The sequence below is a fragment of the Chelatococcus sambhunathii genome, assembly GCF_001418005.1.
Classification (GTDB): domain Bacteria; phylum Pseudomonadota; class Alphaproteobacteria; order Rhizobiales; family Beijerinckiaceae; genus Chelatococcus_A; species Chelatococcus_A sambhunathii.
The window spans coordinates 1-55,182 of record NZ_LIOL01000002.1 but is presented as its reverse complement, the minus strand read 5'-3'; the positions used below and the strand labels follow the sequence as shown (position 1 = coordinate 55,182).

61 protein-coding genes, 1 tRNA gene and 1 pseudogene (1 of these 63 only partly in view) are annotated in these 55,182 nt (G+C 67.0%); 8 read left to right on the top strand and 55 right to left on the bottom strand.

Annotated elements, in window-relative coordinates:
* From cas1 to ASC46_RS03795, 14 genes and pseudogenes are all read right to left on the bottom strand, one after another.
* Positions 1-391 carry the 5' portion of a CRISPR-associated endonuclease Cas1 gene (cas1, locus tag ASC46_RS03855; RefSeq protein ID WP_276200400.1) on the bottom strand. 383 nt of this gene lie to the left of the window's left edge, so the window shows 391 of its 774 coding nt (coding positions 1-391); the start codon lies at positions 389-391; the stop codon falls past the left edge of the window.
* Between the two features lie 43 nt (positions 392-434).
* Complete coding sequence (locus tag ASC46_RS21835) at positions 435-632, bottom strand: CRISPR-associated endonuclease Cas1 (protein WP_276200399.1); 198 nt, start codon at positions 630-632, stop codon at positions 435-437.
* Positions 629-1,306 (bottom strand): CRISPR-associated protein Cas4, encoded by a 678-nt coding sequence (gene cas4, locus ASC46_RS03850; RefSeq protein ID WP_055458000.1) that lies wholly within the window; start codon positions 1,304-1,306, stop codon positions 629-631. Before cas4 ends, ASC46_RS21835 begins: the two co-directional genes overlap by 4 nt.
* Positions 1,307-1,312: 6 nt before the next feature.
* Complete coding sequence (cas7c, locus tag ASC46_RS03845; RefSeq protein WP_055457999.1) at positions 1,313-2,266, bottom strand: type I-C CRISPR-associated protein Cas7/Csd2; 954 nt, start codon at positions 2,264-2,266, stop codon at positions 1,313-1,315.
* Positions 2,263-4,037, bottom strand: a pseudogene (cas8c, locus tag ASC46_RS03840) (type I-C CRISPR-associated protein Cas8c/Csd1). The gene cas7c and the pseudogene cas8c overlap by 4 nt, the downstream one beginning before the upstream one ends.
* 58 nt (positions 4,038-4,095) lie before the next feature.
* Positions 4,096-4,794 carry a type I-C CRISPR-associated protein Cas5c gene (gene cas5c, locus ASC46_RS03835; RefSeq protein ID WP_055457998.1) on the bottom strand — a complete coding sequence of 233 codons (699 nt, stop codon included), beginning with the start codon at positions 4,792-4,794 and terminating at the stop codon, positions 4,096-4,098.
* Between the two features lie 365 nt (positions 4,795-5,159).
* Positions 5,160-7,481, bottom strand: coding sequence for a CRISPR-associated endonuclease Cas3'' (locus ASC46_RS03830; RefSeq protein WP_055457997.1), 2,322 nt, complete (start codon positions 7,479-7,481; stop codon positions 5,160-5,162).
* Positions 7,482-7,692: 211 nt separating this feature from the next.
* A tRNA-Glu gene (locus ASC46_RS03825) sits at positions 7,693-7,768 on the bottom strand.
* 86 nt (positions 7,769-7,854) lie between these two features.
* Positions 7,855-9,732 carry a single-stranded-DNA-specific exonuclease RecJ gene (gene recJ, locus ASC46_RS03820; protein WP_055457996.1) on the bottom strand — a complete coding sequence of 626 codons (1,878 nt, stop codon included), beginning with the start codon at positions 9,730-9,732 and terminating at the stop codon, positions 7,855-7,857.
* A gap of 40 nt (positions 9,733-9,772) precedes the next feature.
* Complete coding sequence (locus tag ASC46_RS03815; RefSeq protein WP_055457995.1) at positions 9,773-10,228, bottom strand: GNAT family N-acetyltransferase; 456 nt, start codon at positions 10,226-10,228, stop codon at positions 9,773-9,775.
* 48 nt (positions 10,229-10,276) lie between these two features.
* Positions 10,277-11,272: a class II fructose-bisphosphatase gene (gene glpX, locus ASC46_RS03810; RefSeq protein WP_055457994.1), complete on the bottom strand. Its 996-nt coding sequence runs from the start codon at positions 11,270-11,272 to the stop codon at positions 10,277-10,279.
* A 106-nt stretch (positions 11,273-11,378) separates the two neighbouring features.
* Positions 11,379-12,701, bottom strand: coding sequence for a homoserine dehydrogenase (locus ASC46_RS03805; protein ID WP_055457993.1), 1,323 nt, complete (start codon positions 12,699-12,701; stop codon positions 11,379-11,381).
* 54 nt (positions 12,702-12,755) lie between these two features.
* The gene (locus ASC46_RS03800; protein ID WP_055457992.1) at positions 12,756-13,973 is read right to left on the bottom strand and encodes an LL-diaminopimelate aminotransferase; all 1,218 of its coding nucleotides are present in this window, start codon (positions 13,971-13,973) and stop codon (positions 12,756-12,758) included.
* Between the two features lie 120 nt (positions 13,974-14,093).
* Positions 14,094-14,456: a hypothetical protein gene (locus ASC46_RS03795; protein ID WP_072249426.1), complete on the bottom strand. Its 363-nt coding sequence runs from the start codon at positions 14,454-14,456 to the stop codon at positions 14,094-14,096.
* Positions 14,457-14,627: 171 nt separating this feature from the next.
* On the opposite strand from ASC46_RS03795, the gene ASC46_RS03790 reads away from it, so the two are divergent.
* A complete protein-coding gene (locus ASC46_RS03790) occupies positions 14,628-16,430 on the top strand; it encodes a PHA/PHB synthase family protein (RefSeq protein WP_055457990.1) in 1,803 nt (600 codons plus the stop codon).
* A gap of 133 nt (positions 16,431-16,563) precedes the next feature.
* Here ASC46_RS03790 and ASC46_RS03785 read toward each other — a convergent pair whose 3' ends face one another.
* On the bottom strand, positions 16,564-17,808 hold the full coding sequence (locus ASC46_RS03785; RefSeq protein ID WP_245280463.1) for an OmpP1/FadL family transporter: 1,245 nt from the start codon (positions 17,806-17,808) through the stop codon (positions 16,564-16,566).
* A gap of 498 nt (positions 17,809-18,306) precedes the next feature.
* Between ASC46_RS03785 and ASC46_RS03780 the strand changes: the two genes are divergently transcribed.
* Positions 18,307-19,155 carry a fumarylacetoacetate hydrolase family protein gene (locus ASC46_RS03780; protein WP_055457988.1) on the top strand — a complete coding sequence of 283 codons (849 nt, stop codon included), beginning with the start codon at positions 18,307-18,309 and terminating at the stop codon, positions 19,153-19,155.
* A 66-nt stretch (positions 19,156-19,221) separates the two neighbouring features.
* Here ASC46_RS03780 and argC read toward each other — a convergent pair whose 3' ends face one another.
* Together argC and speB are read right to left on the bottom strand one after the other, a co-directional pair.
* Positions 19,222-20,199, bottom strand: a complete 978-nt coding sequence (gene argC, locus ASC46_RS03775) for an N-acetyl-gamma-glutamyl-phosphate reductase (RefSeq protein ID WP_055457987.1) — start codon at positions 20,197-20,199, stop codon at positions 19,222-19,224.
* 326 nt (positions 20,200-20,525) lie between these two features.
* Positions 20,526-21,488 (bottom strand): agmatinase, encoded by a 963-nt coding sequence (gene speB, locus ASC46_RS03770; RefSeq protein ID WP_055457986.1) that lies wholly within the window; start codon positions 21,486-21,488, stop codon positions 20,526-20,528.
* A 135-nt stretch (positions 21,489-21,623) separates the two neighbouring features.
* Here speB and ASC46_RS03765 point away from each other — a divergent pair, with 135 nt between their 5' ends.
* Positions 21,624-22,202, top strand: a complete 579-nt coding sequence (locus ASC46_RS03765; RefSeq protein WP_157672314.1) for a TlpA family protein disulfide reductase — start codon at positions 21,624-21,626, stop codon at positions 22,200-22,202.
* Positions 22,203-22,214: 12 nt separating this feature from the next.
* Here ASC46_RS03765 and ASC46_RS03760 read toward each other — a convergent pair whose 3' ends face one another.
* Complete coding sequence (locus tag ASC46_RS03760; RefSeq protein WP_055457984.1) at positions 22,215-22,517, bottom strand: acylphosphatase; 303 nt, start codon at positions 22,515-22,517, stop codon at positions 22,215-22,217.
* 140 nt (positions 22,518-22,657) lie between these two features.
* Here ASC46_RS03760 and ASC46_RS03755 point away from each other — a divergent pair, with 140 nt between their 5' ends.
* Entirely contained in the window at positions 22,658-24,103 is a 1,446-nt protein-coding gene (locus ASC46_RS03755) for a TIGR03808 family TAT-translocated repetitive protein (protein ID WP_055457983.1), read from the top strand.
* Between the two features lie 98 nt (positions 24,104-24,201).
* Complete coding sequence (locus tag ASC46_RS03750) at positions 24,202-24,990, top strand: class I SAM-dependent methyltransferase (RefSeq protein WP_055457982.1); 789 nt, start codon at positions 24,202-24,204, stop codon at positions 24,988-24,990.
* Here ASC46_RS03750 and ASC46_RS03745 read toward each other — a convergent pair whose 3' ends face one another.
* From ASC46_RS03745 to ASC46_RS03735, 3 genes are all read right to left on the bottom strand, one after another.
* Complete coding sequence (locus ASC46_RS03745) at positions 24,991-26,994, bottom strand: acetyl-CoA carboxylase biotin carboxylase subunit (RefSeq protein WP_055457981.1); 2,004 nt, start codon at positions 26,992-26,994, stop codon at positions 24,991-24,993.
* An 82-nt stretch (positions 26,995-27,076) separates the two neighbouring features.
* Entirely contained in the window at positions 27,077-28,366 is a 1,290-nt protein-coding gene (locus ASC46_RS03740) for an MgtC/SapB family protein (RefSeq protein ID WP_055457980.1), read from the bottom strand.
* A gap of 59 nt (positions 28,367-28,425) precedes the next feature.
* Entirely contained in the window at positions 28,426-28,881 is a 456-nt protein-coding gene (locus ASC46_RS03735) for a hypothetical protein (RefSeq protein WP_055457979.1), read from the bottom strand.
* A gap of 290 nt (positions 28,882-29,171) precedes the next feature.
* Between ASC46_RS03735 and ASC46_RS03730 the strand changes: the two genes are divergently transcribed.
* From ASC46_RS03730 to ASC46_RS03720, 3 genes are all read left to right on the top strand, one after another.
* Positions 29,172-30,104 carry a ring-cleaving dioxygenase gene (locus ASC46_RS03730; RefSeq protein WP_055457978.1) on the top strand — a complete coding sequence of 311 codons (933 nt, stop codon included), beginning with the start codon at positions 29,172-29,174 and terminating at the stop codon, positions 30,102-30,104.
* A 62-nt stretch (positions 30,105-30,166) separates the two neighbouring features.
* The gene (locus ASC46_RS03725; protein WP_055457977.1) at positions 30,167-30,772 is read left to right on the top strand and encodes an alpha/beta hydrolase; all 606 of its coding nucleotides are present in this window, start codon (positions 30,167-30,169) and stop codon (positions 30,770-30,772) included.
* Between the two features lie 213 nt (positions 30,773-30,985).
* A complete protein-coding gene (locus ASC46_RS03720) occupies positions 30,986-32,191 on the top strand; it encodes a dipeptidase (protein ID WP_055457976.1) in 1,206 nt (401 codons plus the stop codon).
* Between the two features lie 176 nt (positions 32,192-32,367).
* Here ASC46_RS03720 and ASC46_RS03715 read toward each other — a convergent pair whose 3' ends face one another.
* The 34 genes from ASC46_RS03715 to ASC46_RS03550 form a co-directional block, all read right to left on the bottom strand.
* Positions 32,368-33,900, bottom strand: a complete 1,533-nt coding sequence (locus tag ASC46_RS03715) for an acyl-CoA carboxylase subunit beta (protein ID WP_055457975.1) — start codon at positions 33,898-33,900, stop codon at positions 32,368-32,370.
* Between the two features lie 112 nt (positions 33,901-34,012).
* Complete coding sequence (locus ASC46_RS03710) at positions 34,013-34,804, bottom strand: ATP12 family chaperone protein (RefSeq protein ID WP_055457974.1); 792 nt, start codon at positions 34,802-34,804, stop codon at positions 34,013-34,015.
* Positions 34,805-34,902: 98 nt separating this feature from the next.
* Positions 34,903-35,583, bottom strand: coding sequence for an HAD-IA family hydrolase (locus tag ASC46_RS03705; RefSeq protein ID WP_055457973.1), 681 nt, complete (start codon positions 35,581-35,583; stop codon positions 34,903-34,905).
* A 2-nt stretch (positions 35,584-35,585) separates the two neighbouring features.
* Complete coding sequence (locus ASC46_RS03700; RefSeq protein WP_055457972.1) at positions 35,586-36,866, bottom strand: RluA family pseudouridine synthase; 1,281 nt, start codon at positions 36,864-36,866, stop codon at positions 35,586-35,588.
* A 72-nt stretch (positions 36,867-36,938) separates the two neighbouring features.
* Positions 36,939-38,246 (bottom strand): replication-associated recombination protein A, encoded by a 1,308-nt coding sequence (locus tag ASC46_RS03695; RefSeq protein ID WP_055457971.1) that lies wholly within the window; start codon positions 38,244-38,246, stop codon positions 36,939-36,941.
* 9 nt (positions 38,247-38,255) lie between these two features.
* Positions 38,256-39,659, bottom strand: coding sequence for a DegQ family serine endoprotease (locus ASC46_RS03690; RefSeq protein WP_055457970.1), 1,404 nt, complete (start codon positions 39,657-39,659; stop codon positions 38,256-38,258).
* A gap of 191 nt (positions 39,660-39,850) precedes the next feature.
* Positions 39,851-40,276: a 50S ribosomal protein L17 gene (rplQ, locus tag ASC46_RS03685; protein ID WP_055457969.1), complete on the bottom strand. Its 426-nt coding sequence runs from the start codon at positions 40,274-40,276 to the stop codon at positions 39,851-39,853.
* Between the two features lie 121 nt (positions 40,277-40,397).
* Entirely contained in the window at positions 40,398-41,414 is a 1,017-nt protein-coding gene (locus tag ASC46_RS03680) for a DNA-directed RNA polymerase subunit alpha (RefSeq protein WP_019403799.1), read from the bottom strand.
* 95 nt (positions 41,415-41,509) lie between these two features.
* Positions 41,510-41,899, bottom strand: coding sequence for a 30S ribosomal protein S11 (gene rpsK / locus ASC46_RS03675; RefSeq protein WP_019403800.1), 390 nt, complete (start codon positions 41,897-41,899; stop codon positions 41,510-41,512).
* A 127-nt stretch (positions 41,900-42,026) separates the two neighbouring features.
* Positions 42,027-42,395, bottom strand: coding sequence for a 30S ribosomal protein S13 (gene rpsM, locus ASC46_RS03670; RefSeq protein WP_055457968.1), 369 nt, complete (start codon positions 42,393-42,395; stop codon positions 42,027-42,029).
* Positions 42,396-42,588: 193 nt separating this feature from the next.
* Entirely contained in the window at positions 42,589-43,173 is a 585-nt protein-coding gene (locus tag ASC46_RS03665; protein ID WP_055457967.1) for an adenylate kinase, read from the bottom strand.
* Positions 43,170-44,504 (bottom strand): preprotein translocase subunit SecY, encoded by a 1,335-nt coding sequence (secY, locus tag ASC46_RS03660; protein WP_055457966.1) that lies wholly within the window; start codon positions 44,502-44,504, stop codon positions 43,170-43,172. The genes ASC46_RS03665 and secY overlap by 4 nt, the downstream gene beginning before the upstream one ends.
* Before the next feature lie 87 nt (positions 44,505-44,591).
* Entirely contained in the window at positions 44,592-45,068 is a 477-nt protein-coding gene (gene rplO / locus ASC46_RS03655) for a 50S ribosomal protein L15 (RefSeq protein WP_055457965.1), read from the bottom strand.
* Between the two features lie 13 nt (positions 45,069-45,081).
* Entirely contained in the window at positions 45,082-45,282 is a 201-nt protein-coding gene (rpmD, locus tag ASC46_RS03650; protein WP_019403805.1) for a 50S ribosomal protein L30, read from the bottom strand.
* 14 nt (positions 45,283-45,296) lie between these two features.
* The gene (rpsE, locus tag ASC46_RS03645) at positions 45,297-45,860 is read right to left on the bottom strand and encodes a 30S ribosomal protein S5 (RefSeq protein WP_019403806.1); all 564 of its coding nucleotides are present in this window, start codon (positions 45,858-45,860) and stop codon (positions 45,297-45,299) included.
* Between the two features lie 233 nt (positions 45,861-46,093).
* Positions 46,094-46,456 (bottom strand): 50S ribosomal protein L18, encoded by a 363-nt coding sequence (gene rplR / locus ASC46_RS03640; protein ID WP_055457964.1) that lies wholly within the window; start codon positions 46,454-46,456, stop codon positions 46,094-46,096.
* 12 nt (positions 46,457-46,468) lie between these two features.
* Entirely contained in the window at positions 46,469-47,002 is a 534-nt protein-coding gene (rplF, locus tag ASC46_RS03635) for a 50S ribosomal protein L6 (RefSeq protein WP_055457963.1), read from the bottom strand.
* Positions 47,003-47,038: 36 nt separating this feature from the next.
* Positions 47,039-47,437 (bottom strand): 30S ribosomal protein S8, encoded by a 399-nt coding sequence (gene rpsH, locus ASC46_RS03630; RefSeq protein WP_019403809.1) that lies wholly within the window; start codon positions 47,435-47,437, stop codon positions 47,039-47,041.
* Between the two features lie 12 nt (positions 47,438-47,449).
* Complete coding sequence (gene rpsN, locus ASC46_RS03625; protein WP_055457962.1) at positions 47,450-47,755, bottom strand: 30S ribosomal protein S14; 306 nt, start codon at positions 47,753-47,755, stop codon at positions 47,450-47,452.
* 37 nt (positions 47,756-47,792) lie between these two features.
* On the bottom strand, positions 47,793-48,365 hold the full coding sequence (gene rplE / locus ASC46_RS03620; protein ID WP_055457961.1) for a 50S ribosomal protein L5: 573 nt from the start codon (positions 48,363-48,365) through the stop codon (positions 47,793-47,795).
* Entirely contained in the window at positions 48,358-48,675 is a 318-nt protein-coding gene (gene rplX, locus ASC46_RS03615) for a 50S ribosomal protein L24 (protein ID WP_055457960.1), read from the bottom strand. Before rplX ends, rplE begins: the two co-directional genes overlap by 8 nt.
* Positions 48,675-49,043: a 50S ribosomal protein L14 gene (gene rplN, locus ASC46_RS03610; RefSeq protein ID WP_019403813.1), complete on the bottom strand. Its 369-nt coding sequence runs from the start codon at positions 49,041-49,043 to the stop codon at positions 48,675-48,677. The genes rplX and rplN overlap by 1 nt, the downstream gene beginning before the upstream one ends.
* Before the next feature lie 219 nt (positions 49,044-49,262).
* A complete protein-coding gene (gene rpsQ, locus ASC46_RS03605; RefSeq protein ID WP_055457959.1) occupies positions 49,263-49,505 on the bottom strand; it encodes a 30S ribosomal protein S17 in 243 nt (80 codons plus the stop codon).
* 10 nt (positions 49,506-49,515) lie between these two features.
* The gene (rpmC, locus tag ASC46_RS03600; RefSeq protein ID WP_055457958.1) at positions 49,516-49,728 is read right to left on the bottom strand and encodes a 50S ribosomal protein L29; all 213 of its coding nucleotides are present in this window, start codon (positions 49,726-49,728) and stop codon (positions 49,516-49,518) included.
* 11 nt (positions 49,729-49,739) lie between these two features.
* A complete protein-coding gene (rplP, locus tag ASC46_RS03595; protein ID WP_019403816.1) occupies positions 49,740-50,153 on the bottom strand; it encodes a 50S ribosomal protein L16 in 414 nt (137 codons plus the stop codon).
* A gap of 27 nt (positions 50,154-50,180) precedes the next feature.
* Positions 50,181-50,888 (bottom strand): 30S ribosomal protein S3, encoded by a 708-nt coding sequence (rpsC, locus tag ASC46_RS03590; protein ID WP_019403817.1) that lies wholly within the window; start codon positions 50,886-50,888, stop codon positions 50,181-50,183.
* Positions 50,889-50,898: 10 nt separating this feature from the next.
* The gene (gene rplV / locus ASC46_RS03585) at positions 50,899-51,279 is read right to left on the bottom strand and encodes a 50S ribosomal protein L22 (RefSeq protein ID WP_055457957.1); all 381 of its coding nucleotides are present in this window, start codon (positions 51,277-51,279) and stop codon (positions 50,899-50,901) included.
* A 3-nt stretch (positions 51,280-51,282) separates the two neighbouring features.
* The gene (rpsS, locus tag ASC46_RS03580) at positions 51,283-51,561 is read right to left on the bottom strand and encodes a 30S ribosomal protein S19 (RefSeq protein ID WP_055457956.1); all 279 of its coding nucleotides are present in this window, start codon (positions 51,559-51,561) and stop codon (positions 51,283-51,285) included.
* 10 nt (positions 51,562-51,571) lie between these two features.
* Complete coding sequence (gene rplB / locus ASC46_RS03575) at positions 51,572-52,411, bottom strand: 50S ribosomal protein L2 (protein ID WP_055457955.1); 840 nt, start codon at positions 52,409-52,411, stop codon at positions 51,572-51,574.
* A gap of 20 nt (positions 52,412-52,431) precedes the next feature.
* A complete protein-coding gene (locus ASC46_RS03570; RefSeq protein ID WP_055457954.1) occupies positions 52,432-52,728 on the bottom strand; it encodes a 50S ribosomal protein L23 in 297 nt (98 codons plus the stop codon).
* A complete protein-coding gene (gene rplD / locus ASC46_RS03565; RefSeq protein ID WP_055457953.1) occupies positions 52,725-53,345 on the bottom strand; it encodes a 50S ribosomal protein L4 in 621 nt (206 codons plus the stop codon). Before rplD ends, ASC46_RS03570 begins: the two co-directional genes overlap by 4 nt.
* Positions 53,345-54,067 (bottom strand): 50S ribosomal protein L3, encoded by a 723-nt coding sequence (gene rplC / locus ASC46_RS03560; RefSeq protein ID WP_055457952.1) that lies wholly within the window; start codon positions 54,065-54,067, stop codon positions 53,345-53,347. The genes rplD and rplC overlap by 1 nt, the downstream gene beginning before the upstream one ends.
* 46 nt (positions 54,068-54,113) lie before the next feature.
* Positions 54,114-54,422, bottom strand: a complete 309-nt coding sequence (rpsJ, locus tag ASC46_RS03555) for a 30S ribosomal protein S10 (protein WP_055457951.1) — start codon at positions 54,420-54,422, stop codon at positions 54,114-54,116.
* Between the two features lie 70 nt (positions 54,423-54,492).
* On the bottom strand, positions 54,493-55,182 hold a 690-nt coding region (locus tag ASC46_RS03550), incomplete at its 5' end, for an EF-Tu C-terminal domain-related protein (protein WP_245280462.1).

The following is a 55,182-nucleotide window of genomic DNA, read 5'->3' as shown; positions in this document are numbered from 1 at the left end:
AGTCGTGGGTCAGCAAGGTGTAGAGAAAGGACAGCAGGGCATTGACGGGGTCGAGCGGCGGCCGGCGCGAACGGCCATGAAAGCGCATCTGCGCGTCCGGCGAGCGGATGAGGACATCGAAGACACCGAAGTAAAGGCTCGCGGCTTCCCCCTCCGCCCCGCGCAGCGTCTCGACATCGCATTCCGACTGGCTCATCCTGCGCAGGATGGACGCAAGGCGATCCGTCGCCGCGGCCATGCGCTGCTTTTGCTCGGGCGCAAGTTCCTCGCCATAGTCACGCACGGCCCGCATCAGGACGGATCTCTGGTTCGCAGTCTTGCCGAGCACCAGGCTGCGAACGATGTCGAGCGGCGTATCGCAGACGCGATACTGCGCCCGCCGCAGCAGCACATTGCCGGCGACAGGCCCTTCGACGCAGGCCTGGAAACGCCCGCTACGATTCCGCTGCCGCGCAAGCTCCGATCAGCGCCGGCGAGATGTAGACGGCGCCGAAGGTCACAACCGAAGCCAGCATATGCAGTGGCACGCGTGCACGCTCGGTGCCCTCGATCTCCGCCACGAGATTCTCGCCGTCCTTCCTAAGGCTCGCGCCCTCCGTCGTGACGTAGAACGTGTTCAGGAGCTTCTTCAACCGGCACCCCCTTGTCCGTCGAGAAGCGACGCCACCATGCCTTCTCGCCAAGCGCGAGCCGAGCGGCTGCCGGCCTTGGGCCGGCACAGTTCGATGAGCGAGCAGGCGCGACAACGTTCCGCCCGCCAGACCGCTTTCGGTGTCGCAAGGCTGCGGAAGATCCGGCGCAGGTCGGCGATCGTCTCCTCGGTCAGGCGGCGCAGGTCAGCGTCGAAGGGCACCGCGATGCGCCGCTTCGTCTCTCCGTAGAAGAGGGCCCCTTCGGGCACCGGCCGTCCGGTCATCTCCTCGAGGCACAGGCCCTGCGCGCAGAGCTGCACCTCGTCGGCGCGATGCAACTTCGGCCTGCCGCGCTTGAACTCGACCGGATAAGGAATCTCCCCGTCGGGGCCGCGATGGAACTCGACGAGATCAGCAACTCCCGCGATGCCGAGCCGGCGCGAGGCGATGGCGAGCGCCGTCTCGCGACGCACACCCCGCGCCCTGCGGCTGTCCGGTCGGCCAGAAGCGACGTGCATTACATGCCCCTCCGCCGTAAAGCGGTTCTCTGCCCACAGACGTTCGAGATGGATGAGCGCTGCCTGCCGCAGGCAATAGACGGCATGCTGGAGCGCCGAGAGCGGAATGGGCTCGGCGTCCCGTTCGTCGGGCTGCAGCAGGCCGTCATCAGCCATGAGGCATCACAGCCATTCGATGACCTCGACGCCCTCCGGCAGGTTGGCGCGGTTGATTGTCACGACATAGTCCGAAAAGGCCCGAGCCGGCGGATAGTTGTCGATCTGCCGGTCGATTTTGCGGAGCTCGCCGGCGATGTTGCGGCCAATCTCGACGCGATCGAACAAGGCATGGGCCGGCGCATTGCCAAGGGCACTGGCGTGCTTGAAGGCGATGACCTTGCGCGACGCCATCTCCCCGCGAGCGGCCGAGCGGTCATGCTCGAACATCGAGACGAGGGCCTCGCGCAGGAGGTCGAGATCGGCTTCGCCGAAGCCGGTGCGCTCGGCGAGCTTGGCGGAAATGAAGCCATGGGCGCGATAGAGGCCGTAGGGCACGATATGCTTGCGGCCCATCGTGCGGTTGTCGGTGCGCCCGTTGTCCTCTTCGCTGCCTTCCGCCCGCTGCTTCTTCTCTGCCTCGTTGGTCGCGGCCATGCGCGTGATGGAGATTTCCTGCGGCACGATGGGTTCGATGGATTGGGCGAAGGTCATCTGCACGGGGCCACGCACCTGGCCGCAGTTGATGCCCGTGGACATGACGGCGCCGAAGGTGCGCACGTCGAAGAAGTTCCGGCACATGAAATCGCGCAGCCGCTGCGCTTCCTCGTCATTCTTCGGGTTGAGCTTGCCCTCCTTCTTCGCCTTCTCGTCGTCCGGGCGCAGCGCCACATAGGCCTTGCGATGCTGCTCATTGAGGATGGCGCCTTCCTGCACATAGATATGGCAACCGGGCGCGCCATCACGTGCGAGCTCGACATAGTTGCGGATCTTGCGCTTCAGGCTCACGTCCGAGACGAGCCCATGGTTCGTCTCGGGATCGAGGCGCGGCAGGTTGCCGGCGTCGGGATCACCGTTGGGATTGCCCTTGGAGACATCGAACAGGAGAACGAAATCGTAGCGATTGGCGAGCGCGGTCATTGGGCGGCCTCCTCGGTGACGGTATCGGTCTTGCGGAAGAATTCGTTGCGCTGGTGGTAGTAGCCGAGGCCGAACAGGGCCTGCTCGGCGGCCGAAAGCGACGGCGGGAACGGGTCATTGGATGGATCCATCACCTCGAGGATGTCGCCAATGATGCGCTCCAGATAGATGCGCTGGCCCGGCCGCTGCTTGCCGAGCTTGGACAGATGATTGGCCGATCCCTTTTCCAAGAGCGCAAAGACCTTCCGCGGCTGTGCGGAGGCCGCGCCGTAAAACTTGTCCTTGATCGTGGCGTTGACGTTGCGGCCGAGTGCGGCCATCTGCGCATGCTCGTAGGCGGCGAAGAGCCGCCCGAGCAGATAGCCCTTGTTCCTGTTGTGCGGGTCGAGCGCCACGGGTGCCTCCTTCGTCTTGTCCGATGCCCCGGTCCGTGCGGGATCCATGTCGAAATTGCGCACGAGGAGCGCGCGCAGCATGCCGGCCCTCAGCGCATTGATCTCCCCGTCCGCGCGGATGCGCATCAGCACGGTCGCGAGCAGCGTCAGCGGATAGGGCGTGCCGGTGAGGATGGCGCGCATCCACTCGCCGGCAAGATTGGGCGGCACGTTCTCGCGCTTGCCGAGCACCGCCGTCTCGGCGAGATAGCGCCAGAGCGGGGGATAGCCGTCGCGCGGCGGCGGCTCGATCGCCATGTCCGAGACGAAGCGCGCGTAATTGCCGGCGAGCCGGCCGAAATCGTCCTCCAGCCAGAAGCGGATGGACAGGCGCGCCGCATTGGGGGCAAGACCGAGCACATAGAAGCGAACGCCTTCGGCGAGCTTGGGCTCGATATCCTTCAACGGGATGCCACGGCGCATGCGCCCGAGAGCATCGCCGACCTTTCCGGCCTCGATCCCCTCGTCCGGCTGCGATGCGAACCAGGCGCTGAAGAAGCTTTCGGCCGCCTCCGCCACCTGCGCATCCGAAGCATCCGCCCAGAAGACCGTGGAGGCATCGCCGATCTGGATGCGATGCCTGTCGTCGGCGAGGAAGGCGTTGAGCGCCGTCGCATATTTGAAGGCAGCTGCCTCGGACACGGCGCGTTCTCCCCCTGCTCGTGGCCGTAGGAGGTGAAGGCATCGAGGTTGAAGGAAACGATGGAGGCGCCGGACGATTGCGCGCCCCACACCCCCTTGATCGCCGGGTGCAGCCGCGCAATCGGGCCCATCGTGCCCGTGACGAGGCACACCGCCTCGGTGTCGCCGTTTCGCGCACCGACGTCCACCCACAGCGCCCGGGCGGCGGGCCGGTCGTGCAGGTAGATATTCTGCAGCCGCTCACTCTCGAGCGCGAAGATGACATTCTGATCCTTCATCTCCTCCGGCCACAGCGGCTGAGTGAACCGCTCAGGCGACCACTGGTCGAGAAAGCGGAGAAGAGCCAGGAGACCGGGATCGGCGGTGCCGGCCAGGGCGCCGCGATGCATCTCGCAAAAAGCCCTGTGCTCGTCCGCCGTCCGCTTGCCTTCGCCAGCCGTGACGCCGAGCAGGTAGGAGGTCTTGTCCCACAGGAAATTCGGCGCGATGGCGACGGTGCGCTTCACCGGTTGCGGCACCTGCATCAGCCGCGGCACCTTCTTCTTCCCCGTCCCGTCGCGCAGATCGCTGACGGAAGCGACGCTGCCGTCCTCGTTCAGCGAGATGACGAAGCCGATCTTCTCGGTCGAGAAACCGAAGGGCGGCACGTTCGGAAGCCGGTCGTAGGCTTTGGCGAGGGATGCCAGAATGCTCATGGGGACCTTCGCAATCCTTGCGCCCACGCCCTGTCACGGGCGGCGGGCCACGAAAGGTTCAGCGCAGAATGTCCGGCGAGCCGGGACGGGGCACGCGCATCACGCCGTTGTCGAGCCGGGCGCGGAAGAACAGCGACGGCCGCCCCGCCGCCTGATGGTCGATGTCCCACAGCATCAGGCCGAGATCGCGCGGCCGGCCGAAACCCAGGTCGTCTGTCCGGTGTTCCGGCTCGGGCGCCGGCATCGGCGCATCCGGCGCGATGAGGGAGAAGGCGGCGGCGAACTCGCGCGTGCCGAGGCAAGGCTGGTGGAAGCACTGGCCACGCTCGGCCCGGCGGTTGAAGATGTCGAGATGCTTGCCCTCGCTCTCGTCGCCGTCGGCCTTGTCCGTCAGCACGAAATGAGCCTCGATGACATAGGCGACGTCGACGAGGACGGTGGCGGCACGCTGCTGGCGGCTGTCCTCCACCTTGAGGGCAAGGCCCGCCAGGCTGCCCCGGTTCATGGCCGCCCTCACCGTGCCGGCAGGGATCTTGCTGCCCACCTCGTTGCGACGGATGGACCGGAACCGGACCGGCTTCAGCACATGGATCGCGTCGATGACCCAGCGGATCGCCGGCTTCCAGTGGATCGATTCCAGAATGCCGCGCGCCGCCGACGGGGTCATCACGTCATAGGAAACGCGCTCAACCTTGGTCTCCGGCCTAGTGAAACAGGCGTAATTGCCCGAGACGTGCAGACGAATTCCATAAGCCACGATTGCCCCCCAACCCACTATAGACTTACGTGAACTGAACACCCCCGCAGATTACGCATGGACGGACGAATTTTGACTCAGTACTGACTTCCTTTAAAACTTTTTTATTTTATCATATATCTCTATTCAGGCATTTCATTCCAATAAATACCTTGAATCGCCCCATATCAATAGAACCGCGAAACGATGAAGAAAGAAAGCGCTTGCTGCACAAAGTAAACCGCGCCGTGGCGGCCCATGCAAGCATTTCCGATATCCTAGCGGCGTCGGCTCGGGTTCCCTGATGGGCGTTTGTCCGATGCTGAAGGGATTGGCAGCTCTCTCTAACCGGAATGCGGACTGTCGCACATGGAGCGCACCTGTCCTCATACCATCCACTGCTCCGGCCGGAGATAGTCCGCATCGTCCCACAAAAGGCCGACATCGGGCCGATACAGGCTGTCCGCTACCAGCACGGCGAATTGGTCGGCGCGAAGCTTCTCGGCGTGGAAGGCAACGTGACCGGCTGCCATCAGCGCGATCCGCGCCTGAGGCGGCACCTGCACGACATAGGGCTGCACCTGTCGCGCCAATGTCCCGGACGGAATGGTCTCGACGCCGAGCCTGTCCACGATCTCCCGCGCCTCCGGCGTATTCGCCACAATCACCGGCTCCATGCCGCTTTCGATCATGCGGAATTTCTCGGCCACCGTGCGATAGGCAAAGTCCGTCTCGATGCCGCCACGGCCCGGGCCCATGCGGAAGCGCGACAGGATCTTCTCCTTGTCGAGCCCCTCCGGGCCGACGCGCCAGTAGACCTCGCCGAAGAAATCCTCCATGGCCTGTGGCGACAGGAGATCCTCGTGCTTGTCCGCCATGCGCCCGAGATCGCCGCTCAGACTCTTGATCTCGGACGGCGGAGGATGGTCGGGCGCGGTGAAGATCGTGACGATGCTCTCCTCCAGAGGCCGCCGCCCTTCCCGGTTGCAGCGGCCGGCCGCCTGCGCCACCTGATCCAGCCCTGCCTCGGCCCGCCAGACCTTCGGGAAATCGAGGTCGACACCCGCTTCCACCAACGAGGTGGCGATGACACGGCAAGGACGCCCCTCCATCAGCATCCGCCGGATTTCAGCGAGAATGGCGCGCCTGTCGACGGCGTGCTGCCGGGTCGAAAGATGCACAGCTCCGTCGAGCCCCGCGGCCTGCGCAGACCGATAGAGTGCAAGGGCATGCTTGCGACTATTGACGACGACGAGGCCCTGGCTCTGGTCCATGAGGGCGGCGACGAGCGCCGCATCGTCCATCTCGCCGGCGAAGCGAAGCGTCACGCGCCGAAGCTTGCGGGCCAGGTCCTGCGGCTCGGGCGCCAGTTCCCGGCCGGCGAGCGGCAGGCCGACGGGATGGCCGGCCGGGAACCTGTCGGCATCGAGCGCCGGCTGCGTCGCCGTGCACAGCACGATGCTGCAGCGGTAATTGGCGGCGAGCTCCCGAAGCGCGGCCACGGCCGGCGCCAGCAACGGGCGCGGCAAGGTCTGCGCCTCGTCGAGGATGATGATGCTGCCGGCGACGTTGTGCAGCTTGCGGCAGCGCGACGGCCGGGCGGCAAACAGGCTCTCGAACAGCTGCACATTCGTGGTGACGACGACGGGTGCGGCCCAGTCCTCCATCGCCAGCTTCAGCTTGTCCCGGCTCGCGGCATCACTGTCCGCCATGCGCGCCTCTTCGCGCCGCAGCCGACCGGAGTCGATGGCCGAATGATGCTCGAGCACCACCGCCGCGCCCAGGATATCCCGGAAAATTTCCGCCGTCTGGTCGATGATGGAGGTGAAGGGAATGGCGTAGATGATGCGGCGATGCCCGTGGATCCGGGCGTGATCGAGCGCGAAGCCGAGCGAAGCGAGTGTCTTGCCGCCCCCGGTCGGCACGGTGAGCGTGAACAGGCCGGGCGCCTCGCCGGCACGGCTGCGCACGTGGTCGAGCACCGCGCTGCGGACGCTGTTCACTTCCGAATTGCTGTTGCGCAGGTCCCCCATCCGTCGCTCGTAGGCGGCCAGCAGGCCCGGAAGGACCGTCTGCAACGCTGGCCATTCACGCTCGAGTTGTCGCCCCTCGACGCGACCGTAGAAGGCCTCGGTGTCCTTGAAGTCGGCATCGACGAGACAGGAGAAGAGCATGCGGCCGAGAAAGGCGAACTGGAAGGCGAGCCGCGCTCGGGAAGCCTCCACTTCGCGATGTGTCGCCTCGCGCGCCGGTGGCGGCTCCCAAGAGAAGGCCGGCAGGAGGCCGCTCGCGTCGGGCGCCAGTTCCTCGCGCCAGACAGGGTCGAGCCTGGCGTGCGAAAAACCCGTCAGCCGGTCACTCAAGGCAGCGAGACTTTCCCCCCGCTTGTCGGGCAGGCCGGCATGATGACCGGCGATGGCGTATGAGATGATCTCCGCCATGAGACGGTCGTTGCCCGTGGCGAGTTCCAGGACGAGGGCAGCCCCCGCCGTCGAGTGGTCCACCCTCGTCTTGCCGCCCTCGAGCCGGGCCGCAAAGTCCGGCGAATACTTGCCGACATCATGCAGGAGCGCGGCGAGCCCTGCCGCCTTGCCTGCTCCGAAGGCTGCACCATGGGCCGCTGCACGGGCCGCCGTTTCCTCCAGATGCTGGCGCAGCGGCTGCCAATTGCGGCGAAACTCGTCCTCCGTCGAATGCGCATAGTACATCTGTCACCTCCCCGTGCCCGGCTCCAGTTTGCACAGATTTGGATGACGGTGATATCGATGCCCTCGACGCGCTCGCGCCTCGCCGGGAGGGGCCCAAGAGTGCAAACAGATGATGCGGCGCGGAGTGGCAAGCGTTCTTGCGCACTGCAGCAAGCCCGTCCTGAAGCGGATGGGGTCGAAAACGGCCACACGGCTGCGGCAAGCGCTGAAGTGGCGCGCCCAAGGGGACTCGAACCCCTGTTTTCGCCGTGAAAGGGCGACGTCCTAGACCGCTAGACGATGGGCGCGCGGCCTCGCGAGGCGAGGTAGCGGCGCGACATATAGAGCGGTTCGCCGGCCGCGGCAAGCACAACCGCCGGGGAAGAACGGTGGATCAGTTCCCATCCACAGCCTTGCCGGGCGTGGCGGGCGCCACGTCCGTGACCCGCAGGTCGACGCGCTCCGCCCCGCCCCAGCGGTCGATGGCGAGGCTGCCGGCAGCGTGGATACGCTCGCCGCGCGCCGCAAGGAGCGCGCGGCCGAGCGGCTGGTCCGCGGCGCGGAAGGCGATGCCGCCGACCTGGCTGCCGTCGCCGGCACGCAGCTTGAGGCGCACATGGCCGTTACCGACGACGGCCGCCTCGGTAAGGATGTGATGCGGAAAGGCGAAGACGGGCTCCGGGTGGCCGGAGCCGAAGGGACCTGCCCCATTGAGCCGTGCCATCAGCTCCACCGTGGCGGAGGCGGCGGTCATCGCCCCGTCGACCAGGAGAGCCGTGTCCGCTCCCGCCGCCACGACGCTGTCGCGCAGCAGGGCGTCGATGGCCTCGGTGAAGGCCGGCAGGCTGTCATTATTAAGCGTCACGCCGGCCGCCATGGCATGGCCGCCGCCCTTCGCCACCTGCCCCGCCTCGACCAGCCGGCGCACCGCAGCGCCGAGATCGACCCCGGGAATCGAGCGGCCGGAGCCGGTGAGGCCCCCGTCGCCGTTGGCGGCAAAGGCGAAGGCGGGCTTCTGAAAACGCTCCTTCACCCGCGCGGCGACGAGGCCGGCGACGCCGGGGTGCCAGTCCGGTGCGTGCACCACAAGCACCGCCCGGTCGGGATCGGCCGTGAGCGCCATGTCAGCCTGCGCCATCGCCTCTTCGACGGCGATGAGCTCGATGGCCTGGCGTTCCTTGTTGAGCCGGTCGAGTTCCGCCGCGGTCTCCCGCGCCACGGCATCGTCGAGCGTCAGGAGAAGCCGGGCGCCGAGCGCGGCATCGCCGATCCGTCCGCCGGCATTGATGCGCGGCCCGAGCAGGAAACCGAGATGCCAGGACTCGGGCGGCCCGGACAAAGCGGCCGTATCCATCAGCGCCGTCAGCCCCGCACGGCCGCGCCGGCGCATGACGGCGAGCCCCTGGCGCACGAAGGCACGGTTGAGCCCCTTGAGCGGCACGACGTCGGCCACGGTCGCCAGCGCTACGAGGTCGAGTTCGGCGAGAAGATCGGGCTGGGGCCGGTCGGCCCGCCAGAATCCGGCCTCCCTCAGCGCGCGATTGAGCGCGACGAGCACGAGGAAGACCACCCCCGCCGCAGCGAGATGGCCAAGGCCGGAGAGATCGTCCTGCCGGTTCGGGTTGACGAGGGCCTCGACGCGCGGCAGATCCGTCGGCGCCTGGTGGTGGTCGATGACGACGACATCCATGCCGAGTTCGCGCGCATGGGCGAAGACCGCATGGCTCGCGGTGCCGCAGTCGACGGTGACGAGAAGGCGCGCTCCTGCCTGCCGCAGCGCCGTGACGGCCGCCGTGTTGGGCCCGTAGCCTTCCGTCAGCCGGTCAGGGATGTGAATGACGTAGGGAACGCCGCAGCGGCCGAGAAAGCCGCCGATGAGGGCGGCCGAACAGGCGCCGTCGACGTCGTAGTCGCCGAAGATCGCCACCTGCTCGCCCCTCTGCGCCGCGGCGGCGAGCCGCGTAACGGCGGCCTCCATGTCGCGCAGCACGGCAGGGTCCGGCAGCAGGTCGCGCAGGCGCGGCTCGAGGAAGGGAACGGCATCGCCAGCGGCGACGCCACGCGCGGCGAGCACGCGCGCCACCATGTCCGGCAGGCCATGCTGCTGCACCATGGCGAGGGCCTGCAGCGCCTGCACCTCGTCGCAGCGGTCGCGCCACATGCGGCCGAGCGCCGAGCGGGAGACGCCGAGAAAGGGGCGCGGCGCGTGGGACGCCGCCGCGGGACTGTCTACGGAATCGACGGGAGCCCGCGCGAGGGATGATTCGCTCATGGCCCGATTATTCACGGTGCAAACGGGCGGGCCAACCGCTTCAGGACAGCGCCTTGCGGTACTGGATGAAGCCCGCATCCTCCGCCACGCGGTCGTACAGCGCCCGGCCGGCTGCATTATCCTTGTGCGTCAGCCAGTAGACGCGCTCCGCCCCGGCGGCGCGCGCCGCGTCATAGACCGCCTCGATGAGCCGCCGCGCCAGGCCTCGCCCCCGATGAGTCTCGGCCGTGAAGAGGTCGTTGAGGTAGCAGCGCGGGGCGAGGCTCCACGTCGTGGCGTGGAAGACGTAGTGCGCGATGGCCGCCAGTTCTCCGTCGACGAAGGCGCCGAGGCCATGGATCGGCGCGGCGGGATCGAGCATGCGCGCAAAGGTGCCGTCCGTCACCGCCGGCGGCAGGCAGATGCGGTAGAAGGCCTGATACCCCTGCCACAGCGGTTCCCACGCCGCCCGGTCCACGGCCGCGAACGGCCGCACGACAATGCCAACGTCGGACATCAGGCCTCCTCCACCGGATGACGGCCATCCGGACCGCTCCGCCGAAACTCAATCCAGATGGAACTTGGCGAGCTCCCGGTGCTCGGCCTTGATGCGGCGCACGGTGCCGGTGGCGGAGCGGTAGACCACCGTCTCCGTCTCGATCACGTCCTTGCGGAAGCGCACGCCCGAGAGAAGGGCCCCGTTGGTGACGCCTGTGGCGGCGACGATGACGTCGCCCGAAGCGAGATCGAGCAACTGGTATTTCTTGTTCGGGTCGGTGACGCCCATCTTGGCCGCTCGGTCGAGCTTCTCCGCCGTGTCGAGGATGAGGCGGGCCTGCATCTGGCCGCCGACGCAGCGCAGCGCCCCGGCCGCGAGCACGCCCTCCGGGGCGGCGCCGATGCCGAGATACATGTCGATGCCGGTCTCTTCCGGGTTCGCCGTGAAGATGACGCCGGCGACGTCGCCATCGGTGATAAGGCGGATGCCGGCGCCCGTCTTGCGCACCGCGGCGATCATGTCGGCGTGGCGCGGCCGGTCGAGCATCAGCACGTTGATCTCGTTGGGCTTGACGCCCTTGGCCCTGGCGAGCGCATTGATGTTGTCCGCCGGCGAGGCGTCGAGGTCGATCACCCCGTCCGGATAACCTGGACCAACGGCAATCTTCTGCATGTAGACGTCGGGCGCGCCGAGCAGCGTACCCGCCTCGGCCATGGCCATGACAGTGATGGCGCCGGGCATGTCCTTGGCGCAGAGCGTCGTGCCCTCGAGTGGATCGACCGCGATGTCGACCTTCGGCCCCTTGGTGTTGCCGACCTTCTCGCCGATGAACAGCATCGGCGCCTCGTCGCGCTCGCCCTCGCCGATGACGACAGTGCCGTCGATCGGCAGGCGGTTGAGCTCCCGGCGCATGGCATCGACCGCAGCCTGGTCGGCCGCCTTTTCGTTGCCGCGCCCACGCAGCCGCGCCGCCGCTACGGCGGCGCGCTCGGTCACGCGCACGAGCTCCAGCGTGAGGATGCGTTCGATCAGCTGGTTCGGCTTGACGGTAATCTCGCTCATCGCGGTCGGATCTCCCTAAAGGCCGCTCAGATCAGCGGGCCGGAACGGCCGTCTGGATAGGTCAGCGTACGTGCATGGTCTCGGATGCGGCACGATCGGCCGCGACCTACTCCCGTTCAATACGGATCACTTGTGGCGCCTCGGCGACATGCCCGTCTCCGATCACCTTGTCCACCGCCCTGCGGATGGCGGCTTCCGTCGTCGCATAGGTGATGAGCACCACCGGCACCGGCGCGCCGGAGCGCCCGGAGGGATCCCGCTGGGCGGCATCCTCCGACCGGTGCTGGACGATGCTCTCCAGCGAAATGTCCGCCTCCGCCATGCGGGTGACGATGGAGGCCGCGGCGCCCGGCCTGTCATAGGCGGTGAGGCGCACGTAATAGCCGCCGGTATGCATGCGCATCGCCGCGCGCTCGGGCTTGCGCAGCGCGCCGACGGGCACGCCGAAGGCCGGCACTGCACCGCCCGCGGCAAGGTCGCAGATGTCGGCGACGACGGCCGAGGCGGTCGCGTCGCCCCCCGCCCCTGGGCCGACGAGCGTGACCTCGCGCACCGCATCGGCGTCGATGGTCACGGCGTTGGTGACACCCATCACCTGTGCGATGGCGGAGGATTTCGGCACCATCGTCGGATGGACCCGCTGCTCGATGCCGGTCTTCGTCCGCTCGGCGACGCCGAGCAGCTTGATGCGATAGCCGAGCTCGTCGGCCATGCGGATGTCGATGGGGCTGATCGAGGAGATGCCCTCGACATAGATCGCCTCGGCGTCGATCTCGGTGCCGAAGGCGAGGCTCGTGAGGATCGCAAGCTTGTGTGCCGTGTCGAAGCCGCCGACGTCGAAGGTCGGATCGGCCTCGGCATAGCCCAGCCTCTGCGCGTCCTTGAGGCAGTCGTCGAAGGACAGGCCCTCCGCCTCCATGCGCGACAGGATGTAGTTGCAGGTGCCGTTGAGGATGCCGTAGACGCGGCTGACACTGTTGCCGCCGAGTGCCTCGCGCAGCGTCTTGATGACGGGAATGCCCCCGGCGACGGAGGCTTCGAAGGCGAGCGACACGCCCTTCTTCTCGGCGAGGGCGGCGAGCGTCACGCCGTGCCGCGCTAGCAGCGCCTTGTTGGCGGTGACGACGTGCTTGCCGGTTTCCAGCGCCGCGGTGACGGCCTCGAGGGCCGGGCCGTCCTCCCCGCCAATGAGTTCGACGAAACAGTCGATGTCGCCGCTGCGGGCGAGCGCGACCGGATCGTCGAACCAGGTCAGGGCCGCGAGATCGAAGCCGCGTTCACGCGCGCGGTCGCGCGCAGTCACGGCGGTCACCCTCACCCGGCGTCCGAGACGGGCGGTGAGCTGCTCGTCCTGACGGACAAGCATGCGCACGGCGGAAGCGCCGACCGTGCCGAGGCCGGCGATGCCGACCCTGAAATCATGCGACATGGTGAACCAGACTCGCGGGAACGAAAGGCAACGAGAGCCGGCGCGGCCGGCGCCTCAGCGCCGGGCCGCGAGCGGGACCACGTTGTGCAACGTTTTGTCCGCCGTTTCAAGGAAGCGGCGGATATTGCGGGCGGCCTGGCGGATGCGCTGCTCGTTCTCCACAATGGCGATCCGCACATAATCGTCGCCATGCTCGCCGAAGCCGATGCCCGGCGCGACGGCGACATCCGCCTTCTCGACGAGCAGCTTCGAGAATTCGAGGCTGCCGAGGCCGCGGAAAGGCTCCGGAATCGGCACCCAGGCAAACATCGAGGCGCTCGGCGTCGGGATCGGCCAGCCCGCCCGGCCGAAGGAATCGACCAGCGCGTCGCGGCGCCGGCGATAGATGTCGCGCATCTCGACGATGCAGTCGTCCGGCCCGTTGAGGGCGGCCGTGGCTGCCACCTGCACGGGCGTATAGGCGCCGTAGTCGAGATAGGACTTCACGCGGGCGAGCGCCGCCAGCAGCCGCTCGTTGCCCACGGCAAAGCCCATGCGCCAGCCGGCCATGGAATAGGTCTTCGACATCGAGGTGAACTCGACCGTGACGTCCACGGCGCCCGGCACCTGCAGCACCGACGGCGGCGGCTCCCCGTCGAAATAGACCTCGGCATAGGCAAGGTCGGACAGGACGATGAGCTCGTGCTTCTTCGCGAAGGCCACGAGGTCCTTGTAGAAGTCGAGCGAAGCCACATAGGCCGTGGGGTTCGACGGATAGCAGACGACGACGGCGATGGGCTTGGGAATCGAATGCACCACCGCCCGCTCGAGCGCGGGGAAGAAGGCCGGCGTCGGCTCGGCCGGCACGGAGCGGATGGCGCCGCCGGCCATCAGGAAGCCGAAGGCGTGGATCGGATAGCTCGGATTGGGGACGAGCACGACATCGCCAGGCCCGGTGATGGCCTGCGCCATGTTGGCGAAACCCTCCTTGGAGCCGAGCGTGGCAACGACCTGGGTGTCGGGATCGAGCTTCACGCCGAAGCGGCGCTCGTAATAGCCCGCCTGGGCCCGGCGCAGGCCGCCGATCCCCTTGGAGGCGGAATAGCGGTCGGTACGCGGTTTGCCCGCGGTCTCCACCAGCTTCTCGATGACATGGCGCGGCGCCGGCAGGTCGGGATTGCCCATGCCGAGGTCGATGATGTCGGCCCCGTTGGCTCGGGCTGCGGCCTTGATCCGGTTCACCTGCTCGAAGACATAGGGCGGCAGACGCTTGATGCGGTGAAAATCGGTCATGGCTACTCAAGTCCCTGGATCGGGCCGCGCATCGCAGTCCTTCCGGCGCGGCAGCTTTGATTTAGCACCCGGCCGGCCAAAGGCAGAATGTTTTTTCGCGCCTGCGGGATGACTGCCGGGCTATTGCGCTGCCGGCGCCGCCGACAGCGCCCTGGCCTCCGAGGCGGCAGCCTCGTTTGCCCGCCGCCGCGCCTCCAGCTCCTGCTTCAGCCGCTCGGCCTCATCGGCGCTCCGCGGGCGGATCGCGCGGGCCGGCGGCTGCACGCCGATGGGCATGTAGTTGAGGTCGCTGGGCCGCGATTGGGCGACGAACTCGGCCGACCGCGGCGCCTCGGCGCGCAGCCCCGTGGCGACGGCGACATCCCGCACTGCCTCACCACCGCTCGTGCAGGCGGCGAGGACGAGCGGCAGCAGCACGAGCAGCGCCTTGCGGGCACGGCTGCCCCGCACGGACTGGAAAAGGCCTCGCAGGTAACGTCTCATCGGTATGAACTCTTGTGAAAGGACCATCTGCGACAAGTCTTGCGTCGATATGCGCGATGCCCATGCCGGCGATCATGCCCGTCAATGATGCCCATGTCACAGATTGTCGGTTAATATGAGGAAAAAGGGAACGGATCGAGACATGCCGTCGAGGAAAGAGGCGGAGGGCGCATGACTGATAAGGGCGACCAGCGACCCGGCACGCCGATGCCGGATTTCGAGGCCCTGTCGCGCAACATGGCCCAGTTCGTGGAGGAAGCCGGCCGGGTGGCGGCCGCCTACCTCAAGCCATACGAGGAGGGCCGCGCCAAGGGCGGAGCCGCCGACGAGGTAGGCGACATCGTCAAGACGCTTGGCAATGTGGCCGAGAAGTGGATGTCCGATCCGCAGAAGGCGATCGAGGCCCAGTCCGCCCTCACCTCTCGCTTCCTTGATCTTTGGGCCTCGACCCTCAAGCGCATGCAGGGCGAACAGGCCGAGCCGGTAATCACGCCAGACCCGAAGGACAAGCGCTTCGCTGACCCCGAGTGGGAGGAAAATCCGCTCTTCGATTTCATCAAGCAGGCCTATCTGCTGACGACCGACTGGGCCGACCGGCTCGCCGCCGAGGCCGAGGGGCTCGACGACCACACCCGTCACAAGGCGCAGTTCTACGTGCGCCAGATCGCAAGCGCGCTCGCCCCGTCGAACTTCATCGCCACCAATCCGGAGCTCATCCGAACCACCCTGCGCGAGAGCGGCGCCAACCTGGTGCGTGGCATGCAGATGCTGGCCGAGGACGTGGAGGCCGGCGGCGGCCAGCTCAAGGTGCGCCAGTCGGACCCGCACCGGTTCGAGGTCGGCATCAATCTCGCCAACACGCCCGGCAAGGTCATCTTCCGCAACGAGCTTGTGGAACTCATCCAGTACAGCCCGACGACCGAGAAGGTGCTGCGCCGGCCGCTCCTCATCGTGCCGCCGTGGATCAACAAGTACTACATCCTCGATCTCAACCCGGACAAATCCTTCATCCGCTGGGCGGTGGCGCAGGGACTCACCGTCTTCTGCATCTCCTGGGTCAACCCCGACGAGCGGCTGGCCGAGAAGAGCTTCGAGGATTACATGCGCGAGGGCATCTTCGCCGCCCTCGACGCCATTGCCCGCAACACGGGCGAGGAGGAGGTCTCGGCCGTCGGCTATTGCGTCGGCGGTACCCTGCTCGCGGCGACGCTCGCCTTCATGGCGGCGAACGGCGACACACGCATCGCCGGCGCCACCTTCCTGACCACCCAGGTGGACTTCACCCATGCCGGCGATCTCAAGGTCTTCGTCGACGAGGACCAGATCAGGGCCATCGAGCAGGAGATGGCCAAGCGCGGCTATCTCGAGGGCTCGCGCATGGCGACCGCCTTCAACATGCTGCGGCCGAACGACCTGATATGGCCCTACATCGTCAACAACTACGTGCGCGGCGTCTCCCCGCTGCCGTTCGACCTGCTCTACTGGAACTCCGATTCCACCCGCATGCCGGCAGCCAACCATTCGTTCTACATGCGCGAATGCTACCTGAAGAACAATCTCGCCAAGGGCCGCATGAACTTCGGCAATACGCGGCTCGAACTGTCGGACGTCACCATACCCACCTATCACCTCGCCACGCGCGAGGACCACATCGCCCCGGCCCGCTCGGTCTTCCTTGGCGCGCAGCTCTTCGGCGGGCGCATCCGCTTCGTGCTTGCCGGCTCGGGACACATCGCCGGCGTCGTCAATCCGCCGGCCAAGCCGAAGTACCAGCACTGGGTCAACGGCAAACCGCGCGGCGAGCTCGACGACTGGCTGAAGGAGGCGCAGGAGGTGCCCGGCTCCTGGTGGCCGGACTGGATCGACTGGATCGCCGCCCAGAGCCCCGAACGGGTCAAGGCGCGCGACCCCGCCGAGGGGCCGCTCGCGCCCCTATGCGACGCCCCCGGCACCTATGTGAAGATGCGGGACTGAGGCGGGACGCCGACGCGCAAAGGCCGGCGGTTGCCCGCCGGCCTTTCTTCTTGCCCCGAGCTTCTTGCCCAAGCTTCTTGCCCGAGCCGGCAACCCGGCCTGGGCCTTCGCATGGGCAATCCGGGAAAAGCGATCAGTACTTGCGCACGATCGGCGCGGGGATCGGCTTGGCTGGCTCGTCCCAGCGGTACTTGAGCGCCACGGAGACGATGTCGACTGACGGCTTCGTCTCGGCGACGAAGGGCAGCGCCGCGAACTGCGGATTGCCCGGCACGAGGCGAATGTCCGTGTCCTTGACGAAGATGTGTGTGTAGCCGACGTCGAAGGACAGCTGGTCGTTCCACTGGTAGGTGGCGCCGATCGAGGCCCAGAGACGATCGTTGTCGGGAATGCGCACGTCACGCGTGCGGTCGGTGATGGGCGACCACTCGTAGCCGAGGCCGGCACGCAGCGCGAGTTGATCGTTGACCTGATATTCCGCACCGACGGAAGCGAACCAGCCGTCGCGATAGCTGAACGGCAGCGCCGTCACGGCCGTCCCGCTGATCGCGCTCGTGACCGGCACGATGTTGAGCCTGCTCCAGTTCGTCCACTCGACCCCGGCCATCACCTTCCACTGTGGCGACAGGCGCTGGGCGACGCCGAAGGTCAGCACCTCCGGCAGGTTCACATTGGCCTTGACGGGGACGATCGTCGCCGGCCCCACGTGCAGGTTGCCCTCGAGCTGGTGACGGATCGACGACCGGAAGCCGAGGCCGATCTCGGTGCCCTCGAACGGCGTCAGCGTCAGGCCGAGCGTGTAGCCGACGCCGTACGCATCGCCCTCGAGGATGGCGGCCGGGGCGAGGGGCGACAGGCCGAGCGCGCGCTTCAGCGTCACGTCGAGATATTGCACCTGCAGCCCGACACCGATGGAGAGCCAGTCGGTGACCCTGTAGCCGATCGTTGGCGTGACGTTGATGGAGAAGGCCTTCGACGAACGCCCGTAGGTCTGGCCGGCCCAGTTCTGGTCCGGCTTGGTGATGAAGCCGTAGGGCGAATTGATCGACACGCCGAGCCAGAGCCGGTCGTTGACCTGATAGCTCGCATAGCTGGCCGGCACGACGGCCGTCTGGCCGATATTGCCGGACCCGACGGGGGTGCCCCCGAGCGCGCCGACGAGGCCGAGGGTCGGCAGGTCCGGATTGATCTTCGCCTCGGGAAAGATCACCGACGCATGACCCTCGAAGCGGAAGCCGGGACTCATGGTGATCGTCGCCGGGTTCCAGAACATCGACGAGAGACCGGCAGAACCGGCCGCAACGCCGGAGAATGACATGCCCTGTCCGGTGGCACTCTGCTCACGGATCGCGAAGGAGCCAGCCTGTGCATCGGCCATAGCAACGATCAATGAAACTGAACAAATGGCCGTCCACGTAAGAAATTTCCGAGAATCCCTCATGGATGTTCCCCTGACCCATACGTTCCATGGAGGCGTCTGTTACTTGCGAGCGCCCTTGATTCGCATGCTGCCAAGGCCGTCTTCGACAATCAATGTATTGGTACACATACAAATATCTGAAATGGCGACTAACATTTCAGTCTTAACACCGCAAAAAACACATCAAAACATGCCTTTTGATGCACCGCACAACACCAATCCGGTTCACATGGGTATAGTTCATATCGAAACCATATCGATTTTCGCGCCTGCCCACAGGTCCTTCTCATCCGCGGAAAAAGCGTGCGGCTGGCGACTTTTCGCCTGATGTGACATTACCGCAACAAGCGCCGGTTACGCGCTGCGCGCATCGGATCTGCGCCGATCCGGCTTGCGATCGGCGCCCCGCCGCAGCACACTCCGCCCGCTTGAAACGTTTCAATTGGAGGATACCCCATGAAGTTGGTGCGCTACGGCAATCCGGGCGCGGAGAAGCCGGGCATCGTCGACGCCGAGGGCACGATCCGCGACATCTCCGGCATCGTCCCCGATCTCGCCGGCAAGGCCCTCACAAGGGCCTCGCTGGCGCGCATCGCCGCCGTCGACCCCAAGACCCTTCCAGCCGTGCCGGCCGGCACGCGGCTCGGCCCCTGCGTCGGCAACGTGCGCAACTTCATCGCAGTGGGCCTCAACTATGCCGATCACGCGGCGGAGACGAACTCGCCGATCCCGAAGGAGCCGATCCTCTTCAACAAGGCCCCGTCCTGCATCGTCGGCCCCAATGACGACGTGATCGTGCCGCGCGGCTCGCAGAAGACCGACTGGGAGGTCGAGCTCGCCATCGTCATCGGCGAGGAGGCGTCCTACGTCGAGGAGAAGGACGCGCTCGACTACGTGGCCGGCTACTGCGTCTGCAACGACGTGTCGGAGCGCGAGTACCAGATCGAGCGCGGCGGTCAGTGGGCCAAGGGCAAGGGTTGCCCCACCTTCGGTCCCCTCGGCCCCTGGCTCGTCACGACTGACGAGATCAAGGACGTGCAGAACTTGTCCATGTGGCTCGAAGTGAACGGCGAGCGGGTGCAGGACGGCTCGACGAAGACCATGATCTTCTCCGTTCCCTTCCTCGTGTCATACATCTCGCAGTTCATGAAGCTCGAGCCCGGCGACGTCATCACCACCGGCACGCCTCCCGGCGTCGGCATGGGCATGAAGCCGCCGCGCTTCCTCAAGGGCGGCGAGGTCGTGGAACTCGGCATCGAGGGCCTCGGCACGCAGAAGCAGCAGGTGCGGGCCTATCAGAGCTGAGCATCGGCACGAGTTCCGGTTTAAGGGCGGGCACTTGCCCGCCCTTTTTCACATGGCGCGCAAGCTTCAGACGCCGAGCATCAACCGGATGTTCTGCACTGCCGCACCGGAGGCGCCCTTGCCCAGATTGTCGAGCCGGGCGACGAGCACGGCCTGCCGCCGCGCCTCGTTGGCATAGACCCTGAGTTCCAGCCGGTCGGTGTCGTTGAGCGCCTCGGGCTCGATCTTGCCGCCCGTGACGCTCGCATCGTCCTGCCGGGCGACCGAGACGAGCTCGCTCACCGCATAGCGCGTGGCGAGCACCGCCTGCAGGTCGGCCCCCGTCGGCCGCTCGGGCAGCGTGTCGAGATGCAGCGGGATCGACACCAGCATGCCCTGGCGGAAATTGCCGACCGAGGGCACGAAGATCGGCCGCCGCGAGAGGCCGCAATAGGTCTGCAGCTCCGGCAGGTGCTTGTGCTCGAGGCCGAGGCCGTAGAGCTCGAAGGACGGCGCCGTGCCCGCCTCGTAGGCCTCGATCATCGTGCGTCCGCCGCCGGAATAGCCGCTGACCGCATTGATGGTGACGGGATAATCCGCCGGCACGAGTCCGGCGTCGACGAGCGGCCTCAGAAGCGCGATCGCCCCCGTCGGATAGCAGCCCGGATTGGACACCAGGCGCGCCCCGGCGATCGCCGCGCGCTGGCCCGGCGTCATCTCGGCGAAGCCGTAGACCCAGCCCGGCGCGACCCGGTGGGCGGTGCTCGCATCGAGCACGCGCGGACCGGCCTCTCCCAGGGCCTCGACGAGCGCCACCGTCTCCTTGGCGGCCGCGTCCGGCAGGCAGAGCACGACGAGATCGACATCGGCGAGCAGCGCCTTCTTCGCCTCCACGTCCTTGCGCAGCTCCGGCGCGATGGACCTGAGCTCGATCTGCGGCAGCGCCGAGAGCCGCTCGCGGATGCCGAGGCCCGTGGTGCCGGCCTCACCGTCGATGAAGACGCGCGGCGCCCGCGCACCCGCAGCCTTGCCCCGGGCGGGATTGAGAAGCGAGGTGTCGTTCATGGACGGCTCCTGACGATTGTCCGGGCGACGGTTTTCGAGCGTTTGCCGGTGGTAACAGAAGATGGGGACGAAATTGCAACAAAAAAGCCGCGCTGCGGGCGCGGCTCCGATCACGACACGCGAGGTCGCGTCATCGCACGCGCGCAAGGACGGCGCGGCGGCGTCGGTTCGGCGTGGTGTGCGCGACGGTGATCATGGGCACGCTTATCCGGGAAAGGGGCGCCGGTGTCAATGACGACCCGGCCAGTCTCTCCCGTTCGCGGGGAGGGTTATCGCACACGAAGGTCGAGGTCATGATCCTCCCCCGCATGGGGGAGGGAAAACACTCACCCCCGCGCCCGCTCGGCGAGGATCTGCAGGTAGTGCTGCACCACCGTCGCACCGGCGATCGCGGTGATGTCGGCATGGTCGTAGGGCGGCGCCACCTCGACGAGGTCCATGCCGCGCCAGTCGATGTCGCGCAGGCTCCACAGCGCCATCAGCGCCTCGGCGCTCGAAAGGCCGCCGGCGACCGGGGTGCCCGTGCCCGGCGCGAAGGCGGGATCGAGCGCGTCGATGTCGAACGACAGATAGGCCGGCCCCTCGCCCACCCGCTCGCGGATGCGCTGGGCGATGCCGGCGACGCCGAGCCCGCGCGCCTCGTAGGCATCGACGATGGCGATGCCGAAATCGTCCGGCGCCACGGTGCGGATGCCGATCTGGATGGAGCGCGAGCAGTCGATCAGCCCCTCCATCTCGGCGCGGGTGACGAAGGTGCCGTGCGAGGTGCCCTCGCCGTCGTCCTCCCAGGTGTCCTGGTGGGCGTCGAACTGCACCAGCGCCAGCGGCCCGTGCTCGGCCACATGGGCGCGCAGCAGCGGCAGGGTGATGGAATGATCGCCGCCGAGCGTCACGAGATGGCATCCGGCCGCGACGATCTCCGCCGCCTGCGCCTCGACGAGGCCGTGCACCTGGTCGAGCCGGCGATAGTCGAACGAGCAGTCGCCCCAGTCGATCACCGTGAGCGCCTCGAAGGGATCGAGCCCGGAGGGGAACTGCGGATCGCCGTCGAAGATCGCGGAGGCGCGGCGCAGCGCCTGCGGCCCGAAGCGCGCCCCTGGCCGGTTGGACGTGGCGCAATCGAACGGCACGCCCCACACGACGACGTCCGCCGCCGACAGATCGCGGCTGTAGCGCCGGCGCATGAAGGACAGCGCCCCCGAATAGGTCGGCTCGAGCGAGCCGCCGTCGAGCGGGCCGAGAAAGGCGTTGTCCGTCGGACGCGGGCGGATCGAATCGTTGCGGCTCACGGCGTCTCCTCGCAGCACTTTGCCGAAGGATAGCCGGCACCCGCGCCGCATCAAGCGCAAGAGGCGGCACGCCATGCCTCACGTCGGCGCGAGGTGCCATTGGCAGGCCCGCCCCGTCGAGCTATGGGCGGGGCGATGACGTGCGCACGCCCCCTCTCCCGCCGCTCCCTCATCGGCAGCCTCGCAGCCCTCGCCGCCTCTGCTCTGCCCGCCCGCGCCGCCCCCTCGCTCCGGCAGGGCGGCAGCCAGTTCGTCTGGCTGGAGCCGCGCCGGCAGATGCCGGCGCTCGCCCTGACCGATGTCCGGAGCCGCCGGCACACGCTGGCGCCGGACGGGCGCGTCCATCTCCTCAATTTCTGGGCGAGCTGGTGCCCGCCGTGCCGGGAGGAGATGCCGCGCCTCGAGGCCTTCGTGCGGACGATCGATGCGCAGCGCCTCAACGTCGCCGCCATCTCCTTCGACCGGGACGGCACAAGGGCCGTCGCGCCCTTCCTGAAGCGCCACGGCATCGAGAAGCTCCCCGTCTTCGTCGATCCCGAGGGGGACGTCGCCTATTCGGACGCCGGCAACCGCAAGGGCGCGCCCTTCGCCCTCTACGGCATGCCCATCACCTATCTCGTCGACCGCGGCGGCGGCATCGTCGGCTACATCTCCGGCGCGGTGGACTGGCTGCAGCCGGACGCCGAGGCCTTCCTCGCCGCCTTCATGGCCTGACCTGCGCCGCGCCTACACCGTCGGCAGCACCGTGAACCCATCCGCCGCGCTCCCCGGCGCGAGCGCGCTCCCCGTTTCGTCGTAGCGCTCGATGGCCTCGACCCGCGCACCGAGCGGCCCCGCGCGGCAGGCCGCGAGCATCGCCTCCACGGCATCGGCCGGCCCGGCGAAGACCGCCTCGACGAAGCCCTCGCGCCGGTTGCGCACCCAGCCCGCAAGCCCCCGCGCCCCCGCCTCGCGCGCCGTCCAAGCCCGATAGCCCACGCCCTGCACGCGGCCCTTGATGACGGCATGGACGATGACGCGGGAGGTCATGACTCACTCCACAACGACGGCCTCCGACAGCCTACCACGCCATCGCGCGCGGAGGATAAGGAATATTTTCCTTGATCTTAGGATTTGTTCTCTATATGTTCCGACCTGCGCGCGTACCCCTATCATCAGGAGATACCCTCGTGGCCTCGTATGCGATAACCGATGACAAGATCGTCTTCACGAACGGCACGCCGGCCGGCTATACGGTCGGAACCCTCCAGGATGCGATGAATGTTGCGCGAAGCAATGGGAAGCCCCTGTTCATCGTTGCCGGCACCTACGATGTGGGCAACCTCTCGGTCAGAACCTCCAACGGCGGAGGCGCACCACTTGTCATGGAAGCCAATCCCGGCACCGTGACGTTGCGCTTCACGACTGGTACTTTTTTCCTAGAGATCGACAATGTTCCGGATTGCGTGATCCGCGGCATCACATTCAACGCAAACGGCCGTCCCTATGCCGAGTCCGGCAATGGCGGCGCCATCACCGCCTATCGTGCGCACAGGACCCGCATCGACCGCTGTACGGTGCATGGCGCGCCGGGCATGGGGATCGTCTTCGAACAGTGCGGAACGCGCCAGACGATCGGGACAACCGGAACCGACGAACCCGTCTCCCCGGCAGGCGCTATTGCCGGTTGCGAGGTTTACAACTGCGACACCGCCATCTTCGGCGTGGCCAATGTCAGCTTGTCGGTGACCGGCAACGTCGTTCGAAACTGCGGCAATAACGGCATCCTCATCTGGCAATACTCGCCGCGGTTCGACGGCAGCACCGTGAGCGGCAATGTCATCACTTACATTGAGGCGCAAGGCGGCGGCACCGGCCAGCGCGGCAATGGCGTCAATCTCTACCGCGCCCACGGCTGCACCGTGACGGATAACCGGATTCGCTACTGCAAGTTCAGCGCGGTGCGAGCCAACGTCTGCAACGACACGATTATCTCCGGCAATAACATCTACGCGATGGGCGAGATGGCCATCTACGTCGAAGAGACGGACGGCGCATCCGGAGAGAACGACGTCGGCACCGTCGTCGGCTCGAACCTGATCGACACCTGCGGCAGCGGCATCTCCGTCACCAACTTCAACAATGGCGGCAGGCTCGCGAGCATCACCGGCAACGTGGTCCGCAATGCCAGGCAGTCGAACAATCCGACGGTGAGCTATGACACGGGCACGGGCATCAGTGCGGAAGGCGACTGCGTCGTCAACGGCAATGTCGTCGAGTGCGCCCTCCGCTACGGCATCGTTGTCGGAACGAACAATTATGCCCGCAACCTGATCGCTTCCGACAACGTCATCCGCCGGTGCGGCATCGGTATTGCAGCCTCGGCCAACGCGAATGCGGGCCACATGCTTGTGACCGACAACATGATCCAGATGCCGGCGGGCGTTTCTACCGAAAATGGTATCGTGGCCTATACCTATCTCGGCGAGACCAGCGGCGTGAGGATCGACGCAACGATGAGCGGCATCACGCCGAGCACCTATCCCAAGATCCACCTTGGCCTCAACATCGTGCACGACCAGCAGACGCCCGATCCGGTACCGGTGCCCTGCCTGGCCAGCCTGCCGGTCTTCTGAGGCAGCGCACCGCGAGGGAGGGAAGACCTCCCTCGCATTAACCCGGTCTTGGCATTTTGCGCACAGACTGGCGGCGATTCTTTGGGAGAATGATTGCCATGAATGCCAACGCGACCGGAATGGCCGCTGCGCGTGAGGCGCCCCCCCGCCTTGCCGAATTGCTTGCGAAACAACGGCCGGATTGGCATTCCGAATGGGCATGGGCCAACTACAAGTCCACGCTCGTCGACCTCGTCAGGGCCTACCACCTTCGCCACCTGTGCGAGATCGGCGGCGGACGTGACCCTTCGTTCACGGCCGAGGAGGCTGCGGAACTCGGCATCACGCTCACCATCAACGACATCAGCGCCGCGGAGCTCGAAAAAGCACCGCCGGGCTTTCCGACAGCCTGCTTCGACGTATCGGGAGACATCGCCGCAGCGGGGATCGCGCCCGGCCAGTTCGACCTGATGTTCTCGCGCATGGTCTTCGAGCATGTGAAGGACGTGCGGCAGGCCTGGCGTAATATTCACACGTTGCTCGCGCCGGGCGGCGTGGCGGTGGCGTTCTTCCCCACCCTCTATTCGTTGCCCTTCCTCGCCAATCATCTGATGCCGGAATGGCTGTCGAGCGCCATCGTGCGCGCCTTCTATCCCAACCGGGGCGAAGAGACCGACGACCCCAAGTTCCCCGCCGTTTACGACTGGTGCTTCTCCAGTGAGGCCCGGATGCTGCCCATGCTGCGGGACTGCGGCTTCTCGGACGTGGCCATCCAGCCCTTCTGGGGGCATGGCTATTTCAAGCGGCTGCCGGTGGTGCGGCAGATCGACGATGCCTTCAACGCCCTTGCCGCACGGCGCGACTGGCGGAGCATGTCCGCCTACGCCTACGTGCTGGTGCGCAAGTAGTCAGGCAAACTCCAGAATAACCGCATCCACCGCGAGGCTGTCGCCCTCCTTGGCGTGGATCTTCGCGACCGTGCCGTCGCGCTCGGCCTTGAGCACGTTCTCCATCTTCATCGCCTCGACGATGGCGAGCGTCTCGCCGGCCTTCACCTCCTGGCCCTCGGCGACGGCGATGGCCTTGACGAGGCCGGGCATGGGGCAGAGCAGCTGCTTCGAGGTGTCGGCCGCCACCTTCTCCGGCATCAGGGCGGCAAGCTCGGCCTCGCGCCGGGTATAGACGCGCGCCTCCGTCGCCGTGCCCGCGTGGGCGAGCGCCACGCCGTTGAGGATCGGCCGCACCTGCACCGCGATCGCCTTGCCGTCGACGCGGCCGTGCCATACCGGCTCACCGGGGCGCCAGGACGACGCGACGGCGACCGTGCGCCCGTCGGAAAAGGCGAGAACGAGAGCCCCGTCCTTGTCGTCGATGGTGAGCGGGATGGCCTCGCGGCCCAGCATCACCACCCGCTCGCGCTCGAACCTGACGGGCTTGGCCGAGCGCAACTGGCCCGAGATGCGGCGCTTGCGCTCGTTGAACAGATGGTCGATGGCCGCCGCCACCGCCGCGAGGTGGATGGCGACCTCCCCTTCGGGCTTCGGCATGGCGAAGCCGTCGGGAAACTCCTCGGCGATGAAGCCCGTCGACAGGCGGCCCTCCTGCCAGCGCGGATGGGCCATCAGCGCCGAGAGGAAGGGAATGTTGTGGCGGATGCCGTCGATGGCGAAGGCATCGAGCGCCCGCTGCTGGGCCGCGATGGCGGCCGCGCGCGTCGGCGCGTGGGTGATCAGCTTGGCGATCATCGGGTCGTAGTAGATGGAGATCTCCCCCCCCTCCACGACGCCCGTGTCGTTGCGCACCCGCGCCCCGTCCGCCTCGCCCTCGGCCGGCGGGCGATAGGTGACGAGCCGGCCCGTCGAGGGCAGGAAGCCGCGCGTCGGGTCCTCGGCATAGACGCGGCTCTCGACGGCCCAGCCGTCGAGCCGGATGTCTTCCTGCGAAAAACGCAGCTTCTCGCCGGCGGCGATGCGGATCATCTCCTCGACGAGGTCGATGCCGGTGACCATCTCGGTCACCGGATGCTCCACCTGCAGGCGGGTGTTCATCTCGAGGAAGTAGAAGGAGCGGTCCTGGCCCGCCACGAACTCGACCGTGCCGGCCGAGTCGTAGTTCACCGCCTTCGCGAGCGCCACCGCCTGCTCGCCCATCCTGCGGCGCGTCGCCTCGTCGAGCAGCGGCGAGGGCGCCTCCTCGATGACCTTCTGGTTGCGGCGCTGGATGGAGCACTCGCGCTCGCCGAGATAGACGACGTTGCCGTGCTTGTCGCCGATGACCTGGATCTCGACGTGGCGCGGATCGGTGATGAATTTTTCCACGAACACCCGGTCGTCGCCGAAGGAGGATGCCGCCTCCGAGCGGGCGCGGGCGAAGCCCTCCGCCACCTCGGCCGCCGAATAGGCGATGCGCATGCCCTTGCCGCCGCCGCCCGCCGAGGCCTTGATCATGACCGGATAGCCGATGTCGTCGGCGATCCTCACCGCCTCTTCCGGGCTCTCGATGACGCCGAGAAAGCCCGGCACGGTCGAGACCTCGGCGGCATTGGCGAATTTCTTCGATTCGATCTTGTCGCCCATGGCCTCGATGGCCTTGGGGTTGGGCCCGATGAAGGTGATGCCGGCGCTTGCCAGCGCCTCGGCGAAGGCCGCCCGCTCGGACAGGAAGCCGTAGCCCGGATGCACCGCCTCCGCCCCGGTCTGCCGGCAGGCCTCGACGATCTTCTCGATGACGAGATAGGACTGGGCGGCGGGCGCCGGCCCGACGAAGACGGCCTCGTCCGCCATCTCCACGTGCAGCGCGTCCCTGTCCGCCTCGGAGAACACCGCCACCGTCCCGATGCCCATGCGACGCGCCGTCTTGATGACCCGGCAGGCGATCTCGCCGCGATTGGCAATCAGGATCTTCGAGAACATGGACGCTCCCCTGGTGACCGTTTCCCCTCACCGCTTCTAGACGAGAGCGCCGGGGGCGACAATTGCGGCGAAAGACGGATGCTCATCCGGGCATTTGTGCAGAGGCGACAAGAAAGCCGGCGGCGAGCGCGACAAGCGCGAGCAAGGACACGAGGCTGAAGCGCCCGGCATAGGCCCTCCCGCCGAGCGTCGCGGCATAGATGCATTTGGCGATCGTGTTGCTGCCGACGGCGATGGCGATGGCGATGGCGCCCGCACCGAGAGCGAGACGGTCGGGCACGAGGCCGGACACGCCGAGCGACACCGCATCGACATCGGCAAGACCCGAGACGGCAGCGACGGCATAGACGCCCACGGCGCCGAGATGCTCGGCCGCCAGATCGCCCGCCACGCGCACGAAGGCGAGCAGCGCGGCGAGCTTGAGCACCTCGCCGAGCTCGAACGGGTTGCCGCCCTCGGGGGCGGCCGATTGCGCCGGCGCCCCTTCGCGGCGGGCGAGCAGCCAGGCGCCGGCGACGAGCACGGCGGCTCCGAGCCCGAGGCCCGGCGCCAGCAGCCGGCCGAGTTCAGGCGCGACCGCCGTGACGATGACGGCCGTGCGGATGAAGGACACCGCCCCCGCCGCGAGCGCGCCGGCGGCGAGCGGCAGCGCCGCCTCCCCCATCCGGGCAAGCCGGGCATTGGCGAGCGTCACTGCCGTGGAGGACACGAGCCCGCCGGTGGCGCCGGCGACGAGCCGACCGCGTTCCGCGCCGAAGAGCTGCACCGCGACATAGCCGAGAAAGGACACACCGGCGAGGATGATGGCAAGCAGCCAGACCCGCGCCGGGTTGAGCCCCATGAACTGCGGCAGCGGCTCGTCGGGAATGAGCGGCAGCGCCACGAAGGTCATGACGGCGAGCACGATGGCGGAGCGCAGTTCGCTCCAGCGCATGCGCCGCAGCAGCGCGTGAAGCACCTCGCGGCTGGCGAGAAGCGCCGTCATGACGACGGCCGCGGCCCCTGCGAAGGCCGGATCTCCGAGGACCGCAAGCGCCCCGAGCACGAAGGTCGCCTGCCCGGCGACGACGCCAGTGACGCTGAAATTGGCGTCGGCCTCCGCCTCTCGGCGCTTGAACGTGATGAGCGCGGCCGACAACACGGCGAGCGCTGCGACGAGGACGATCGCCGCAACCGGTGCGTTCTGCGGCGCCAGCGCCTGCGCGGTGATCGCGGCGATACCGCCGAAGAAGCCGAACAGCGCGAAGGTGCGCACACCCGCGGTGCGGCTGCCGGCCGGCGCGTCACGCTCGCGCCAATGGCGCTCGACACCGACGAGAAGGCCCACGGCGAGGGACACCGCGAGCCTGTGGAAGAGATCGTTGAGGTCCATGCGCAGAATGCGTCACTGCTCGCATGGCTTGTAAAGGGAAATGATGCGCACTCTGCCGTTTATGCCGCGGCGAAGCGGCGCGGCATGGCCTTCACCGGCACGCCCAAGGCCCGTCGCAGGCGATTGCCCTGGCCGCGCAACAGGAAGGCGAGCAGAACCTCGTCCACCTGCTGGGCCTCGCGCACCACCTCCATGCCGATGCGCAGGGCGTTGACCGTCGGCCCGCCGCCAGCGCCGAGAGAGGTGACCAGCCAGTGCGCATCCTCGCCGCGCACGATGCCGGTGGGACGCTCGCCCCACACGACGAAATCCACCACCATCGCCACGAGGCAATCGGCGAAGGATGCATCCTGATCCTTCACCGCGCGGTCGAGCGCGATCAGCACATCCGCTTCTTCCCGGAACGCGATGCCATCCGGCAAGATCTCGCGCTGCAGGTACGCCACGTCCTTCGCAGTAATGCGCTGACGGTCGAGGATCTCATCGACGAAACGGAAGAAGTTCTTGTTGATCATTGTTTGATGCCTCCCCGGCATTCTTTTCGCCGGTGTGATTGCTTCCTGTCGCGAACGATCCTGCGCCCAACCACTCGCCAAGTTCTTAACGGCCAATCGTGAATCTTTGTTCAGGTTAAGCGTTGTTGACGGCCCGTGGTTGACGGAAAATCACCGTCATCGGTGCAACTGTCGCCATCCTGCCGAGGTTCCCGGCTTGCAGGGGTGCAAGAGGCATTTGCGCGGCTAGGGATTTGCGCTGCCGTCGCCATCTGGCAGCAAGAGCACAACAGCAGCCAGGGAGCAGAGCCATGGCACGTTCGGCAGGCATCCACCACGTCACCGCCATCGCGAGCGATCCGCGGCGCAACCTCGACTTCTACACTCGCGTTCTCGGGCTGCGCTTCGTCAAGAAGACGGTGAACTTCGACGATCCCAGCACCTACCACTTCTATTTTGGCGACGAGGAGGGCAACCCTGGCACCATCCTCACCTTCTTCCCATGGTCGCATGTGGCGCCGGGACGGCCGGGCGTCGGCCAGACGCTGGAAACCGCCTTCCTCATCCCCGAGGAAGCGCTCGGCTTCTGGACGGAGCGGCTCGTGACCCTCGGCGTCACGCATGAGGCACCCATCAGACGCTTCGACCGCACGGTCCTGCCGTTTCGGGATCCTGACGGCATGCGCCTTGCGCTCGTCGCAACGCCAGGCCTCGTCGCATCGAGGGCCTGGACGACGGCCGACATCCCGGCGGAAGCCGCCGTCCGCGGCTTCGCGGGCGTGACGCTGCTCGTCGACCGGCCGGAGCCCACGGCCGCGGTGCTGACGGAGGTCTTCGGCTTTGTGGAAGCCGGCCGAACGGAGAACCTCTTCCGCTACCGGGGCGAGGCCGAGGTCGGCGGCTATGTGGACCTGCGCATTGCCGGCGGCTTCCTGCCCGGCACGATGGGCGCCGGCTCGGTGCACCATGTCGCCTTCCGGGCCGCAGGCGACGCGGACCAGGCGGCGATGGCGAAGGCGCTGCGCGAGAAGCTCGGCATCGTCACGACGGAGCAGAAGGAGCGCAACTATTTCCGCTCCGTCTATTTCCGGGAGCCCGGCGGCGTCATCTTCGAGATCGCCACCGACGATCCGGGCTTTGGCATCGACGAGAGCTTCGAGGCGCTCGGCACCTCCCTCAAGCTGCCGCCCTTCTACGAGAAGGACCGGGAGCGGATCGAGGCCGTCCTGCCCGTGCTCGACTGAGCCGGACCATCACCCCCGTGAGCCGTGCCCGCCCTCGCGCGGGCACGGCAGGGATAATTGCGATGAGCGACTTCATCCATCACTACGAAGCTGGCGGCACTGAGCGCCCGCCGCTCCTCCTGCTGCACGGCACCGGCGGCGACGAGCACGACCTCGTGCCGCTCGGCCGCACGCTCGCCCCCGGGGCGGCTCTCCTGTCGCCACGCGGCAAGGTGCTGGAGAACGGCATGCCCCGCTTTTTCCGCCGCTTCGGCGAGGGGCGGTTCGACGTCGAGGACATCAAGCTCCGCGCGGCCGAGCTTGCCGGCTTCGTCGAGGAGGCGCGCGAGCGCTACGGCATCGCGCAGCCAATCGCGCTCGGCTTCTCCAACGGCGCCAACATCGCCGCGGCGATGCTGCTGCTCGCGCCCGAAGCGCTCGCCGGGGCCGTCCTCTTGAGGGTCATGACGCCGCTGGTGCCGGACGTGCTGCCGGACCTTGCCGGCAAGCCCGTGCTGATGCTGTCGGGGTCGGCCGATCCGATCGTCCCGGCCGACGATGCGGGGCGGCTCGCCAGCCTGCTGCGCGAGGCGAGCGCGACGGTGCAGCACCAGGTGCTGCCGGCCGGGCACGGCCTGACGCAGGCGGACGTCAATCTCTCCGCACGCTGGCTGGCCGAGGCCGGTTGAAGCCTCTCAAAGGACAAGGAGGGCCCGGAGCGCGGATCGCCCCGCTCCGGGCCTTGCCTTTTTGCGCCCTCGCCTCCTCCGTCACCTGCAGCCTCGCGTCCCCTGCAAGGCTCGCCCGGCAGCCCTGACCCGCAACCGCTTGTCAATCACCGAAGAGCAACGGAGTGTGTGGCGTCGGCCCCGACGACCGGCTCTACCGAGGGGAAAGAAGAATTGGTACAGGTTGCGGCTCACAGGTCGCCGGCGCGCGACGATGCGCTCGACAAGGCTCTCCGGCTTCTCGAAACACTGCCGCTGGTCGACGGCCACAACGACCTGCCATGGGTGATTCGTGAGGACGTCCGGGCTCGCGGCGACGTCTTCGCCTATGAACTGACGCGCGAGCATCAGGACGGCGACACCGACATCCCACGCCTCCTCGCCGGCCGCGTCAGCGCCCAGTTCTGGGCCGCCTTCATCCCGACTCATGTGCCCCACCCCGGCCGCACCACGCTGGAGCAGATCGATGTCATCCTGCGCCTGCAGGAGGCGCATCCCGACGTCTTCATGCCGGCGACGAAGGCGAGCGACATCGCGAAGGCCAAGAAGCTCGGCAGGATCGCCTCCTTCATCGCGGTGGAGGGCGGCGTCGGCCTCGAGAACAGCCTGGCGCCGCTGCGCGTCTGGCACGCCGCCGGCGCGCGGCTGATGACGCTCTGCCACAACGAGACGCTGGACTGGGTCGATTCCGCCACCGATGCGCCGCGCCACGGCGGCCTCACCGCCTTTGGCCGTGCCGTGGTGCGGGAACTCAACCGCCTCGGCATGATCGTCGACTGCGCCCATGTCTCGCACGACGTCATGCGCCAGGTGCTCGACGTCTCGCGCGCGCCTGTCGTCTTCTCCCACTCGAATGCCTTTGCCCTGTGCGACCACCCGCGCAACGTGCCCGACGACGTGCTCGCCCGCGTCAGGGGCAACGGCGGCATCGTCATGGCAACCTTCGTGCCGGACTTCATCGGCCAGCAGTCGCGCGACTGGATGCGTCCGCTCAAGGACGAGTTCGGCAAGAGCCGACACGACATCGACATGGGAGCCGCGGTCGCGGCGCGGGCGCGCGACGCAGGCCCCTGGCCGCGCAGCACGCTCGAGCAGCTCTGCGATCACATCGAATATATCGCCGACAAGGCCGGCCTGCGGCACGTGGGCATCGGCTCCGACTTCTTCGGCGGTCCGACGCCGCCGGGCCTGGAGGACGCGAGCCGTTTCCCTCACCTCCTCGCCGAGCTCATCCGCCGTGGCTGGTCGGACGACGCCATCGCCGGCATCGCCTCACGCAATTTCCTGCGCGCCTTCCGCACGGTGGAGCGCATCGGGCGCGAATTGCGCAAGAGCGAGAAACCGGCGCTGGGGACGGTGGAGGAGATCGACGGACGGTAGGCGCCGGCCCCAGATACCGGTTCACGCGAACCCTTTCCGCCCGTCGTGGCCGGGCTTGTCCCGGCCATCCACGCCTTTCAGCCAAGCGCAGCGTCGCCGCGTGGATGCCCGCGACAAGCGCGGGCATGACGGTGGGAACTCTACTATCCCGCGCCGCGAGGAAGCGGCGATCCCCCTCACAACGGAATATTGTCGTGCTTGCGCCAGGGCTGCTCCGCCTTCTTGGCGCGCAGCATGGCGAAGGCGCGGGCGACGCGCCGGCGCGTCGAATGCGGCATGATCACCTCGTCGATATAGCCGCGCTCGGCGGCGACGAAGGGCGACATGAAGCGGTCCTCGTATTGCTTCGTGCGCGCCGCGATCTTCTCGGCATCGCCGATGTCCTGCCGGAAGATGATCTCGACAGCGCCCTTGGCTCCCATCACAGCGATCTGCGCTGTCGGCCAGGCGTAGTTCACGTCTCCGCCCACGTGCTTCGAGGCCATGACGTCGTAGGCGCCGCCGAAGGCCTTGCGGGTGATGACGGTGACGAGCGGCACGGTCGCCTCCGAATAGGCGTAGAGCAGCTTCGCCCCGTGTTTGATGAGCCCGCCATATTCCTGCGCCGTGCCGGGCAGGAAGCCGGGCACGTCGACAAGGGTCAGGATCGGGATCTCGAAGGCGTCGCAGAAGCGCACGAAGCGCGCCGCCTTGCGCGAGGCATCCGCATCTAGCACGCCGGCGAGCACCATCGGCTGGTTGGCCACGACGCCCACCGTGCGCCCCTCGAGCCGGATGAATCCGGTGATGATGTTCCTGGCATAAGCCTCTTGGATCTCGAAGAAATCGCCCTCATCCGCGATCTTCAGGACGAGTTCCTTCATGTCGTAGGGTTTGTTCGGGTTGTCCGGCACGAGCGTGTCGAGCGACATTTCCACCCGGTCCGCCTCGTCCTCGGTCGGCCATTCCGGCACGCCCTCGGTGTTGTTGGCGGGCAGGAAGTCCATCAGCCGGCGGATCTGCAGCAGCGCCTCGACGTCGTTGTCCCACGCGCCGTCGGCGACGGAGGACTTCGTCGTGTGCACCTTGGCACCGCCGAGTTCCTCCGAAGTGACCGTCTCGTTGGTCACGGTCTTCACCACGTCCGGCCCGGTCACGAACATGTAGCTCGTGTCGCGCACCATGAAGATGAAGTCGGTCATCGCCGGGGAATAGACGTCGCCGCCGGCGCAGGGGCCCATGATGACCGAGATCTGCGGAATGACACCCGAGGCGATGACATTGCGCTTGAACACCTCGCCATAGCCGCCGAGCGCCGCGACCCCCTCCTGGATGCGGGCGCCGCCGGCATCGAACAGGCCGATGATCGGCGCGCGCATCTTCACCGCCATGTCCTGGATCTTGGTGATCTTCTGCGCGTGCGTTTCCGAGAGCGAGCCGCCGAAGACGGTGAAGTCCTTGGCGAAGACGAAGACGGTGCGGCCGTTGATGGTGCCCCAGCCGGTGACGACGCCGTCACCCGGGAACTTCGTCCCCTCCATGCCGAAATCGACGCAGCGGTGCTCGACGAACATGTCGAACTCCTCGAACGAGCCCGTATCGAGCAGCAGTGCGATGCGCTCGCGCGCCGTGAGCTTGCCGCGCGCATGCTGGGCGGCGATGCGCTTCTCGCCGCCGCCGAGGCGCGCCCCGGCGCGCCGCTCTTCGAGCCTTTCGAGGATGTCCTTCATGCGCCTCCCCCACGGTCGGTTCCTTGTCGCCTGCGTGATTAGCACGCCGGCAAAGCCGCAGGAACCGATACGGTAGGCGGATAAGTGCAAGGCCGGTTGCGGCAGGTCCCCGTCAGCCGAGCGCCCGCAGCATCCCGGCGGCCGCGGCGAAGTCGCGCCATCTGACGGCGCGGCGCGCCAGCGCCTCCTCATCCTCGCCCCAGATCTCCATCTGCACCTCTTCGTCGAGATGCGACGCCCGCCAGCCAGCCTCCGCCGTCAGGTGCCCATGGGCAACGGCCAGCGCAATGACGGCCGAGCCGCTGAGCGTCGTCAGCACATGGAGCGCCGCGAGCGCCACGGGAGCCTCGAACCTGGCGACCGCGGCCGCCATGGCAGCGAGCGATTCTTCCGGCTGGGCCACGAACATCACGCCCTCGGCCAGCACGAAACGCGCGCCGAGCGCTTCCCGCGCCCAGGCGAGGATCGGGTCCCAGATGTCCCGCTGTCGTGCAACGAGCCGCTCCGGCCCCTCGGCGCGGTAGCACAGGAGGTCCGAGCCGGCATATTTCACGACATCGGCCGCCACCGCCGCCATCTCGCGCGCGACCCCGTCGATGGCCGAATTGGCGAGCCGTGTCAGCGGCATCGTCGCGGGGTCGATGCGCTCGCCCTGTGCCGCCCATTCCGCCGCCACGGCCTCTCCGACCGTCCGCGTCGGCAGCGCCAGGAGCGCCCTGCCGGGCGTGCGGGCCGGACGCCCGTCGAGCACGAGGACGAAGCCCTCCGCGCGCTCCTCCACCGCCGCCTCCTTGTAGAAGCGGCGCGGCAGGTTCGCCTTCATCGACTGCTGGGCCACCCGCATCGGGTCACGCACGGTCTCGCCGTCCGCGGGAAACCAGTCGCTGGTCAGTTCGTCACGCATGGTGGGTCCTTAACACGTAGAAGCCGACGCGGCGACGCGGAAGCGATTCCACGCCAATGACTTGCAGGCAAAAGCGGAATCTGCGACCGAGCCGCCGGTCACACCGCCGCGCCGAAGGCCCGGGCTGAATCAGAATGGGCAAGAACGGCGGCAAGTTCTTCAATCGACTCCACAATCACCTGCGCCCCCGCCTCCCGCAGGGCATCGACCCGGCAATAGCCCCAGCCGACACCGACGGCACGGCAACCGGCGGCCCGCGCCATCTGCATGTCATAGGTGCTGTCGCCGATCATCACGGTTTCGGCCGGCGCGGCACCCACCTCCCCCATCGCCTGTTCGAGCATGGCCGGATGGGGTTTCGATGGCGCATCGTCGGCCGTCTGCACGCTGGCGAAGAGCGTGTGCCAGCCGTGGGCATCGAACAGCCGGCGCACGCCGCGCCGCGACTTGCCGGTGGCGATGCCGAGGAGATGATCCTCCCGCCCCGCGAGATCGCGCACCAGCGCATCGGACCCGGCAAAGAGCGGTGACGCGAGCGCCGGCTCGGCGAGAAGCCGCGGGAAAGTCATCCGATAGGTCGCCTCCAGCGCAGCATGCGGCCCGTCCGGCCCGGCGAGCGCGCGAAAGGTCTCGGCGAGCGACAGGCCGACGACCGAGAGCACCTCTTCCCGGCTCGGTGCCGGCAGCCCATGCGCGGCAAAGGTCGCCTCCTGCGCGGCCACGAGCAGGTTCTGGCTGTCGAGCAGCGTGCCGTCGATGTCGAAGACGAGGAAGCGCACGGCTACTCCTCCGGCGCCTCGACGATCGGATCGTAGCCGCCCGTATCGAAGCCTAGCAGGTTCCAGGACTGCTGCATGTGCGGCGGCAGCGGCGCCGTCACGTCGATGGGCTTGCCCGTGCGCGGATGCGGGATGACGATGCGCCGCGCCAGCAGATGCAGCCGGTTCTGGATGCCGCCCGGCAGTTCCCAGTTCTCGACGTTGAAATATTTCGGGTCGCCGACGATCGGGTGGCCGATATGGGCCGTATGTGCGCGCAATTGGTGCGTGCGCCCGGTCACCGGCTTCAGCGACAGCCACGAGAGCTTCTGCGCCGCCGTGTCCACGACGGCGTAATAGGTGACGGCATGGCTCGCCCCCTCGTCTCCGTGCAGGGCGACGCGCATGCGGGCATCGCCGTCGCTCGCCTCCTCCCTGGCGAGATAGGTGGAGACGCGGCCCTGCCGCACGCGCGGCACGCCGGCGACCAGCGCCCAGTAGATCTTGCGCGCCGAGCGCGAGCGGAAGGACTTGGCGAGCGTCGTTGCCGCAAAGCGCGTCTTGGCGATGACGAGGCAGCCAGCCGTGTCCTTGTCGAGCCGGTGCACGAGGCGCGGCTTCTGGCCCTCGGCGTCGCGCAGCGCTTCCAGCATGCCGTCGACATGGCGTGTCGTGCCCGAGCCGCCCTGCACCGCAAGGCCCATGGGCTTGTTGAGCACGAGGACGTCCTTGTCCTCGTAGAGCGTGATGGATTTGAGGAAGGTCGCGTCGCTCTCGTCCTTCGCCGGGGTGCGGGCGGCCGGCTTTTTCTCCTCGAGCTTGAGCGGCGGCACGCGCACGCTCTGGCCCGCCTCAAGCCGCTCATTCGGCTTGGCGCGCTTCATGTCGATGCGCAACTCGCCCTTGCGCACGATGCGCTGGATATGGGTGAAGGCGAGCTGCGGGAAACGGGCGACGAGAAAACGGTCGAGGCGCATGCCCGCTTCATCCGGCGCGACCGTCAGGGTCTGCACGCCGGTAACGAGCGTCTCGGTCGCTGCCGCCTTGGCCGCCGCCTTGGTGCCCGCCTTGGCCGAAGATGCCGGCGCCTGCCCTGCGCGGGGCGTCTTGGCGGGGGTCACCGCCTTCGCGCGCTCGGGACCGGACGTGGCGCGCGCAGACCCCTTGCCCGAGCCCTTCGCGATGCCCGGCCCCTTGGCGCCCCGAGCAGCTGGCCGGCCCGTGCGCCCTTGCCCCCGGCCGTTTCGCACAGTTGGGCCGGAGCGCGGGCCTGAGCCACCGGAGCCGGTTCTCGTGTTCTTCATGCGATGCTCCGAATGCAGCCGGGCCTGGCGTCGTCGCGCCCTGCCCGTCGATAGCCTCTTCAGCGGGCAAAGTCACCGCCGCCGCTCGGCCCTCAGCTTTTCCCACCACTCCAGCCGCTTGCGGATCTCGCGTTCGAAGCCGCGCTCCACCGGTTCGTAGAAATGCTGGCGCCCGAGCTTCTCCGGCCAGTAGTCCTGCCCCGAGAAGGCGTCCGGCTCGTCGTGGTCGTAGGCGTAGCCGGCGCCGTAGCCCTCGTTCTTCATGAAGCGCGTCGGCGCGTTGAGGATGGTCATCGGCGGCATGAGGGAGCCTGCTTCCTTGGCGACGCGGCTCGCCGCCTTGAAGGCGACATAGGTCGCGTTCGACTTCGGCGCTGTAGCGAGATAGATCACCGCCTGCGCCAGCGCCAGTTCTCCCTCCGGCGTGCCGAGGAAGTCGTAGGCCTCCTTCGCCGCATTGGCGACGACGAGGGCCTGCGGGTCGGCGAGGCCGATGTCCTCCACCGCCATACGCACGAGGCGGCGGGCGAGGAACAGCGGATCCTCGCCCGCGTCCAGCATGCGGGCGAGATAATAGAGCGCGGCGTCGGGATCGGAGCCGCGGATCGTCTTGTGCAGGGCCGAGATGAGGTTGTAGTGCCCGTCCTGCGCCTTGTCGTAGATCGGCGCCCGGCGCTGCACGATATCCTGCAGCTTGGCCGTGTCGAACATTTCGCCCTCGCCCGCCGCGCGCCAGATCTCTTCCGCCAGCGTCAGCGAGGCGCGCCCGTCCCCATCGGCCATGCGCACGAGCGACAGCCGCGCCTCCGCATCGAGCGGCAGCGGTTTTCCCTCGATTTCCTCGGCCCTTGCGAGGAGCTTCTGAATCGCTTCCTCATCGAGGGCCTTGAAGGTCATCACCCGGGCGCGGGAGAGGAGCGCGGCGTTGAGAGAGAAGGACGGGTTCTCCGTCGTCGCGCCGACGAGCGTGATGGTGCCGTCCTCCATCACCGGCAGGAAGGCATCGAGCTGCGCCCGGTTAAAGCGGTGAATCTCATCGACGAAGAGCAGGGTGCCCTGCCCCGCGGCGCGGCGGCCGCGGGCCGTCTCGAAGGCCTTCTTGAGGTCGGCGACGCCGGAGAAGATGGCCGACATCGGCTCGAAGACGAGCTTAGTCTCGCCGGCGAGCAGCCGCGCGACGGTCGTCTTGCCGGTCCCCGGCGGCCCCCAGAAGATGAGAGAGCCCACCGACCCGGAGCGCAGGAGGCGCGTCAGCGCCCCGTTCGGCCCGACGAGATGGTCCTGCCCCACGACCTCGGCGAGGCGCTGCGGCCGCAGCCGGTCGGCGAGCGGTCGCGGCGCTTCCTTGTCCAGCCCCGCTGCCCCGAAGAGATCGGTCATCGCACCGGCTCAGCCCCCGAGCACCGTGGTGAAGACCTGGCCCTTGCGGTTGATCATCAGCTCCCAATAGCGGGCGCGCTGGCTCGTCGCACGGGCGAGATCCCGCGAGGAGGCGATCTTCACGCCGTTGATCGCCATGATGATATCGCCCTTCTGGAAGCCGAACTGCGCCGCCGGACTGCCCTCGGCGAGCTCCGCGACGACAGCGCCGCTCTCCGCCTCCTCGAGATACAGCTCCTCCACCACAGCGGGTGACAGGTTGACCGCGGTAATGCCCGTCAACGGCGTGCGCCCGCCGACCGTAACCGGATCGCGCGGCGGATCCTCGGGCGCGGCGATGAGCGGAACCGAAAGCGTTACCTCCTTGCCGCCGCGCAGCACCGTCAGCGGTAATGTTCCGCCGATCGGCCGCGTCGCGAAGCGGTAGCCGAAACCATCCGGATCGTCGATGGGCTGCCCCCCGACGGCCGTGATGAGGTCGCCGCGCCGGAGCCCCGCCTTGGCTGCTGGCCCGCGCTCGTCGACCGAGGCGACCAGTGCCCCCGCCGGCCGCGGCAGGCCAAGGCTTTCCGCGATATCGCTGGTGACCTGCTGGAGCCGCGCGCCGAACCACGGCCGACGCACAGCGGCGCCCCCGTTGCGCGCCGATTCGACGACGACGCGCACCATGGCCGAGGGAATGGCGAAGCCGATGCCATGACTGCCGCCGGAACGCGAGAAGATCGCCGTGTTGATACCGACGAGTTCGCCGCGCATGTTGACGAGCGCCCCGCCCGAATTGCCCGGGTTGATCGCGGCATCCGTCTGGATGAAGGACTGGAAGTCGCTGATACCCACCTGGGTCCGGGCGAGCGCCGACACGATGCCCTGAGTCACCGTCTGCCCCACCCCGAACGGATTGCCGATGGCAATGACAAAATCCCCGACCTCGAGCCCTTCGGAATCGCCGAAGCTGAGCGCCGGGAACGGACCCTTCTCTGCAAGCCGAAGCACGGCAAGATCCGTCCGCGGGTCGCGCAGCACGATCTCGGCGGCGAACTCGCGTCGGTCGGCGAGCGCCACCTTCACCTCCGTCATGCCCTCGATGACGTGATTGTTGGTGACGACGAGACCGGACGGATCGACGATGACGCCCGAGCCAAGCGAGCGCTGCACCCGCTCGCGCGGCACGCCGAAGCCGCCGTCCCCGAAGAAGCGGCGAAAGAAGGGATCATCGAAGAAGGGATTGGACGGCCGCTTCTCGACGCGTGCGCCGTAGACGTTGACGACACTCGGCGCCGTCTCCTTGACGACCGGCGCGAGCGAGAGCTGCACCTGCGCCCTGCTGGCGGGCACCTGGCGCTCCTGCGCCGGCACCGGCCCCGCTGCGACGAGGGCCGCGACGAGAGCAGGAAGGACAAGCGAACGATGCATCGATGGTGTCTCGCTGTGCTGCCGTAGACGGATCCGGAAAGGTCTCTCCGGCAGATATAGTTTCCCGCGCGATTACGCGCAAAGCGGGGCGCGCCTCTCGGGCCACCTTTCTCCCACGGAGCTGGACCAAAACGGCGCAAAACAAAAGGGCGGCCGAAGCCGCCCTCGTTCAACGCCGGCAAGGCGAAGGCTCAGCTCTCGCCGGCCTCGACGACCTCTTCCTTCTGCGTCGGGCCCGAATCCTGGCCCTTGGCATCGACGTCGCGATCGACGAACTCGATCACGGCCATCGGCGCGTTGTCGCCGTAGCGGAAGCCGGCCTTCAGCACGCGCGTGTAGCCGCCGTTGCGCTCCTTGTAGCGCGGACCGAGCACGTCGAAGAGCTTCTTGACGAGGGCGACGTCGCGGATCTGGGCGATCGCCTGGCGGCGGGCGTGCAGGTCGCCGCGCTTGCCGAGGGTGACAAGCTTCTCGACCACCGGACGCAGGTCCTTCGCCTTGGGCAGCGTGGTGACGATCTGCTCGTGCTTGATCAGCGCACCGGCCATGTTGGCGAACATCGCCTTGCGGTGCTCGGACGAGCGGTTGAAACGACGATGCGCGAAACCGTGACGCATGGCTCTCTCCTTGTCTCACGGCCGCCGTGCCAAGGTACGGCCGTCCATTGTTCTTGAGGCAGTGGGCAACCGGCAATCGGAACCGAACTCCGACTGCCTCATGCCAACTGCCGATTGCTATTCAGTAGTGTTCCTCGAAGCGCTTGGCGAGCTCGTCGATGTTGTCCGGTGGCCAGCCGCTCACTTCCATGCCGAGGTGCAGGCCCATGGAGGCGAGCACTTCCTTGATCTCGTTGAGCGACTTGCGGCCGAAGTTCGGCGTGCGCAGCATCTCGGCTTCCGTCTTCTGGATGAGGTCGCCGATGTAGACGATGTTGTCGTTCTTGAGGCAGTTGGCCGAACGCACCGAAAGCTCGAGCTCGTCCACCTTCTTGAGCAGCGCCGGGTTGAAGGGCAGCTGCGGCGTCGAGACGGCGGCCTCCTCGCGGCGGGGCTCCTCAAAGTTGACGAACACGGCGAGCTGGTCCTGCAGGATGCGCGCGGCATAGGCCACCGCGTCCTCCGGGCTGACGGCCCCGTTCGTCTCGACCGTCATCGTCAGCTTGTCGTAGTCGAGGATCTGGCCCTCGCGCGTGTTCTCCACGCGGTAGGAGACCTTCTTGACCGGGCTGTAGAGGCTGTCCACGGCGATGAGGCCGATCGGCGCATCCTCGGGACGGTTGTGCTCGGCCGCCACGTAGCCCTTGCCCGTGTTGACCGTGAACTCCATGCGGATCTCCGCGCCCTCATCGAGCGTGCACAGGGCCAGCTCCGGGTTGAGGATCTCCACATCGCCGACCGTTGCGATATCACCCGCCGTGACGACGCCCGGGCCCTGCTTGCGCAGCGTCATGCGCTTGGGACCGTCGCCCTGCATCTTGACCGCGATGGTCTTGATGTTGAGCACGATGTCCGTCACGTCTTCCCGCACGCCGGGAATGGACGAGAACTCGTGCAGGACGCCGTCGATGTGCACGGCCGTCACCGCCGCGCCCTGCAGCGACGACAGCAGCACGCGCCTCAGCGCGTTGCCGAGCGTCAGGCCGAACCCGCGCTCCAGCGGCTCGGCGACGACCGTCGCCACGCGCCTGGCATCGTCACCCGGCGACACCTCGAGCTTGTTCGGCTTGATGAGCTCTTGCCAGTTCTTCTGGATCACGACCGCACCTCATGCGTGTCTCAAACGTCGGGCGGGGCACGACAGCCTCGCTCGCTACAGGCGCGGCACGGCGGCTGAGCCGTGCCGACAAGGCATCAGACGCGCCGGCGCTTGCGCGGGCGGCAGCCGTTGTGCGGAATCGGCGTCACGTCGCGGATCGACGTCACTGTGAAGCCCGCCGCCTGAAGCGCACGCAGAGCCGATTCGCGACCCGAGCCCGGGCCCGACACCTCGACCTCGAGCGTGCGCATGCCGTGCTCGGCCGCCTTGCGCGCCGCATCCTCGGCCGCAACCTGGGCTGCATAGGGGGTCGACTTGCGCGAGCCCTTGAAGCCCATGGCGCCGGCGGACGACCAGGAGATCGTGTTGCCCTGCGCGTCGGTGATGGTGATCATCGTGTTGTTGAAGGAGGCGTTCACGTGGGCGACGCCCGACACGATGTTCTTGCGTTCACGGCGGCGAACGCGGGTGGCTTCTCTTGCCATTCTTCAGGATCCTTCAAGCGCGCCCGTCACACCAGGCGCTCGGGATTGCTGGGAGGCAGTAGTCAGTAGGCAGTAGGCAGTCGGATAATTGTCCCGATTGCCGACTGCCGATTGCCGACTGCCGGGGTTACTTCTTCTTGCCGGCGATCGGCTTGGCCTTGCCCTTGCGGGTGCGCGCATTCGTGTGAGTGCGCTGGCCGCGAACCGGCAGGTTGCGGCGGTGGCGCAGGCCGCGGTAGCACCCGAGGTCCATGAGCCGTTTGATGTTCATCGACACTTCGCGGCGCAGGTCGCCTTCGACGAGATAGTCGCGGTCGATCGTCTCGCGGATCTGCAGCACTTCCTGGTCGGTCAGTTCGTTGACGCGCCGCTCGGCCGGAATGCCGACCTTCTCGCAGATCTCGCCCGCGTTCTTCGGGCCGATGCCGTGGATGTACTGCAGCGCGATGACCACGCGCTTGCTCGTCGGAATGTTTACACCAGCGATACGGGCCATTGCCGTCTCCATGTGCCGGCCGGACAACCCGACCGGGCGTTGTGGCCTGCGTCCGGTGGAGCCCGGCCCTTGCAGGCGTCAATAAGACGAGCGACGCCGCCGCCTCTCGCGGAGGAAGCAGCATCGCTCATGAACGTAGGGCGCGTCCACTACCGCCTTGTCGAGGCAAAGTCAACCCGCCCGAACAAATCCGTCAGGCGGCGACGAGTACGCGCTCGATGTCCGCCGAGACCTTGTCGATGTCCTGCATGCCGTCGATCACGGCGAGCTGGCCCCGCTCCGCGTAATAGGGCGCGACAACCGCAGTATCACGGTTGTAGGCCGCGAGCCGGGTCTTGAAGACCTCCGGATCGTCGTCCTTGCGCACAGCTTCGCCCCGGGCCCTCGTCTCCTCGGCCCGCTTCACGATACGACCGACGAGTTCATCCTGATCCACCTTGAGCTCGACCACGGCGTCGAGCTTGAGCCCCTTGCTCTCCAGCAGGTCGTCGAGTGCCTTCGCCTGGGCGACGGTCCGCGGAAAGCCGTCGAGAATGAAACCCTTGCGGGCATCCGGCTCGTCCAGTCGCTCGGCAACGATGCCGATGACGATGTCGTCGGAGACGAGCTGTCCGGCATCCATGACCGCCCGGGCCTTCAGGCCGATGGGCGTCCCCGCGGCCACAGCGGCGCGCAGCATGTCGCCGGTCGAAAGCTGCGGTATGCCGTAGCGGGCCACCAGCCGCTTGGCCTGTGTGCCCTTGCCCGCTCCCGGCGGCCCCAACAGAATGAGCCTCATTTGCGCCTTGCCCCCCGCAGCTTGGCCTTCTTCACCAACCCTTCGTACTGATGGGCGAGAAGATGCCCATGCACCTGCGCGACCGTATCCATGGTCACGCTCACGACAATGAGGAGCGATGTGCCACCGAAATAGAACGGCAATGCGGCATAGGAGATGAGAATCTCCGGAATGAGGCAGATCAGCGCCAGATAGGCCGCGCCGATGACCGTGATGCGCGTCAGTACCGTATCGATATAGTCGGCGGTGCGCTCGCCGGGCCGGATGCCCGGAATGAAGCCGCCATGCTTCTTGAGATTGTCCGCGGTCTCCGTCGGATTGAACACGATGGCCGTATAGAAGAACGCGAAAAAGACGATCAGCGCCACGTAGAGGATCATGTACACGGGCCGGCCGTGGCCGATATAGGCCGAGATCGTCGACAGGATGCCGGTACCCTGGTCCTGCGAGAAGGTGGCAATTGTCGTCGGCAGCAGCAGCAGCGACGAGGCGAAGATCGGCGGGATCACGCCGGCCGTGTTGAGCTTGAGCGGCAGGAAGGACGTCTGCCCCTCGTACATGCGGTTGCCGACTTGGCGCTTGGGATAGTTGATCAGCAGCCGGCGCTGGGCGCGCTCCATGAAGACGATAAAGGCGATGACGGCGACCGCCATCACGATCACGCCCAGGATGAGGCCGGTCGAGACCGCGCCCTGGCGGCCGAGCTCGAGCGTGCCGGCCACCGCCGATGGCAGCTCCGCCACGATGCCGGCGAAGATGATGAGCGAAATGCCGTTGCCGATGCCACGCGAGGTGATCTGCTCGCCGAGCCACATCAGGAACATGGTGCCGCCCGTCAGCGTGATCACCGTCGAGATGCGGAAGAACATGCCGGGATCCTGCACCACGTTGCCGGAGCTCTCGAGCCCGATCGCGATGCCATAGGCCTGGAACACGGCCAGGAGCACGGTCAGATAGCGCGTGTACTGGTTGATCACCTTGCGGCCCTGCTCACCCTCCTTCTTGAGGGCCTCGAGCGTCGGCACGACGCTGGTCAGGAGCTGCACGATGATTGATGCCGAGATGTACGGCATGATGTTGAGGGCGAAGATGGCCATGCGGCCGACCGCTCCACCCGCGAACATGTTGAAGAGGCCAAGCACGCCGGCCTGCGCCTGGCGGAAGATGTCCGCGACGGCATTGGGATCGATGCCCGGCAGTGGAATGTAGGTGCCGACGCGATAGACGACGAGGGCGGCGAGCGTGAACCAGATGCGCTTCTTGAGTTCCTCGGCCTTGGCCAAGGCCCCGAAATTCAGATTCGCTGCGAGCTGTTCAGCTGCCGATGCCATATCGCTTCATCCCTTACGATCCCCCGCATGGACGCGGCGGCCGGAGAAGGCCCCAGCCGCCGCACCGTTGCTCAAGTGGGATCTAGCTCACGCTTCCGCCACGGACTGCGCGAGAATCTTCACCGAACCGCCGGCCTTCTCGATGGCCGAAACCGCGTTCTTGGACGCGCCGGCGACCTCGAACACGAGCTTGGCGGTGAGCTCGCCCTGGCCGAGGATCTTCACGCCGTCGCGCGCACGGGCGCAGATGCCGGCGGCGACGAGCGCCTCGACCGTGACCGGAGCCGCGGCGTCGAGCTTGCCGGCATCGACGGCCTCCTGGACGCGGCCCACGTTGACCTCGTTGAGATCACGCGAGAAGGGGTTCCAGAAGCCGCGCTTCGGCAGGCGCCGGTAGAGCGGCATCTGGCCACCCTCGAAGCCCTTGATGCGCACGCCCGAGCGGGAGGTCTGGCCCTTGACGCCACGCCCGCCGGTCTTGCCCTTGCCCGAGCCGATGCCCCGGCCGATGCGCATGCGCTTCTTGGTCGCGCCTTCGTTATCGCGAATGTCAGTGAGTTTCATGGGTCTTCCCTCCTCACTGCTCGTCGACGACGCGCACGAGGTGCTTGACGCTCGCGATCATGCCGCGCACGGCGGGCGTGTCCTCGAGGGTCGAGCGACGATGGAGCTTGTTGAGGCCGAGGCCGATCAGCGTCTGGCGCTGCACGCCGGGACGGCGCAGCGGGCTGCCGATCTGCACGACCGTGACGGTCTTGGCGGACTTCTTGTCAGTCATCACCAGCACTCCCCTCACGCATCGGCGCCGGCGGCCTCGGCGTCACCATCGCGACGACGGGCCTGGAGAGTGGAAACCTTGAGGCCGCGGCGGGCAGCGACCGAACGCGGGCTGTCCTCGCGCTTCAGCGCGTCAAACGTTGCCCGCACGAGGTTGTACGGGTTCGACGAGCCGAGCGACTTCGCCACGACATCGTGCATGCCAAGCGTCTCGAAGACGGCGCGCATCGGGCCGCCGGCGATGATGCCGGTACCGGCCGGAGCGGCGCGCAGGACGACGCGGCCGGCGCCCCAGCGCCCGGCAACGTCGTGATGCAGCGTGCGGCCTTCCTTCAGCGGCACGCGGACCATGCCGCGCTTGGCGGCATCGGTGGCCTTGCGGATGGCCTCCGGCACCTCGCGGGCCTTGCCGTGGCCAAAGCCGACGCGGCCCTTCTGGTCGCCGACGACGACGAGGGCGGCGAAGCCGAAGCGGCGGCCACCCTTCACGACCTTGGCGACGCGGTTGATGTGGACCAGGCGGTCCACGAACTCGCTGTCGCGCTCCTCGCGCTCACGCGGTTGACGTTCTCTAGCCATATCTTCTTCTCGACTGACGCGGGGCGGCTCCGCTCGCAAAACATGCCGCCAGTGGCAGACTCGCGCCTGCAATGTGGGACACACATGCAACGCACGAGAGCCAATGACAAGAGCCCAACCGGACTCTGAAACGCAAAAGCGGCTGCGCGCCTTTGCGTTTCACAGGCCGTTCCGGCGACGGAAACGGGCGAAGCGCCGTCTCCGGCACTCCGCCCGCCACCGGTCATCCTGCCTCAGAAGCTGAGGCCGCCCTCGCGGGCCGCTTCAGCCAGCGCCTTCACGCGGCCGTGGTAGATGAACGGTCCGCGGTCGAACACGACTTCCTTCACGCCTGCCTTGACGGCACGCTCGGCGATCAGCTTGCCGACGGCAGCAGCGGCCTCGACCGTCGCACCGGTTCTGAGCTGCTCGCGCATGTCCTTCTCCAGCGTCGAGGCCGCAACCAGCGTGCGGCCTGCAGCGTCATCGATGATCTGCGCGTAGATCTGCTTCGACGACCGGAAAACGCTCAGCCGCGGGCGGCCATTGGCGGCGGCGCGGATCGCGCGACGCACGCGCGCCGTGCGGCGTTCCGTCGCGTTGAGGTGCTTGCCCATCTCATCCGCTCCTTACTTCTTCTTGCCTTCCTTGCGGAAGATGAACTCGTCCGCATATTTCACGCCCTTGCCCTTGTAGGGCTCGGGGCCGCGGAACCTGCGGATCTCCGACGCAATCTGGCCGACCTGCTGCTTGTCGATACCCCCGACGACGATCTCCGTCGGCTTCGGCGTCGCAATCGTGATCCCCTGCGGGATCTCGAAATCGATGTCGTGGCTGTAGCCGAGGGACAGCTTCAGCACCTTGCCGGCAACAGCGGCCTTGTAGCCGACGCCGTTGATCTCGAGCTTCTTCTCGAAGCCCTTCGACACGCCTTCGATGATATTCGACAGCTGGGAGCGCGACATGCCCCAAAGGGCACGCGCACGTTTGGAATCGTCGCGCGGGTCGACCTTGATCGCCCCATTTTCGAGGACGACGATGACGTCGTCGGGAACGATGAAGAACAGCTCGCCCTTGGCGCCTTTCACCTTCACCGTCTGGCCGTCGACGCTGGCCGTCACGCCGGACGGCACCGCAACAGGCTTCTTACCGATACGAGACATTTGGCCTCTCCGTGGTTCTAGTCCGTGCCCTGAAGATCAGAAGACCTTGCAGAGCACTTCGCCGCCCACGTTCGTCTCGCGCGCCAGGTGGTCGGCCATGACCCCACGCGGCGTCGAGAGAATGGTGATGCCGAGGCCGTCGGCCACGCGCGGCATGGTATCGACCGAGGCATAGACGCGACGGCCGGGCTTCGACACACGCTCGATCGAGCGGATGACCGGCTCGCCGTCGTAGTATTTCAGCTCGATCTCGAACTCGGTCCGGCCGTTGCCGTACTCGGTCGTCGAATAGCCGCGGATGTAGCCTTCGGACTGCAGCACGTCGAGGACGCGTGCCCGCAGCTTCGAGCCGGGGGTGGAAACCTTGCCGCGACGACGCATCTGCGCGTTGCGGATGCGGGTCAGCATATCGCCGAGCGGATCATTGATCGCCATGGGGGATCCTCCTTACCAGCTCGACTTCACAAGGCCGGGGATGAGCCCCTTCGACCCGAGCTCGCGCAGCGCGACACGCGACATCTTCAGCTTGCGGTAGTAGGCGCGCGGACGGCCCGTCACCTCGCACCGGTTGCGGATGCGCGTGGGATTCGCGTTGCGCGGAACTTCCGCCAGCTTCAGGCGCGCCTCGAAGCGCTCCTCCATCGACTTCGACTCGTCGTTGGCGATGGCGAGCAGACGCTCGCGCCGGCCCGCATACTTCTTCACAAGCCGCTCGCGCCGCTTGTTCTTCTCGACTGAACTCTTCTTCGCCATGTCTATCTCCGGTGTCCGCGTTTGAGAGAAAGGGCTCTCACTGCCGGAACGGGAAGTTGAAGTGCTTGAGGAGGGCACGCGCCTCCTCATCGGTCTTGGCGGTGGTGCAGACGATGATGTCCATGCCCCAGATCGCCTCGGCCTTGTCGTAGTTGATCTCGGGGAACACCAGGTGCTCCTTGATCCCGAGAGCAAAGTTGCCGCGCCCGTCGAACGACTTCGGGTTGAGGCCCCGGAAGTCGCGCACGCGCGGCAGCGCCACCGTGATGAGACGGTCGACGAACTCGTACATGCGGCTCTTGCGCAGGGTGACCTTGGCGCCGATCGGCATGTTCTCGCGCACCTTGAAGCCGGCGATGGCCTTCCGGGCTCGCGTGATCACCGGTTTCTGACCGGCGATGAGGCCGAGATCCTCGGCCGCCACAGACGCCTTCTTGGAGTCGTTGACGGACTCGCCGACACCCATGTTGATCACGATCTTCTCGATGGTCGGAACCTGCATGGGGTTCTTGTAGCCGAACTCCTCGATGAGCTTCGGCCGAACGACCTCGTCGTAATGCTTCTTCATGCGCGGCGTGTAGGCCGCGTCCATCTTCGCCGTCTCAGCCATCGATCAGATCTCCCGAGCGCTTGGCGAACCGAACCTTGCGCCCGTCCTCGAGCACCTTGAAACCGACGCGGGTCGGCTTGCCGTCCTTGGGATCGGCAACGGCGAGATTCGACAGGTGCACCGGCAGCTCCTTGGAGATGATGCCGCCCTCCTGGTTCGCCGTCTGGCGCTGGTGGCGCTTGACGATGTTGATGCCGCGAACGAGCGCACGCTCGTCCTTCGGCATGACCTGGACGACTTCGCCGGTGCGGCCCTTGTCGCGGCCGGTCAGCACGACAACCTTGTCGCCCTTCTTGATCTTCGCAGCCATCACAGCACCTCGGGCGCCAGCGAAATGATCTTCATGTGGTTCTTCGCGCGCAGCTCACGCGGCACGGGCCCGAAGATGCGGGTGCCGACGGGCTCCTTCTGATTGTTGATCAGAACGGCCGCATTGCGGTCGAAGCGGATGACCGATCCGTCGGCCCGGCGAATGTCCTTGGCGGTGCGCACGACGACCGCCTTCATGACGTCGCCCTTCTTGACGCGCCCGCGCGGAATGGCTTCCTTCACCGAGACGACGATGATGTCGCCGACGCCGGCATACTTACGCTTCGAACCACCCAATACCTTGATGCACATCACGCGACGGGCGCCGGAATTGTCGGCGACGTCGAGATTGGTTTGCATCTGGATCATGGCAACGATCCTTTCTGTGTCTCAAGCGGTTTCCGGCTCGGCCCTGCCTGCCGGACTACGCCTGACGGGGATCTCCCGTCCCCTCGCCTACGCATTAGCGCACGCTCCATAACCGAATGTCCGCCCCGGGGAAAGGGGGCGGACGTTCGGAAAAGCCCGTGCAACCAGATAATCGCGGGACGGCCGGCGGATTGTCGCCCGCACGACCTGTCCCGAGCCTCAGCCCTTGGTCGCCTCTTCGCGCACAACCCAGGACTTCAGCTTGGACAAGGGCCGCGACTCCTCGATCCAGACGATGTCGCCGACCTTGAACTGGTTGTTCTCGTCGTGGGCGTGGTAGTTCTTCGTCCGGCGCACCGTCTTCTTGAAGAGCGGATGCGTGAACCGGCGCTCGACCTTGACCACGACGGTCTTGTCCTGCTTGTCGCTGACGACGACGCCCTGCAATACACGTTTCGGCATAGTCGCCTCCTCAAGCCTTCGCTTCAGCGAGCTTGGCCCGCTGCAACGTGCGCACGCGCGCGATGTCCTTGCGGACCTCATGGACGCGGGCGGTGTTCTCAAGCTGCCCCGTAGCACGCTGGAAGCGAAGATTGAACTGCTCTTTCTTCAACTTCACGAGCTCGTCCTGGAGCTGATCGACCGTCATGGTCTTGAGGTCGGAGAGCCGCTGCTTGGTCTTCATCTCCCGCTCCCTCACTCGGCAATGCGCTGGATGAAGCGCGTCTTGATCGGCAGCTTGGCCGCACCGAGACGCAGCGCCTCGCGAGCGATGTCCTCGGCGACGCCGTCGAGCTCGAACATGATGCGGCCGGGCTTCACGCGGCACGCCCAGTACTCCGGCGCGCCCTTGCCCTTACCCATACGCACTTCGGTCGGCTTGTCGGTCACGGGCACGTCCGGGAAGATCCGGATCCACACGCGGCCGGCGCGCTTCATGTGGCGCGTGATGGCACGACGCGCGGCCTCGATCTGGCGCGCGGTGATGCGCTCCGGCTCGAGGGCCTTGAGGCCGAACTGGCCGAAATTCAGGTCCGTGCCGCCCTTGGCGACGCCATGGATGCGCCCCTTGAACTGCTTACGGAACTTTGTCTTCTTGGGCTGCAGCATTATCCTGCCTCCTGACCGCCGGCGGCCTTACGCCGCGGCCTCGCGACGGCCGCCGGAGCGCTGCCCGCCTTCATCGGCAAGCCGCTTGTCCTGCGCCATCGGATCGTGTTCGAGGATCTCGCCCTTGAAGATCCACACCTTGATGCCGCACGTGCCGTAGGTCGTGAACGCCGTGGCCGTGCCGTAATCGACATCGGCGCGCAGCGTGTGCAGCGGCACGCGGCCCTCGCGGTACCATTCCATCCGGGCGATCTCGGCGCCGCCGAGGCGGCCCGAGCAGTTGATACGGATGCCCTCGGCCCCGAGACGCATCGCAGACTGGACGGCGCGCTTCATCGCGCGGCGAAAGGCGACGCGACGCTCGAGCTGCTGGGCGATCGACTCGGCGACGAGCGTCGCGTCGATCTCAGGCTTGCGCACCTCGACGATGTTGATCGCCACGTCCGCGTCGGTCATCTTGGCCACGGTCTTGCGCAGCTTGTCGATGTCCGCGCCCTTCTTGCCGATCACCACGCCCGGACGGGCGGAATAGATCGTGACACGGCACTTCTTGTGCGGACGCTCGATGACGATCTTCGACACCGCCGCCTGCTTGAGCTGCTTCATCAGCGCTTCGCGGATTGCGATGTCTTCGTGCAGAAGCTTGCCGTATTCGCCCTTGTCGGCGAACCAGCGCGAGTCCCAGGTCCGGTTGATGCCGAGCCGCAGACCGATCGGGTTGACTTTCTGTCCCATCAGTTGCTCCTCACGCTTCCGCAGCGACTTCCCGAACCACGATGGTCAGGTTCGAGAACGGCTTCTCGATGCGCGCCCCGCGACCGCGGGCGCGGGCGTGGAAGCGCTTCATGACAAGCGACTTGCCGACATGCGCCTCGGCAACGACGAGATCGTCGACGTCGAGGTCATGGTTGTTCTCGGCGTTGGCGATCGCGCTCTCGAGCGCCTTCTTGACGTCGACGGCAATGCGCTTGCGGCTGAACTCGAGATCGGCGAGCGCGGTCGAGACCTTCTTGCCGCGGATCAAAGCGGCAACGAGGTTGAGCTTCTGCGGGGAGACGCGCAGGTTGCGCGCCACCGCCTTGGCCTCGTTGTCGTTGAGCGCGCGGGTAGCGGACTGCTTACCCATGCCTCACCTCCTCTTCGCCTTCTTGTCCGCCGCGTGCCCATAAAAGGTCCGCGTCGGAGAGAATTCGCCAAACTTGTGGCCGACCATCTCCTCGGTCACCAGGACCGGGACATGCTTCTGACCGTTGTAGACCCCAAACGTCAGGCCGACGAACTGCGGCAGGATCGTGGAGCGACGGCTCCAGATCTTGATCACCTCAGAGCGACCGGAACCGCGAGCGGCCTCGGCCTTCTTGAGGAGGTAGCCGTCGACGAACGGGCCCTTCCAAACCGAACGTGCCATCGCGCGCCCCTTACTTCTTCTTCCGCTGGTGGCGGCTCGTGACGATGAAATCGTCCGTCCGCTTGTTCGAGCGGGTCCTCTTGCCCTTCGTCGGCTTGCCCCAGGGGGTCACCGGATGGCGACCACCGGAGGTGCGACCTTCACCGCCACCGTGCGGGTGATCGATCGGGTTCATCGTCACGCCGCGGTTGTGCGGCCGACGGCCGAGCCAGCGCGAGCGGCCAGCCTTGCCAATCGAGATGTTCATGTGGTCCGGGTTCGACACCGCGCCCACGGTCGCGAAGCACTGGCCATGGACCAGGCGCTGCTCGCCCGAATTGAGACGCAGGATGACGTAGCCCTGGTCACGGCCGACGATCTGCGCATAGGTGCCGGCCGAGCGGGCCAGCGCGCCCCCCTTGCCGATCTTCAGCTCGACGTTGTGCACGATCGTGCCGACCGGGATGTTGCCCAGCGGCATCGCATTGCCCGGCTTGATGTCGGCCTGCTCGCCCGCCATCACCACGTCGCCCGCCGACAGGCGCTGCGGCGCGAGGATGTAGGAGAGCGTACCGTCCTCGTACTTCACCAGCGCGATGAAGGCCGAACGGTTCGGATCGTACTCGATCCGCTCGACGGTGGCGGGCACGCCCAGCTTCTCGCGGCGCTTGAAGTCGACGAGCCGGTAGCTCTGCTTGTGGCCGCCGCCGCGGAACCGCACGGTCACGCGGCCGTTGTTGTTGCGGCCACCCGAACCGGACTTGCCCTCGGTCAGCGTCTTGACCGGCTTGCCCTTGTAGAGCTCCGAACGGTCGACGATGACGAGCTGGCGCAGGCCCGGCGTGACCGGTTTGAATGTCTTCAGAGCCATCGGCTCACTCCCTCACCTGCTCAAAGACCCGTCGTCACGTCGATCGTCTGCCCCTCGGCGAGGGTGACGACCGCCTTCTTGACGTCGGAGCGCTGACCGACCATGCCGCGGAAGCGCTTGACCTTGCCCTTCGTGACGAGCGTGTTGACGCCCGTCACCTTCACGTCGAACAATTTCTCGACAGCCGCCTTGATCTGCGGCTTCGTCGCCGTCCTGGCGACCTTGAACACGACCTTGTTCTGCTCGGAGGCAGAGGTCGCCTTCTCGGTGATCACCGGAGCGACGATGACGTCGTAATGGCGCGGATCGATGCTCATTTGAAGCGTGCCTCCAGCGCGTCCACGGCGGCCTTGGTCAGGACCAGCTTGTCCCGCCGCAGGATGTCGTAGACGTTGATGCCCTGGACCGGCAGCACGTCCACATTCGGAATGTTGCGGGCCGCCAGGCCGAAATTGCCGTCCACCGTCGCGCCGTCGATGATCAGCGCATTGGTCAGGCCGAGCTTGCCGAAACGCTCCTTGAGCGCCTTGGTCTTCGGCTCGCTCACCGTCGCGGCTTCGAGAACGACGATCGATCCGTCCTTGGCCTTAGCCGAGAGGGCGTGGCGCAGCGCGAGCTGGCGCACCCGCTTCGGCAGGTCATGGTCGTGATCGCGCACGACCGGGCCGAAAGCCTTGCCGCCACCGCGGAACTGCGGCGCGGAGGCCGCGCCGTGGCGGGCGTTACCCGTGCCCTTCTGGCGGTACAGCTTCTTGGTCGTCCGGCTGATCTCCGAGCGGCCGAGCGTCTTGTGCGTGCCGGCTTGGCGCTTCGCCAGCTGCCAGCGCACGTAGCGGTGGATGAGGTCGGCCCGCGGCTCAAGGCCGAAGATCGCCTCGTTGAGCTCGATCGAGCCGGCCTTGCCGCCGTCGAGCGTCGTCACGTCGAGCTTCATCACGCGCGCTCCTCACCTTCGATCGCCGGTGCGGCCGCGCCGTTGCCACGCTCGCGGAACGCACCCGGAACCGGAGCGTCCTTCGGCAGCGCGCGCTTGACCGCGTCGCGAACCATGATCCAACCGCCGGCAACGCCGGGGACCGCGCCCTGCACCAGGATCAGACCGCGCTCCGCGTCCGTCTGGACGACGCGCAGGTTCTGGGTCGTGACCCGCTCGCTGCCGAGATGGCCGGGCATCTTCTTGTTCTTGAAGGTCTTGCCCGGATCCTGGCGGCCGCCGGTCGAACCGATGGAGCGGTGCGAGATGGACACGCCGTGCGAGGCACGAAGACCACCAAAGTTCCAGCGCTTCATGCCGCCGGCGAAGCCCTTGCCGGTCGTCACGCCCGTCACGTCGACGAACTGGCCGACGACGAAGTGGTCGGCCGTGATCTCCGCGCCCACGGGGATGACGTGCTCGGGGTCGACCCGGAACTCGGCGAGGCGCTTCTTCGGCTCCACCTCGGCAGCCGCGAAGCGGCCGCGCTCGGCCTTCGACACGTTCTTGACCTTGGCCGTGCCGACGCCGACCTGCAGCGCGGTGTAGCCGTTCTTTTCCATCGTCCGGTGCGCGACAACCTGGCAGTTGTCCACCTTCAGGACCGTGACCGGAACATGTTCCCCGGCGTCGGTGAAGACGCGGGTCATGCCGACCTTCTTTGCAATGACGCCAGAGCGCATGAGCGTATCCTCTAAGGCGTTCCCGAGGCTGATGGGCAAAAGCCCATCAGAGCCTGATTTCCACATCGACGCCCGCGGCGAGGTCGAGCTTCATGAGCGCATCGACCGTCTGCGGAGTCGGCTCAACGATGTCGAGGACACGCATATGCGTGCGCATCTCGAACTGCTCGCGCGACTTCTTGTCGATGTGCGGCGAGCGGTTGACCGTGAACTTCTTCATGCGCGTCGGCAGCGGGATCGGGCCCCGGACCTCCGCGCCCGTCCGCTTCGCGGTCGACACGATCTCGCGCGTCGACGCGTCGAGGATGCCATGGTCGAACGCTTTCAGGCGGATTCGAATATTCTGACCGTTCATAACAGACCCCTTGGGCCGACCCCGGAGAAGACCGGCGCCGCGTGGTGCGGCGCGCGGCCTTGTGCCTTGCTTACTCGATGATGGAGGCGACGACGCCGGCGCCAACCGTGCGGCCACCCTCGCGGATGGCGAAGCGCAGCTTCTCCTCCATGGCGATCGGGACGATCAGCTCGACCTCCATCGCCACGTTGTCGCCCGGCATCACCATCTCAGTGCCCTCGGGCAGCTTCACCATCCCCGTCACGTCCGTCGTGCGGAAGTAAAACTGCGGGCGGTAGTTGTTGAAGAACGGCGTGTGACGGCCACCCTCTTCCTTCGTCAGGATGTACGCCTCGGCCTTGAACTTCGTGTGCGGCTTCACCGAGCCCGGCTTGCACAGAACCTGGCCGCGCTCCACGTCCTCGCGCTTCGTCCCGCGCAGCAGCGCCCCGATGTTGTCCCCCGCCTCGCCCTGATCGAGCAGCTTGCGGAACATCTCAACGCCCGTCACCGTCGTCTTCTGCGTCGGACGCAGCCCAACAATCTCGACTTCCTCGCCGACCTTGATCACGCCGCGCTCCACACGCCCCGTCACCACCGTCCCGCGGCCCGAAATCGAGAACACGTCCTCAACCGGCATCAGGAACGGCTGGTCCTTCGGACGCTCCGGCTGCGGGATGTACGCGTCAACCGCATCCATCAGCTTCAGAACAGCGTCCCGCCCGATCTCCGGATTGCGGTCCTCCAGCGCGCACAGCGCCGAGCCCTTGATGATCGGGAT

Coding starts and splice junctions, on each gene's coding strand:
- cas4 (WP_055458000.1), bottom strand. CDS start 1,306: ATGGCTGATGACGGCCTGCTGCAGCCCGACGAACGGGACGCCGAGCCC.
- cas7c (WP_055457999.1), bottom strand. CDS start 2,266: ATGACCGCGCTCGCCAATCGCTACGATTTCGTTCTCCTGTTCGATGTC.
- ASC46_RS03830 (WP_055457997.1), bottom strand. CDS start 7,481: ATGTACTATGCGCATTCGACGGAGGACGAGTTTCGCCGCAATTGGCAG.
- recJ (WP_055457996.1), bottom strand. CDS start 9,732: ATGAGCGAATCATCCCTCGCGCGGGCTCCCGTCGATTCCGTAGACAGT.
- ASC46_RS03815 (WP_055457995.1), bottom strand. CDS start 10,228: ATGTCCGACGTTGGCATTGTCGTGCGGCCGTTCGCGGCCGTGGACCGG.
- glpX (WP_055457994.1), bottom strand. CDS start 11,272: ATGAGCGAGATTACCGTCAAGCCGAACCAGCTGATCGAACGCATCCTC.
- ASC46_RS03805 (WP_055457993.1), bottom strand. CDS start 12,701: ATGTCGCATGATTTCAGGGTCGGCATCGCCGGCCTCGGCACGGTCGGC.
- ASC46_RS03800 (WP_055457992.1), bottom strand. CDS start 13,973: ATGACCGATTTTCACCGCATCAAGCGTCTGCCGCCCTATGTCTTCGAG.
- ASC46_RS03795 (WP_072249426.1), bottom strand. CDS start 14,456: ATGAGACGTTACCTGCGAGGCCTTTTCCAGTCCGTGCGGGGCAGCCGT.
- ASC46_RS03790 (WP_055457990.1), top strand. CDS start 14,628: ATGACTGATAAGGGCGACCAGCGACCCGGCACGCCGATGCCGGATTTC.
- ASC46_RS03785 (WP_245280463.1), bottom strand. CDS start 17,808: ATGGCCGATGCACAGGCTGGCTCCTTCGCGATCCGTGAGCAGAGTGCC.
- ASC46_RS03780 (WP_055457988.1), top strand. CDS start 18,307: ATGAAGTTGGTGCGCTACGGCAATCCGGGCGCGGAGAAGCCGGGCATC.
- argC (WP_055457987.1), bottom strand. CDS start 20,199: ATGAACGACACCTCGCTTCTCAATCCCGCCCGGGGCAAGGCTGCGGGT.
- ASC46_RS03765 (WP_157672314.1), top strand. CDS start 21,624: ATGACGTGCGCACGCCCCCTCTCCCGCCGCTCCCTCATCGGCAGCCTC.
- ASC46_RS03760 (WP_055457984.1), bottom strand. CDS start 22,517: ATGACCTCCCGCGTCATCGTCCATGCCGTCATCAAGGGCCGCGTGCAG.
- ASC46_RS03750 (WP_055457982.1), top strand. CDS start 24,202: ATGAATGCCAACGCGACCGGAATGGCCGCTGCGCGTGAGGCGCCCCCC.
- ASC46_RS03745 (WP_055457981.1), bottom strand. CDS start 26,994: ATGTTCTCGAAGATCCTGATTGCCAATCGCGGCGAGATCGCCTGCCGG.
- ASC46_RS03740 (WP_055457980.1), bottom strand. CDS start 28,366: ATGGACCTCAACGATCTCTTCCACAGGCTCGCGGTGTCCCTCGCCGTG.
- ASC46_RS03735 (WP_055457979.1), bottom strand. CDS start 28,881: ATGATCAACAAGAACTTCTTCCGTTTCGTCGATGAGATCCTCGACCGT.
- ASC46_RS03730 (WP_055457978.1), top strand. CDS start 29,172: ATGGCACGTTCGGCAGGCATCCACCACGTCACCGCCATCGCGAGCGAT.
- ASC46_RS03725 (WP_055457977.1), top strand. CDS start 30,167: ATGAGCGACTTCATCCATCACTACGAAGCTGGCGGCACTGAGCGCCCG.
- ASC46_RS03715 (WP_055457975.1), bottom strand. CDS start 33,900: ATGAAGGACATCCTCGAAAGGCTCGAAGAGCGGCGCGCCGGGGCGCGC.
- ASC46_RS03710 (WP_055457974.1), bottom strand. CDS start 34,804: ATGCGTGACGAACTGACCAGCGACTGGTTTCCCGCGGACGGCGAGACC.
- ASC46_RS03700 (WP_055457972.1), bottom strand. CDS start 36,866: ATGAAGAACACGAGAACCGGCTCCGGTGGCTCAGGCCCGCGCTCCGGC.
- ASC46_RS03695 (WP_055457971.1), bottom strand. CDS start 38,246: ATGACCGATCTCTTCGGGGCAGCGGGGCTGGACAAGGAAGCGCCGCGA.
- ASC46_RS03690 (WP_055457970.1), bottom strand. CDS start 39,659: ATGCATCGTTCGCTTGTCCTTCCTGCTCTCGTCGCGGCCCTCGTCGCA.
- rplQ (WP_055457969.1), bottom strand. CDS start 40,276: ATGCGTCACGGTTTCGCGCATCGTCGTTTCAACCGCTCGTCCGAGCAC.
- rpsK (WP_019403800.1), bottom strand. CDS start 41,899: ATGGCAAGAGAAGCCACCCGCGTTCGCCGCCGTGAACGCAAGAACATC.
- rpsM (WP_055457968.1), bottom strand. CDS start 42,395: ATGGCCCGTATCGCTGGTGTAAACATTCCGACGAGCAAGCGCGTGGTC.
- ASC46_RS03665 (WP_055457967.1), bottom strand. CDS start 43,173: ATGAGGCTCATTCTGTTGGGGCCGCCGGGAGCGGGCAAGGGCACACAG.
- secY (WP_055457966.1), bottom strand. CDS start 44,504: ATGGCATCGGCAGCTGAACAGCTCGCAGCGAATCTGAATTTCGGGGCC.
- rplO (WP_055457965.1), bottom strand. CDS start 45,068: ATGAAACTCACTGACATTCGCGATAACGAAGGCGCGACCAAGAAGCGC.
- rpmD (WP_019403805.1), bottom strand. CDS start 45,282: ATGACTGACAAGAAGTCCGCCAAGACCGTCACGGTCGTGCAGATCGGC.
- rpsE (WP_019403806.1), bottom strand. CDS start 45,860: ATGGCTAGAGAACGTCAACCGCGTGAGCGCGAGGAGCGCGACAGCGAG.
- rplR (WP_055457964.1), bottom strand. CDS start 46,456: ATGGGCAAGCACCTCAACGCGACGGAACGCCGCACGGCGCGCGTGCGT.
- rplF (WP_055457963.1), bottom strand. CDS start 47,002: ATGTCTCGTATCGGTAAGAAGCCTGTTGCGGTGCCGTCCGGCGTGACG.
- rpsH (WP_019403809.1), bottom strand. CDS start 47,437: ATGGCGATCAATGATCCGCTCGGCGATATGCTGACCCGCATCCGCAAC.
- rpsN (WP_055457962.1), bottom strand. CDS start 47,755: ATGGCGAAGAAGAGTTCAGTCGAGAAGAACAAGCGGCGCGAGCGGCTT.
- rplE (WP_055457961.1), bottom strand. CDS start 48,365: ATGGCTGAGACGGCGAAGATGGACGCGGCCTACACGCCGCGCATGAAG.
- rplX (WP_055457960.1), bottom strand. CDS start 48,675: ATGGCTGCGAAGATCAAGAAGGGCGACAAGGTTGTCGTGCTGACCGGC.
- rplN (WP_019403813.1), bottom strand. CDS start 49,043: ATGATCCAGATGCAAACCAATCTCGACGTCGCCGACAATTCCGGCGCC.
- rpsQ (WP_055457959.1), bottom strand. CDS start 49,505: ATGCCGAAACGTGTATTGCAGGGCGTCGTCGTCAGCGACAAGCAGGAC.
- rpmC (WP_055457958.1), bottom strand. CDS start 49,728: ATGAAGACCAAGCAGCGGCTCTCCGACCTCAAGACCATGACGGTCGAT.
- rplP (WP_019403816.1), bottom strand. CDS start 50,153: ATGCTGCAGCCCAAGAAGACAAAGTTCCGTAAGCAGTTCAAGGGGCGC.
- rpsC (WP_019403817.1), bottom strand. CDS start 50,888: ATGGGACAGAAAGTCAACCCGATCGGTCTGCGGCTCGGCATCAACCGG.
- rplV (WP_055457957.1), bottom strand. CDS start 51,279: ATGGGTAAGCAGTCCGCTACCCGCGCGCTCAACGACAACGAGGCCAAG.
- rpsS (WP_055457956.1), bottom strand. CDS start 51,561: ATGGCACGTTCGGTTTGGAAGGGCCCGTTCGTCGACGGCTACCTCCTC.
- rplB (WP_055457955.1), bottom strand. CDS start 52,411: ATGGCTCTGAAGACATTCAAACCGGTCACGCCGGGCCTGCGCCAGCTC.
- ASC46_RS03570 (WP_055457954.1), bottom strand. CDS start 52,728: ATGAGCATCGATCCGCGCCATTACGACGTCATCGTCGCTCCGGTGATC.
- rplD (WP_055457953.1), bottom strand. CDS start 53,345: ATGAAGCTCGACGTGACGACGCTCGACGGCGGCAAGGCCGGCTCGATC.
- rplC (WP_055457952.1), bottom strand. CDS start 54,067: ATGCGCTCTGGCGTCATTGCAAAGAAGGTCGGCATGACCCGCGTCTTC.
- rpsJ (WP_055457951.1), bottom strand. CDS start 54,422: ATGAACGGTCAGAATATTCGAATCCGCCTGAAAGCGTTCGACCATGGC.